Source organism: Novosphingobium sp. ERW19, from assembly GCF_012641315.1.
GTDB lineage: Bacteria > Pseudomonadota > Alphaproteobacteria > Sphingomonadales > Sphingomonadaceae > Novosphingobium.
Genome location: NZ_JABAIC010000011.1, coordinates 1,470 through 59,140, shown reverse-complemented (window position 1 = coordinate 59,140; position 57,671 = coordinate 1,470). Strand labels below are relative to the sequence as shown.

51 protein-coding genes and 3 pseudogenes (1 of these 54 only partly in view) are annotated in these 57,671 nt (G+C 59.4%); 23 read left to right on the top strand and 31 right to left on the bottom strand.

Annotation, left to right across the window (positions count from 1 at the left end; all coding sequences use genetic code 11):
* Positions 1–10, top strand: the end of a protein-coding gene (locus HGI46_RS18245) for a LuxR C-terminal-related transcriptional regulator (protein WP_162896103.1). The gene continues 2,699 nt to the left of window position 1, outside the view; only the last 10 of its 2,709 coding nucleotides appear in the window; its start codon lies off the left edge, out of view; it ends in the stop codon at positions 8–10.
* 342 nt (positions 11–352) lie between these two features.
* Here the strand turns inward: HGI46_RS18245 and HGI46_RS18240 are convergent, their stop codons facing one another.
* Complete coding sequence (locus tag HGI46_RS18240) at positions 353–1,519, bottom strand: acetyl-CoA C-acetyltransferase (RefSeq protein ID WP_118074308.1); 1,167 nt, start codon at positions 1,517–1,519, stop codon at positions 353–355.
* A 232-nt stretch (positions 1,520–1,751) separates the two neighbouring features.
* On the opposite strand from HGI46_RS18240, the gene HGI46_RS18235 reads away from it, so the two are divergent.
* From HGI46_RS18235 to HGI46_RS22230, 4 genes and pseudogenes are all read left to right on the top strand, one after another.
* The gene (locus HGI46_RS18235; RefSeq protein ID WP_346766773.1) at positions 1,752–2,801 is read left to right on the top strand and encodes an NAD(P)-dependent alcohol dehydrogenase; all 1,050 of its coding nucleotides are present in this window, start codon (positions 1,752–1,754) and stop codon (positions 2,799–2,801) included.
* Between the two features lie 12 nt (positions 2,802–2,813).
* Complete coding sequence (locus HGI46_RS18230) at positions 2,814–4,223, top strand: aldehyde dehydrogenase family protein (RefSeq protein ID WP_233497660.1); 1,410 nt, start codon at positions 2,814–2,816, stop codon at positions 4,221–4,223.
* A 588-nt stretch (positions 4,224–4,811) separates the two neighbouring features.
* A pseudogene (locus HGI46_RS22235) lies at positions 4,812–5,135 on the top strand (transposase); the annotation flags it as partial.
* 20 nt (positions 5,136–5,155) lie between these two features.
* Positions 5,156–5,626 carry an IS5 family transposase gene (locus tag HGI46_RS22230; protein ID WP_240344721.1) on the top strand — a complete coding sequence of 157 codons (471 nt, stop codon included), beginning with the start codon at positions 5,156–5,158 and terminating at the stop codon, positions 5,624–5,626.
* Between the two features lie 330 nt (positions 5,627–5,956).
* Here HGI46_RS22230 and HGI46_RS22475 read toward each other — a convergent pair whose 3' ends face one another.
* The 12 genes and pseudogenes from HGI46_RS22475 to HGI46_RS18165 all read right to left on the bottom strand — a co-directional run bounded on the left by HGI46_RS22475 (position 5,957) and on the right by HGI46_RS18165 (position 18,360).
* Positions 5,957–6,082, bottom strand: coding sequence for a transposase domain-containing protein (locus tag HGI46_RS22475; protein WP_158453971.1), 126 nt, complete (start codon positions 6,080–6,082; stop codon positions 5,957–5,959).
* Positions 6,083–6,111: 29 nt separating this feature from the next.
* A pseudogene (locus tag HGI46_RS18215) lies at positions 6,112–6,620 on the bottom strand (transposase).
* A complete protein-coding gene (locus HGI46_RS22400; RefSeq protein ID WP_255460727.1) occupies positions 6,589–6,714 on the bottom strand; it encodes a hypothetical protein in 126 nt (41 codons plus the stop codon). The pseudogene HGI46_RS18215 and the gene HGI46_RS22400 overlap by 32 nt, the downstream one beginning before the upstream one ends.
* A gap of 456 nt (positions 6,715–7,170) precedes the next feature.
* On the bottom strand, positions 7,171–8,442 hold the full coding sequence (locus HGI46_RS18205) for a D-amino acid dehydrogenase (protein ID WP_118074304.1): 1,272 nt from the start codon (positions 8,440–8,442) through the stop codon (positions 7,171–7,173).
* A gap of 728 nt (positions 8,443–9,170) precedes the next feature.
* The gene (locus HGI46_RS18200) at positions 9,171–10,247 is read right to left on the bottom strand and encodes a CaiB/BaiF CoA-transferase family protein (protein ID WP_118074303.1); all 1,077 of its coding nucleotides are present in this window, start codon (positions 10,245–10,247) and stop codon (positions 9,171–9,173) included.
* Between the two features lie 270 nt (positions 10,248–10,517).
* On the bottom strand, positions 10,518–12,035 hold the full coding sequence (locus tag HGI46_RS18195; protein ID WP_168852280.1) for an AMP-binding protein: 1,518 nt from the start codon (positions 12,033–12,035) through the stop codon (positions 10,518–10,520).
* Positions 12,032–12,448, bottom strand: a complete 417-nt coding sequence (locus HGI46_RS18190; RefSeq protein ID WP_118074302.1) for a MaoC/PaaZ C-terminal domain-containing protein — start codon at positions 12,446–12,448, stop codon at positions 12,032–12,034. Before HGI46_RS18190 ends, HGI46_RS18195 begins: the two co-directional genes overlap by 4 nt.
* Positions 12,441–12,884: a MaoC family dehydratase N-terminal domain-containing protein gene (locus tag HGI46_RS18185; RefSeq protein ID WP_168905361.1), complete on the bottom strand. Its 444-nt coding sequence runs from the start codon at positions 12,882–12,884 to the stop codon at positions 12,441–12,443. The genes HGI46_RS18190 and HGI46_RS18185 overlap by 8 nt, the downstream gene beginning before the upstream one ends.
* Before the next feature lies 1 nt (position 12,885).
* Positions 12,886–14,064, bottom strand: a complete 1,179-nt coding sequence (locus tag HGI46_RS18180) for a lipid-transfer protein (RefSeq protein WP_233497667.1) — start codon at positions 14,062–14,064, stop codon at positions 12,886–12,888.
* A 237-nt stretch (positions 14,065–14,301) separates the two neighbouring features.
* Positions 14,302–14,652, bottom strand: coding sequence for a RidA family protein (locus HGI46_RS18175; RefSeq protein WP_118074299.1), 351 nt, complete (start codon positions 14,650–14,652; stop codon positions 14,302–14,304).
* A 127-nt stretch (positions 14,653–14,779) separates the two neighbouring features.
* Complete coding sequence (locus tag HGI46_RS18170; protein WP_162896101.1) at positions 14,780–15,733, bottom strand: enoyl-CoA hydratase/isomerase family protein; 954 nt, start codon at positions 15,731–15,733, stop codon at positions 14,780–14,782.
* A 440-nt stretch (positions 15,734–16,173) separates the two neighbouring features.
* Complete coding sequence (locus tag HGI46_RS18165) at positions 16,174–18,360, bottom strand: TonB-dependent receptor (protein ID WP_168852279.1); 2,187 nt, start codon at positions 18,358–18,360, stop codon at positions 16,174–16,176.
* A 388-nt stretch (positions 18,361–18,748) separates the two neighbouring features.
* On the opposite strand from HGI46_RS18165, the gene HGI46_RS18160 reads away from it, so the two are divergent.
* The 4 genes from HGI46_RS18160 to HGI46_RS18145 are packed head-to-tail and all read left to right on the top strand — an operon-like array spanning position 18,749 to position 23,038.
* Positions 18,749–19,846 carry a P1 family peptidase gene (locus tag HGI46_RS18160; RefSeq protein ID WP_125955350.1) on the top strand — a complete coding sequence of 366 codons (1,098 nt, stop codon included), beginning with the start codon at positions 18,749–18,751 and terminating at the stop codon, positions 19,844–19,846.
* Positions 19,843–20,994, top strand: a complete 1,152-nt coding sequence (locus HGI46_RS18155; RefSeq protein ID WP_118074296.1) for an FAD-binding oxidoreductase — start codon at positions 19,843–19,845, stop codon at positions 20,992–20,994. Before HGI46_RS18160 ends, HGI46_RS18155 begins: the two co-directional genes overlap by 4 nt.
* Positions 20,991–22,322, top strand: coding sequence for an aspartate aminotransferase family protein (locus HGI46_RS18150; protein ID WP_125955351.1), 1,332 nt, complete (start codon positions 20,991–20,993; stop codon positions 22,320–22,322). The genes HGI46_RS18155 and HGI46_RS18150 overlap by 4 nt, the downstream gene beginning before the upstream one ends.
* Positions 22,322–23,038 carry a gamma-glutamyl-gamma-aminobutyrate hydrolase family protein gene (locus HGI46_RS18145; RefSeq protein WP_118074295.1) on the top strand — a complete coding sequence of 239 codons (717 nt, stop codon included), beginning with the start codon at positions 22,322–22,324 and terminating at the stop codon, positions 23,036–23,038. The genes HGI46_RS18150 and HGI46_RS18145 overlap by 1 nt, the downstream gene beginning before the upstream one ends.
* A gap of 15 nt (positions 23,039–23,053) precedes the next feature.
* On the opposite strand, the gene HGI46_RS18140 is transcribed toward HGI46_RS18145, so the two are convergent.
* The 6 genes from HGI46_RS18140 to HGI46_RS18115 form a co-directional block, all read right to left on the bottom strand.
* The gene (locus HGI46_RS18140) at positions 23,054–23,824 is read right to left on the bottom strand and encodes an enoyl-CoA hydratase/isomerase family protein (protein WP_118074294.1); all 771 of its coding nucleotides are present in this window, start codon (positions 23,822–23,824) and stop codon (positions 23,054–23,056) included.
* Positions 23,821–24,726 (bottom strand): SDR family oxidoreductase, encoded by a 906-nt coding sequence (locus tag HGI46_RS18135; RefSeq protein ID WP_125955353.1) that lies wholly within the window; start codon positions 24,724–24,726, stop codon positions 23,821–23,823. Before HGI46_RS18135 ends, HGI46_RS18140 begins: the two co-directional genes overlap by 4 nt.
* 360 nt (positions 24,727–25,086) lie before the next feature.
* Positions 25,087–26,307: an acyl-CoA dehydrogenase family protein gene (locus HGI46_RS18130; protein WP_168905360.1), complete on the bottom strand. Its 1,221-nt coding sequence runs from the start codon at positions 26,305–26,307 to the stop codon at positions 25,087–25,089.
* Positions 26,308–26,318: 11 nt separating this feature from the next.
* Positions 26,319–27,374 (bottom strand): acyl-CoA dehydrogenase family protein, encoded by a 1,056-nt coding sequence (locus HGI46_RS22470; protein ID WP_118074291.1) that lies wholly within the window; start codon positions 27,372–27,374, stop codon positions 26,319–26,321.
* A gap of 244 nt (positions 27,375–27,618) precedes the next feature.
* Positions 27,619–29,076, bottom strand: a complete 1,458-nt coding sequence (locus HGI46_RS18120; protein ID WP_125955470.1) for a D-aminoacylase — start codon at positions 29,074–29,076, stop codon at positions 27,619–27,621.
* A 2-nt stretch (positions 29,077–29,078) separates the two neighbouring features.
* A complete protein-coding gene (locus HGI46_RS18115) occupies positions 29,079–30,518 on the bottom strand; it encodes a dipeptidase (RefSeq protein WP_240946877.1) in 1,440 nt (479 codons plus the stop codon).
* Between HGI46_RS18115 and HGI46_RS18110 the strand changes: the two genes are divergently transcribed.
* Complete coding sequence (locus HGI46_RS18110) at positions 30,453–32,033, top strand: serine hydrolase domain-containing protein (protein WP_162896100.1); 1,581 nt, start codon at positions 30,453–30,455, stop codon at positions 32,031–32,033. The two genes, HGI46_RS18115 and HGI46_RS18110, sit on opposite strands and share 66 nt — an antisense overlap.
* Here the strand turns inward: HGI46_RS18110 and HGI46_RS18105 are convergent.
* Both HGI46_RS18105 and HGI46_RS18100 read right to left on the bottom strand, forming a co-directional pair.
* Positions 32,017–33,288: a peptide MFS transporter gene (locus tag HGI46_RS18105; protein WP_147457753.1), complete on the bottom strand. Its 1,272-nt coding sequence runs from the start codon at positions 33,286–33,288 to the stop codon at positions 32,017–32,019. The two genes, HGI46_RS18110 and HGI46_RS18105, sit on opposite strands and share 17 nt — an antisense overlap.
* Positions 33,289–33,293: 5 nt before the next feature.
* Positions 33,294–34,304, bottom strand: coding sequence for a CPBP family intramembrane glutamic endopeptidase (locus HGI46_RS18100; protein WP_168905359.1), 1,011 nt, complete (start codon positions 34,302–34,304; stop codon positions 33,294–33,296).
* 62 nt (positions 34,305–34,366) lie between these two features.
* Between HGI46_RS18100 and mlrC the strand changes: the two genes are divergently transcribed.
* On the top strand, positions 34,367–35,980 hold the full coding sequence (gene mlrC, locus HGI46_RS18095; protein WP_168905358.1) for a microcystinase MlrC: 1,614 nt from the start codon (positions 34,367–34,369) through the stop codon (positions 35,978–35,980).
* Here the strand turns inward: mlrC and HGI46_RS18090 are convergent.
* The 3 genes from HGI46_RS18090 to HGI46_RS18080 are packed head-to-tail and all read right to left on the bottom strand — an operon-like array spanning position 35,977 to position 39,202.
* Positions 35,977–36,336 carry a nuclear transport factor 2 family protein gene (locus HGI46_RS18090; RefSeq protein ID WP_158453977.1) on the bottom strand — a complete coding sequence of 120 codons (360 nt, stop codon included), beginning with the start codon at positions 36,334–36,336 and terminating at the stop codon, positions 35,977–35,979. The two genes, mlrC and HGI46_RS18090, sit on opposite strands and share 4 nt — an antisense overlap.
* An 11-nt stretch (positions 36,337–36,347) precedes the next feature.
* Positions 36,348–37,589 carry an MFS transporter gene (locus HGI46_RS18085; RefSeq protein WP_168905357.1) on the bottom strand — a complete coding sequence of 414 codons (1,242 nt, stop codon included), beginning with the start codon at positions 37,587–37,589 and terminating at the stop codon, positions 36,348–36,350.
* 56 nt (positions 37,590–37,645) lie between these two features.
* Positions 37,646–39,202, bottom strand: coding sequence for an AMP-binding protein (locus HGI46_RS18080; protein ID WP_168905356.1), 1,557 nt, complete (start codon positions 39,200–39,202; stop codon positions 37,646–37,648).
* A gap of 127 nt (positions 39,203–39,329) precedes the next feature.
* On the opposite strand from HGI46_RS18080, the gene HGI46_RS18075 reads away from it, so the two are divergent.
* The 3 genes from HGI46_RS18075 (at position 39,330) to HGI46_RS18065 (ending at position 43,303) form a co-directional block, all read left to right on the top strand.
* Positions 39,330–41,510, top strand: coding sequence for a TonB-dependent receptor (locus tag HGI46_RS18075; RefSeq protein WP_118074281.1), 2,181 nt, complete (start codon positions 39,330–39,332; stop codon positions 41,508–41,510).
* A 114-nt stretch (positions 41,511–41,624) separates the two neighbouring features.
* A complete protein-coding gene (locus tag HGI46_RS18070; RefSeq protein ID WP_118074280.1) occupies positions 41,625–42,227 on the top strand; it encodes a TetR/AcrR family transcriptional regulator in 603 nt (200 codons plus the stop codon).
* Between the two features lie 776 nt (positions 42,228–43,003).
* Positions 43,004–43,303, top strand: a complete 300-nt coding sequence (locus HGI46_RS18065) for an AraC family transcriptional regulator (protein ID WP_158453979.1) — start codon at positions 43,004–43,006, stop codon at positions 43,301–43,303.
* Here HGI46_RS18065 and HGI46_RS18060 read toward each other — a convergent pair.
* From HGI46_RS18060 to paaG, 3 genes are read right to left on the bottom strand one after another with little or no spacing between them, the layout of a single operon-like run.
* Positions 43,278–43,577 (bottom strand): EthD family reductase, encoded by a 300-nt coding sequence (locus HGI46_RS18060; RefSeq protein ID WP_199558140.1) that lies wholly within the window; start codon positions 43,575–43,577, stop codon positions 43,278–43,280. The two genes, HGI46_RS18065 and HGI46_RS18060, sit on opposite strands and share 26 nt — an antisense overlap.
* 12 nt (positions 43,578–43,589) lie before the next feature.
* Positions 43,590–45,614, bottom strand: coding sequence for a phenylacetic acid degradation bifunctional protein PaaZ (gene paaZ, locus HGI46_RS18055; RefSeq protein WP_118074278.1), 2,025 nt, complete (start codon positions 45,612–45,614; stop codon positions 43,590–43,592).
* Positions 45,615–45,644: 30 nt separating this feature from the next.
* Entirely contained in the window at positions 45,645–46,436 is a 792-nt protein-coding gene (gene paaG, locus HGI46_RS18050; protein ID WP_168905355.1) for a 2-(1,2-epoxy-1,2-dihydrophenyl)acetyl-CoA isomerase PaaG, read from the bottom strand.
* A gap of 216 nt (positions 46,437–46,652) precedes the next feature.
* Here paaG and HGI46_RS18045 point away from each other — a divergent pair, with 216 nt between their 5' ends.
* The 6 genes from HGI46_RS18045 to HGI46_RS18020 all read left to right on the top strand — a co-directional run bounded on the left by HGI46_RS18045 (position 46,653) and on the right by HGI46_RS18020 (position 50,619).
* Positions 46,653–46,814, top strand: coding sequence for a hypothetical protein (locus tag HGI46_RS18045; RefSeq protein WP_158453980.1), 162 nt, complete (start codon positions 46,653–46,655; stop codon positions 46,812–46,814).
* A 194-nt stretch (positions 46,815–47,008) separates the two neighbouring features.
* A complete protein-coding gene (paaA, locus tag HGI46_RS18040; protein WP_118074276.1) occupies positions 47,009–47,995 on the top strand; it encodes a 1,2-phenylacetyl-CoA epoxidase subunit PaaA in 987 nt (328 codons plus the stop codon).
* Positions 47,996–48,011: 16 nt separating this feature from the next.
* Positions 48,012–48,293: a 1,2-phenylacetyl-CoA epoxidase subunit PaaB gene (paaB, locus tag HGI46_RS18035; protein WP_118074275.1), complete on the top strand. Its 282-nt coding sequence runs from the start codon at positions 48,012–48,014 to the stop codon at positions 48,291–48,293.
* 9 nt (positions 48,294–48,302) lie between these two features.
* Complete coding sequence (gene paaC, locus HGI46_RS18030; RefSeq protein ID WP_168852274.1) at positions 48,303–49,055, top strand: 1,2-phenylacetyl-CoA epoxidase subunit PaaC; 753 nt, start codon at positions 48,303–48,305, stop codon at positions 49,053–49,055.
* A gap of 5 nt (positions 49,056–49,060) precedes the next feature.
* Positions 49,061–49,534 carry a 1,2-phenylacetyl-CoA epoxidase subunit PaaD gene (gene paaD, locus HGI46_RS18025; RefSeq protein ID WP_233497675.1) on the top strand — a complete coding sequence of 158 codons (474 nt, stop codon included), beginning with the start codon at positions 49,061–49,063 and terminating at the stop codon, positions 49,532–49,534.
* An 8-nt stretch (positions 49,535–49,542) separates the two neighbouring features.
* Positions 49,543–50,619 carry a 2Fe-2S iron-sulfur cluster-binding protein gene (locus tag HGI46_RS18020; protein ID WP_125955362.1) on the top strand — a complete coding sequence of 359 codons (1,077 nt, stop codon included), beginning with the start codon at positions 49,543–49,545 and terminating at the stop codon, positions 50,617–50,619.
* 7 nt (positions 50,620–50,626) lie between these two features.
* Here HGI46_RS18020 and HGI46_RS18015 read toward each other — a convergent pair whose 3' ends face one another.
* The 4 genes from HGI46_RS18015 to HGI46_RS18000 form a co-directional block, all read right to left on the bottom strand.
* Positions 50,627–51,214, bottom strand: a complete 588-nt coding sequence (locus HGI46_RS18015; protein WP_118074274.1) for a TetR/AcrR family transcriptional regulator — start codon at positions 51,212–51,214, stop codon at positions 50,627–50,629.
* Between the two features lie 565 nt (positions 51,215–51,779).
* Positions 51,780–53,069, bottom strand: coding sequence for an N-succinylarginine dihydrolase (locus tag HGI46_RS18010; RefSeq protein WP_125955363.1), 1,290 nt, complete (start codon positions 53,067–53,069; stop codon positions 51,780–51,782).
* On the bottom strand, positions 53,066–54,475 hold the full coding sequence (gene astD, locus HGI46_RS18005) for a succinylglutamate-semialdehyde dehydrogenase (protein WP_125955364.1): 1,410 nt from the start codon (positions 54,473–54,475) through the stop codon (positions 53,066–53,068). Before astD ends, HGI46_RS18010 begins: the two co-directional genes overlap by 4 nt.
* On the bottom strand, positions 54,462–55,499 hold the full coding sequence (locus HGI46_RS18000) for an arginine N-succinyltransferase (protein ID WP_118074273.1): 1,038 nt from the start codon (positions 55,497–55,499) through the stop codon (positions 54,462–54,464). Before HGI46_RS18000 ends, astD begins: the two co-directional genes overlap by 14 nt.
* Here HGI46_RS18000 and HGI46_RS17995 point away from each other — a divergent pair.
* The 3 genes and pseudogenes from HGI46_RS17995 to HGI46_RS17985 all read left to right on the top strand — a co-directional run.
* Entirely contained in the window at positions 55,414–55,767 is a 354-nt protein-coding gene (locus HGI46_RS17995) for an Lrp/AsnC family transcriptional regulator (RefSeq protein ID WP_168852273.1), read from the top strand. The two genes, HGI46_RS18000 and HGI46_RS17995, sit on opposite strands and share 86 nt — an antisense overlap.
* Positions 55,768–55,976: 209 nt before the next feature.
* Positions 55,977–56,732: pseudogene (locus HGI46_RS17990) on the top strand (IS5 family transposase); the annotation flags it as partial.
* Between the two features lie 96 nt (positions 56,733–56,828).
* Positions 56,829–57,671: IS110 family transposase (locus HGI46_RS17985; protein WP_168852366.1), on the top strand; the 843-nt coding region annotated here is incomplete at its 3' end.

The following is a 57,671-nucleotide window of genomic DNA, read 5'->3' as shown; positions in this document are numbered from 1 at the left end:
CTCGGTGTAGATCGGTTAGTGAGCCGAGTGTGAATACGCTAAGCTCGACCCCAATCATCGTGATATCGAAGCCTTAATGACAGGAGCTTCGCGAAAGACCACTGCTAATCATGATGCGCTGAGTGATGAGGCTTATCCAGGCTGTATCTGGATGAACGCTATCCCGGCCGAAGTGCCCCCTGCATCGATCGAAGGATCGCTTCTCCCCTGAAAAGGGAGGAGAGAAGGTGAGAGGCGAAGCTGATGAATTCGACATGGCGGGGTGGCAAATGCTACCACGAGAGGCGCCTTGCTTAATGGCATCACTGGAGGACGCGATCATAAGGGTGACTGATAGTGGCATTGGCATCAATCAGAGCGCCTCAACGATGGTTACATTGGCGACACCTCCCGCCTCGCACATTGTCTGCAACCCCCAGCGCTTGCCTCTCGCATGAAGCGCGTTGATCAGGGTCGCCATCAGCTTTGTTCCCGACGCTCCCAGCGGGTGGCCGAGAGCTATGGCGCCGCCATTGACGTTGAGTTTTTCGGGATCGCCGCCGATCTCCTTCAGCCACGTCAGTGGCACTTGTGCAAAGGCTTCATTGACTTCATAGAGGTCGATGTCGCCGATTGACATGCCAGTACGCAGCAAGGCCTTGCGGGTCGCATTAACCGGCTCTTCCAACATGATGACTGGATCGCCCGCGGTCACTGTCAGGTTATGGATACGCGCAATTGGGGTCAGGTTGAACTCCTTGAGTGCACGCTGACTTACTACCAGCGCGGCGCTCGCCCCGTCGCAAACCTGGCTGGCATTGGCAGCTGAAACAACACCACCTTCGCGCATAGGTTTGACTGACGAGATTGCCTCAAGCGTCGCATCCATCCGTACGCCTTCGTCGACTCTGTGCAATTCACCACCTACATCGATGGGCACGATTTCGTCGTCGAATGCGCCAGACTCGATGGCGGCCGCAGCCTTGTGGTGGCTTTCCAGCGCAAAGCGGTCAAGCGCCTCTCGGTTGAATCCATGCTTGTGCGCGAGCAGTTCGGCCCCTTCGAATTGGCTGAACTGCGTTGTACGGTTGTAGCGTTCCTTGCCGCGCGGGCTCAGCGGGCCGGTGCCTATCCCTTCCTTCTCGTGCAGGGAGAAGTTCGAGAACATCGGCACCCGGGTCATGCTCTCGACACCTGCCGCGATCACCACATCCTGGGTTCCAGACATTACGGCCTGCGCCGCAAACTGCAGCGATTGCTGCGATGATCCGCACTGGCGGTCGACCGCCACCCCAGGTGTCGTCGAAGGCAATCGCGAGGCAAGGATCGCATTGCGCGGAAAAGCAAAGCACTGTTCGCCGGCTTGCATGACGCAGCCAAGAATGACATCGTCGATCGCCTTCGGATCAAGCGAAGCATTGCGGTCGATCAGAGCGTTGAACATTTCGGCAGCGAGGTCAGCGGGATGCCAATTGGCGAGCTTCCCGTTTCGCTTGCCACCAGCCGTGCGGACAGCGTCAACGATATAGGCTTCGGTCATTCTAGTCCCTCACATGCGCTGGCCGTCGCCGGTCTCGGCACCAGGTGGCCCGGCGGAGCAGCATTCGACGGAGTGAATAGGTCCATGCTTGCGCGTTCGGCCAAAACAAAAGTATGGGGCCGAACGCCGGTCGAACTGGAAAAGTAGGCGTGACGACAATTCCAGGAGAGTGGTGATGCAAGGCACGGCAGCAATCTTGCGCGAACCGAACCAGCCTTTTTCAATCGAAACAGTGCAATTCGATCCGCCGCGCGCTGGCGAAGTGCTCATCCGGATCCGCGCGGTAGGCATCTGCCATACGGACATGGTTTTCGCCTCTGGCGCGATGGGATCACCCTTTCCCCTGATCCTCGGGCACGAAGGCGCGGGTGTGGTCGAAGCGGTTGGCGAAGGGGTGACCAAGGTCCGGCCCGGCCAGAAGGTTCTGCTGACTTTCAATTCATGCGGGCGGTGCAGCCAGTGCCACAGCGGCGATCCAGCTTATTGCCAGGAATTCGTCGCGCTTAACTTTGCCTGCGTCCGGGCTGACGGGAGCTCGTGCGCCCACGATGATACAGGGCAGGTTTCGGCCCGGTTCTTCGGGCAGTCGTCGTTCGCCTCGCACGCCATTGCCGACGAACGCAATGTGGTGGCCTTGCCAGACGAGGCCGATCTTGCCAGCCTTGCGCCGCTTGGCTGCGGGATCCAGACCGGTGTAGGTGCGGTGCTGCGCTCACTAAAGGCGCAGGCCGGATCGAACCTGGTCGTCCTCGGGGCCGGCGCCGTGGGCCTCAGCGCCGTGCTGGGCGGCAAGATCGCGGGCTGTTCGAAGATCATCATGATCGAACCGCAGGAGGCCAGGAGGCAACTGGCGCTCGAACTCGGCGCGGACCATGCCATCGATCCGGCTACGGGCGACACTGCCGAACAGGTCAGGGCCATCCTCCCGCAAGGCGCGAACAACGTGGTCGACACCAGCGGCAATGTCGGGGCGATTTCCGCCGCGCTAGGCATGCTGGCGCCGCACGGCGCGTTGGGCCTGGTCGGAGTGCCCGGCAGCCTCGATGCGGCGCTGCCACTGCCGATCGTGCCGGCCATTACCTATGGCTACACGATCAAGGGGATCATCGAAGGCGACAGCGATCCCGATACCTTCCTGCCCGAACTGATCGCGCTGCACGCTGCCGGAAAGCTACCGATCGAGCGGTTCTCGACCATCTACCCGTTCGACCAGATCAACCAGGCGATTGCCGACAGCCATTCCGGCAAATGCGTCAAGGTAATCCTTGAACTCCCGGCTTGAAGGAACCTGACTGTGACCCAAGACATCCTGACCATGACGATCGGCGGCAAGGCTGCATCGTCCGCTAACAGCCTCGATGTGTGCAACCCGGCGACCGGACAGGTCTTCGCCGCTGTGCCAGATGCCGGAGCGGCAGAGCTTGAATCGGCCATCACCGCGGCCCGCAGCGCCTTCCCCGCCTGGCGTGACACGGCCTGGGCCGACCGCGCGGCAATCGTCAACCGGATCGGCGAGACTATCGCTGCCAACGCCGCGGAACTGGCTGCGATGCTCACCCGCGAGCAGGGCAAGCCGGCGGAGCAGGCCCAGTTCGAGGTCATGGCGGCCGCGCAGTGGTGTCAGGCAACCGCCAGCCTGACCCTGCCCGACCGCGAGATCGAGGCCGGGCCGGGCCGCCGCCAGGTCACCCGCTATGTCCCGATCGGGGTGGTGGCCGGGATTTCGCCGTGGAATTTTCCGGTCGTGCTGTCGATCTGGAAGATCGCGCCTGCCTTGCTGGCCGGCAATACCCTGGTCCTGAAGCCTTCGCCGTTCACGCCGATGACCGTGCTGCGGATTGGCGAACTGGTGCGAGACTTCGTGCCTGCCGGGGTGCTCAACATTATCACCGGCGGCGATGCACTGGGGCCGCTGATGACGTCGCATCCGGGCTTCGACAAGGTCAGCTTCACCGGCTCGACCGCCACCGGACGCAGGGTGATGGCAAACGCGGCATCGACGCTGAAGCGGTTGACACTGGAACTGGGCGGCAACGATGCGGCGATCGTCATGCCGGACGTCAACGTCCCGGAAACGGCGGAAAAGCTGTTCTGGTCGGCTTTCACCAACAGCGGGCAGGTCTGCGTCGCGACCAAGCGGGCCTATGTCCACAATGACATCTACGATGCGTTCCGCGATGAACTGGCAAAGCTGGCGCTGGCTGTGCCGATGGGTGATGGCAGCCAGCAGGGCACCGCGCTCGGGCCGATCCAGAACAAGCCGCAGTACGACCGCGTCAAGGGCTTGCTCGCCGATTGCGAAGCGAACGGTTACCAGTTGCTCCAGGGGGAAGCCCCAGAGGGAGATGGCCTCTTTGTTCCCGTCACGCTGGTCGACAATCCGCCCGAAGACAGCCGTATCGTCCAGGAGGAACAGTTCGGGCCGATCTTGCCGCTCGTGCGCTTTACGGATGTCGAAGATGCGATTGCCAAAGCCAACAACACCGACATGGGGCTGGCCGGAACCGTCTGGTCCGCCGACATGGACGCCGCCATGCGGATCGCTGAGCGAATGGATACTGGGAATGTCTGGATCAACGAGGGGCTCGCCCTGTCACCCTTCGCAGCCTTCGGCGGGCGCAAGCAATCGGGCATGGGGGTGGAGAATGGGATCGAGGGATTGATGGCCTATACCGATCCAAAGACCTTCCTTGTTACAAAATAGATCAGCAACATCTGGTAGGAATTACGTCACTTTGAACCAGCGATGATGGCGGTATGCAAATCTGCTATGCAGCTGCAACGGTCGTCGCGCAGCACTTCTCCAACTTCGCTCTTAGCCTGTTGCCGTTAGACCGGCTATCAAGAACTTAGCTCGCGTGCGTGCCCATGCGTGCGAAGCCGTCGGCAAACCCCGCCACAAGATTGCCAATGAAATGCGGCATGCATCGCGAGACCTCGCTTCGCGCTGCGCGCCGAGCGACCTAAAGACGGCGACAGGATTGTCAGACCCCCCCTTCTGGGGAGTCCAAGACCCCGCCGTCAGGCCATGGACGGGGAAGCGGGCCTTTGGCGCCCGCGGCAGGAAGAATGTCTCGCCAGCAACGCGCAAGATCGCGCAGCAGTGACTAGAGAAACTTTGATGCCATCGACCGATTGGCCGCATTTACAAGTCCTGGAAGAGCGCGAGTAAGCTCGACGAGTGATTCATTGCCTTCACAGATTTCGTCGTCGACCGTGGCCAAGGCAAAGTGCCAAGCCCGAGCATCGATCATTAGGTTTCGTGGACAAAGGTTGACAGCAGACCCGCTGTTTGATTCAAAGCTGTCTTTTGGAGGCGGCATTGGGCGAGCGGGTTGGATTGAAGGACGACGAGTGGTCGATAATCTCGGAATTGCTGCCGCCTGAGACAGGGCGCGGTTGCCGTCCAGCGCAGGACAATCGGCGGTACTTCGAAGGTATGATGTGGATCGCCCGGACAGGCTCGCAGTGGCGTCACCTGCCTGACGAATATGGCAAATGGAACAGCGTGTTCCGGCGCTACCGGCGCTGGGTTTCGACCGGCGTGTTTGACGCGATGCTGGAGACACTCGCAGAGATGGTGGGGCGAGACGTCACCGCCGACATGATCGATAGCACTGTGGTCCGGGCACATCATTGTGCAGTCGGCATAAAAAAGGGACTCAGGAAGCCGAGGCTCTTGGCCGATCGCGAGGGGGCTTCAGCACCAAACTCCACGCGCGATGCGATGCCCAAGGTCGCCCACTCGGGTTCGTGCTGACGCCTGGCCAAAGCCACGATATTCAAGGCTTCGGGCCTTTGCTCCGTATGATCGCCGACAGGATCGAGGCCCTCCTCGCAGACAAGGGCTATGACGCCGATGCCATCCGGGAGGATCTGGCTGCAGCTGACATCGAAGCCGTCATTCCCGCCAAGAGCAACCGACGCAACCCGGTGCCACACGACCGCGAGAAGTACCGTTGGCGCAATCTCGTGGAGCGTCTGCTCAACAAGCTCAAGAACTGGCGCCGAATTGCCACCCGCTACGACAAAACCCAAGAATCATACCTCGGCTTCGTCAATCTTGTCGCGGCCCTACAGTGGATACCCTTTGTCCACGAAACCTAGTTTGACCTTGATGATGAAGAGTCTCAAGCAACAGGGGTAGGCCGAGGTTGTCATGACCGACGGCCTACGTTCTGCCCCTGCGCGAGGACTGGGAAATGAGGAGTTGCGCGAAGCCGGTCAGCATTAACTACGGCGCGGAAAACTTACACCCGCCGTTCCGACGACGACAGCGGGCTATGCTGCCCTTTCGACAGACGATGTCGCTGCAGAAAGTCGCTTAGGTACAGGCTTTCGGCCACAATCACTTTTCCGAAGAACGTCACCTCGTCGACCGACAAACCTTCGAGCTCCGCCGCTCGCTCGTAAGCGCTCTCCTCACGCCGCGCCCGTCTATGTCATGAGTTCACCAACGGCGTTTGCTGTATGGCCGCTGGCCAGCCTGGCGAGCGTTTCAGTCAACCAAGTGTGTGAGTTTACGCCCAAGATCTTGCAGTTCTCAATGAGCTTGGCGATCACAGTCCAGTTGTTGCCGCCTTTGTGGGAGCCTACGAAGAGTGCATTCTTACGATTGAGGGCCAGCGGCCGGATCGGCCGCTCGACGGAATAGAGTCAAGTTCGACACGGACTTCATTCAGGAACAGCGACAGTCCGGTCCGGCGGGGCGGCGCGTAGCGGATGGTGTCGGCGAACTTGCTCTTGGCGCTGATCTGACGGAGCCTCGCCTCGGAGGAGATGCGCCGTTCATCGACGATGATGCCGGCCTTCTCTCTGCGAATAGCGCGTCGCTACTGGCGGAGGTGCCGCGAACTTCGTCATCAAGCTCGTATAGTATAGCGATGCGGCGCTGCACCTCGGTCGCGACCGGCAAACTGTCAGCCACTTCGTAAAACTTGCGTATCACGTGCGACCAGCAGAATGCGAGGCTGAGTTGCTGGCTTAGTCTGGCGAGCGCGGCGTAGCCGCTGTGCCCGTCCGACCTGCAAGATGCCGGAATAGCTTCCCAGATATGCTTCTGCGCGCGCTCAGCACGCGCATCGGCAGCAGGCCCGATCATCGCGTAGCCTGAGCGCTTCGATTGCCGCATCAATCACTCCGGCATCGGCGCCGCGGCTAATCTTCACCGCCAAGCCGGCGATCTCCAGTTCCACTGCTCTCACCTTCGGGCGTGGGTCTCTCTTCGCCCACTGGGCGCAGGCGCGGACTTGGCGGCCGAACCAGTATCGACCACGGCAGAAACGAGTGCCGGAAAAATGCGCCCCGGCTCTCCATCTGCTTGCGGAGTTGCCGACGCCCGGTGAACAGCTGCGATGGGCTCATGCCATGGCGCCGCACGACCGAGCAGATGGTCTCCTGCCCGGAGAGGCTCTCTGCCACGATCGACGCATTTACCTCCGGCAGCCGATCGCACCGCCGCCCCAAGCCGGTGAACACGTCGAGGCGCGCTACCCGGCTAGCGCCAGCATCATCACATGCCATCGTCATAGCACCAGCGACCTCAACCTAATCAGGGCGCTGAGGCTCGGCGCTCGGCTTGACGCCCAATAGGGTGGGACCAAAGGTGAGCTTGTTCCATTGGGATAGTCTAAGGCTGGGACCGCAGCTAGCTAGGACCGGGATAAACCGCGCTGATAGCGGCTGACAGCCAAGTCGTCGGTTTGGATTGCGGTGCGCTTGCCGTTAATCAGGTCGGCTATGATCTGCCCTGATCCACAGGCCATCGTCCAGCCAAGCGTGCCGTGGCCGGTATTGAGGAACAAATTTGGAATTTTGGTCGGACCGATGATCGGCGTGCCGTCCGGAGTCATTGGCCGGAGGCCGCTCCAGAAGCTGGCACGTCTGAGGTCGCCTGCACTGGGAAACAGCGTGCCGACGCAAAGGTCTAGCGTGTTGCGCCGCGCTTGGGGCAGATTCGAAGAATAGCCTGACAACTCAGCCATGCCGCCGACGCGGATACGGTCGCCCAACCGCGTTATAGCGACCTTGTAACTCTCGTCCATCACAGTCGAAACTGGCGCGCGGCTTTCGTCGACAATTGGGATGGTAGTGGAATAGCCTTTCACCGGATATACCGGCAGACGTAGCCCGAGCGGCAAGAGTAGCAACGGCGAATAGCTGCCAAGTGCGACAAGATAGATGTCGGCACGGATATTGTCCTTATCGGTTTCGACATGGGTAATTCGACCCATGTCGGTGGCGAGGCGACGGATCGTGCAACCAGTGAGAAAGGTGACGCCCTTTGCCTTCGCGAGATCGGCAAGTGCATTGGTAAATTTGAAGCAGTCTCCCGTCTCGTCATTGGGTAAGCGCAGACCGCCCGCGATGCTCTCGCTGCTGTAGGCAAGGCCTGGTTCGGCGGTGATGCAGCCCTGTCGGTCTAGCACTTCGAAGGCAACGCCATCCGAATTGAGCACGGCGATGTCCTTCGCGATCCCGTCGAACTGGTCGTGTTCGCGAAAGAGTTGCAGCGTTCCCCGGCTGCGCTCGTCATATGCAATGCCGGTTTCGTGGCGTAGTTCGATCAGCTTCTCGCGGCTGTATTCTGCGAGTCGAACCATTCGTTTTTTGTTGGTCGCGTAGGCACTATGGGTGCAGTTTCCTAGCATTTCAGCAATCCACCGCAGCATCGCCATATTGGGTTGCGGACGCAAGATCAGCGGCGCATGCTTCATGAATAACCAACGCAGCGCCTTGATCGGTATGCCGGGCGCGGCCCAAGGGGCGGCATAGCCTGGCGAGACCTCACCGGCATTGCCAAAACTCGTTTCAAGAGCGGGGCCGCTCTGACGGTCGATGACGATGACTTCATGGCCGGCTTGAACCAGGTACCACGCAGATGTCACACCGATAACGCCGCTGCCGAGAATGGCGATTTTCATGCCGTCCTACTTTGTTGGGCCAGTGGTGGGCCTCTAAGGACGCTCGGATACCGGAGTCCGACACAGGCTTGGAGCAAGTAGGAAATTTTGCCGGCATTCGCAGCGACATTATCTACGCTCTGGGTTGGGCCGATCGATTCGACCGTGGGCTCGCATTTTAAAAGGGATCCGGGTATTTCACTCAAATCGAGCGAGAGCCTGACGCTTGCTATCGACAAGCGGCAGATCATTGGACCGCCGTGACCGCTATTACCATCCGCGACATGGATAAAGACGTGGTGAGGCCCGTCATTGGAATAGCCCATGAGCTTGGTGACGACGTGAAAAGGGTCGCCAGTGCTTTGCGTAGAGCCGTAGCTGACACCGATGCCGGTGCGAATCTCACTAGTGCGGCCTGAAAGAGTCTGCATAGAGCGCCCTGCGTTAGAAAAGCCTGTGGGCTTGGCGCTACAGAGAGTAACACAAGCGCGGGATTTGGAAGAGATTGGTGGCGATAACATCTTGTGTGTTGCTGGCTGGAAATTCCTCCGGAATCCCCCAATATGTGGATAATTATTGGTGAGATTAAGGGAAATAAATCTACAGTATGGACATTATAAACTGCCCGGATTGCGCAATCGCGAAATGAATAATATCAGGAATAATAGCATTTATTCAAGCCTTATTAGGGATAAGAATATCGAATTTTATTTCGAACTGTATGAAATCTACTGTGGTTTTTAAAAGTATTATCTTTGTAGCCAGTCCCGTATGATGGCCTCACGGTCGGCATCAGTGAGGGGCGGGTCGTCGCCGTTGCGCGCGGGTGTTACAGAGAAGCGAGGTGCCGGAGCCGCTTGCGCGTCAGAGGTAAAAGTGCCGCGTGCCTGATTGTGGGGATGCAATGGAGCTTCGCTCAAAGACAGAACGGGTGCAAAGCAAGCGTCGCTCCCTTCGAGTAAATCACACCATTGGTCTCGGGTTCGCGTCGCAAAGATATTTTCAAGAGCCTGAGACATCTCCGGCCACGATGCGGTGTCATCTCGACGGTCAAAGAGCGGGTCGATAAGCCCAACCCGCTCCCGAAGCTGCGCCCAGAATTGAGGTTCGATTGCGGCAATGGATACCCAACCCCCATCGGCACAACGGTAGCAGCGATAGTAAGGCGCTGCTCCGTCGAGAAAGTTTGCAGATCGCGCATCGTTCCACTCGCCGCGGGCTTTGAGCCCGTAGAACAAACCCATCAGTGAACTCGCTCCGTCGCTCATTGCGGCATCGACTACCTGGCCTTGTCCAGTCGCCCTCGCGTGGCTTAGCGCCGCGAGCAGGCCCATGACGAGATAGAGTGATCCACCACCGAAATCGCCCACGAGGTTCAAAGGTGGAAGCGGCGGACCCTCGGCCAATCCTATCGCATGAAGCGCTCCCGAGATCGCAATATAATTGAGGTCATGGCCTGCGGCCTGCGCCAATGGTCCATATTGTCCCCAGCCTGTCATACGTCCGTAGACCAGCTTGGAATTGGTCGCGAGCATGGGCTCCGGACCAAGCCCAAGGCGTTCCATCACGCCAGGTCGAAATCCTTCAATCAGAATCTCTGCCTCTCCGATCAGCTCAATGGCCATTTCGCGGTCCGCTGCCTGTTTCATGTCTAGCGCGATTGAGCGTTTGCCGCGTGCCAAGACATATTCAATTGGCGCGTTTGGCCGATCGATTCTGATGACATCAGCCCCCATGTCGGCCAGCAGCATTGCTGCGAATGGTGCAGGACCGATTCCGGAAAATTCGATTACGCGAAGGCCTTTGAGCGGTCCATCACATGTCATGAATGCACACTTCCTTCATGATGACGCATGTTTCGGCTGGGTCACAGAACTACAATCAGACAAGTGAGCTCGGGTCGGCAGGTCGAAGCCGTATCGGTTGTCTGCTGACCTGGCGGCAGAGAGCCTCCAGATCGCCCGGCGGCCCAAAAGTCCCGAAGAGGCGTTACCGATTGAATGCTGGGGAGCACCTCTGTGGGCAAGTCGTGCAAGCCTATTGAACTTGCGCTTGGCTGTCGCCGACAACTGCGATGAAAGCCCAGTCCGCAAGTATCAGATCGACCTTCCGGTTCCCGCCCAGTGTGGTTCCTTCAGCAACCGACGCAGGATCTTGCCAGAGTCTTCCCGTGGCAGGGTGGAGTGGAACTCCACGTGCCGAGGAGCCTTGAAAGCTGCGAGCTTGCTGCGGACAAAGGCTCTAACTTCCCAGGCATCGGGTCCGCCAATGTCGGCGTGCTGAATCGCCGCGCAAACAGCTTCTCCAAACTCCGCGTCGGGTACGCCGAAGACGGCCGCGTCGGCGATTCCCGGATGTGAAAGCAGCACGGCTTCGATCTCCGCTGGGTAGATGTTGACCCCCCCCGAAATGATCATGTCGTTTGCCCGATCGCAGAGGAATAGATAACCATCTTCATCGAGAAACCCGATATCACCTAGCGTGATGAAGCCTTCCTGCTCGACTGCATGGCGGTCAGCATCGCGACCGTGGTAGGTAAAGTCCGGGAAACTGGTTGAACGAATATAGACATGACCTGGAGTCCCGGCCGGAATCTCATTGCCCTCGTCGTCGAGAATGCGGATCGCGCAGCCATCCATTGCACGACCGACAGTTCCGGGTTTGCGCAAGGCTTCTTCGGAATTGTGATAAACGGCGCCACCAGTCTCGCTACCGCCGTAGTATTCGTGAATGATCGGCCCCCACCATGCGATCATGGCTTGTTTGATCTCAGGCGGGCAGGGCGCTGCACCGTGCGCCACAAACCGAAGCGATGACAGATCGTATTTCCAACGCACCTCCTCGGGAAGCTTCAGAAGGCGCACGAACATAGTCGGAACCAAGTGGACATGAGTAAGCCGGTGATGCTCGATGAGCGCTAGAAGCTCTTCCGCGTCGAAACGCGGTTGCATTACTACCAACTCACCCACCCGGCCCGCTACCAATGCGTAAGTATTCGGTGCGGCGTGATAAATTGGTCCAGTTATGACTGTACGGATTGTCTGGCCAGGGACAAGACCGAGCGCCGTCGCCATGAGCGCGGCCATGCGCCTGGCCATCTCAGCATCTGCTGGCTCTCGTTTCACACCCTTTGGTTTGCCTGTGGTTCCCGACGTGTAAATCATTCCGAAGCGGGTGATCTGTGGTTCGCCTCGCCATTCCGCATGCTTGTCACGCCAGTTCGCCCATTCATCGACTGTCGAGACCGGACTGCCGTAGGCTTTGGCGACCTCTTGCGGGACAGGACAGACCAGGATCGGCAATGAAAGCGACGAACGGTCGCCGAGAATAGGAAGGAGATCCTCGTGAGCTACAATCACTTTTGCACCACTGTCGCCAACCACGAACAAGGCTTCCTCGCTGCGGAAGTGCCAGTTTACTGGTACGACATTTGCCCCAATAAGGTTTGCTCCAAACGAAATTTCGAAGAAAACCGGATCGTTGCGGAGCAGGATTGCAACAGTGTCACCAGCTCCAATACCCATCTCGGCCAATCCAGTCGCCACCTTGGCAGCGCGCTGGTCGATGGTACTACCGGTGACCATGGTTGATCCACTGATGACGGTTGCAGTCATAGAAGCACGACCTCCGCTTCGCCGGCCAGAGTTTGCACGTCGCCGCCGATCGTGGCCAGGATCTTCAGGCGAGCCCGTCGCTCATTATCCACTTCGAACAGCTCGACGACCTCACCGCTGCAGGAAACGACCGCTCCCACAGGGGTAATGGATACAAACCGGGCCTTCCAGGAACGCAACTGGGCTTGGGGTAGCCAACTGGTAAGCAATTGCGCAAGATAGGCCATCGACAGCATGCCGTGTGCAAAGACGTCTTGCATACCGGCGGACCTGGCGAAATCTATATCAACATGAATTGGGTTGTGATCGCCTGAGGCTCCCGCGAATAATGCAAGGGTAGTGCGGGAAATCGGCGGCAGTACGCGCTCTGGCACCCGGGTGCCGACTGCGATCGCTTCGGTTCCATTAGCCATGTCGCACCACCAGGGTTGTCTTGAGCAACGCACATTCGCTTCCCTTCGCATCGGTGATGGTCATGTCGCGCACAATGAATTCCAGCAGTCCGCCCTTTCTTTCATAGGCATTGCTGATCTTCGTATCGATCGTCAGCTCTTCGCCAGCATAGACCATTCGCCGATACTCAAAGCTTTGTTCTGCATGTAGCACTTTAGCCAGGGGAACCTTCAGGTCATCGAGCCAGAAGGTTTCAGATGGCGCAAGCAAATCGAGCGTGAACAAATAGGTTGGGGGCAAGGGGAGTCCGGGGTGTCCCGCAGCCTTGGCAGCGGACACGTCGCTGTAGACCGGATTGGTCTCGCCCGTGGCCTTCGCGAAGAACCGCAGGGCACCTTCCTCGGCGACAATCGTTCGTTTCGGCCATGTTCTTCCGATTACCGACAGGTCAACCATCTCAAGCAGCCTTGTAAAGGGTAACGACGCAGGCGCCTCCTAAACCGAGGTTATGTTGCAGCCCGACCTTCGCTCCCGCAACCTGACGTTTGTCGGCATCGCCCCGCAATTGCCAGACGAGCTCGCTACACTGCGCGAGGCCCGTGGCACCAAGCGGGTGTCCCTTGGAAAGCAGCCCGCCAGAAGGATTGGTTACAGTCCGACCGCCATACGTGTTGTCTCCGTCGCGGATGAACTTTTCCGCTTCTCCCGGTGCCGCCAGCCCGAGAGCCTCGTAAGTGAGCACCTCGTTGGTCGTGAAGCAATCGTGCAACTCGACCACCGGTACATCCTGGGGGCCGATACCTGCTTTGTCGTATACCTGCAGGGCAGCGTCGCGCGCCATGTTGAACCCGACCGCATCGATCAGGCTGCCATCGCTGAAGGATTGCGCTGGGTCTGTAGTCATAGCTTGCGCGGCGATCTCAACATAGCGACCCGGATTGGCTCGCTTGAACTTCTCGGAAACGATGATCGCAGCCGCCGCTCCGCACGTGGGTGGGCAGCACTGCAGACGGGTGAGGGGGCCAAAGATCGTAGGTGAGGCCATGATCTCATCGGCGGTAAGCGGATCGCGGAAGATCGCGAGAGGATTGTTGATGGCGTGGCGGCGAGCTTTCTCCGCTACGAGAGCAAAGCTTCGGCTCTCAAAGCCTGTGCGCCGTTGATACTCGGCACCGGCTCCGCCAAACAACCGAGCAGCAGGCGGCCTGGTGTTGTCGTCGCCTGGTGCCTGCTCTGCAATCCTGACGTAGTTTTCGAGGATCGAAGGCCGGTCCGTAAACATTACATCCAGCGCACCGGGCATCATTTGTTCAAACCCAACGGCCAAGGCCACATCGACCGCGCCGCTTTCCACGGCCTGGCGCGCAAGGAACAGCGCGGTTGAGCCGGTTGCGCACGCATTGTTGACATTGATAATGGGAATGCCAGTCAAACCGACCGAATAAAGCGCTTTCTGGCCCGAGGTAGAATCGCCATAGACAAAGCCGGCATAGGCCTGTTCGACCTTCGAATAGGCAATTCCCGCGTCGGCAAGAGCCGCGCGTACCGCTTCAGCACCCATCAGATTGTATGTTTCGCTTCGCCCAGGCTTGGTGAAGGGGACCATGGCGACACCGGCAACGTAAACCTTCGACACGAGAACTCTCCTCTGTTCTTTCGGCACATTTATTGACCGACCGGTCGTCAAATGCAAGCACCTTTTGTGGCCGCACGGCAGGCCCAGCGATGCTGAGCTCATTCTTAAGATGGTGCGGGGAACAGGCCCTGACGAAAGGGGGCTCAATCCAATTAGACTAACTGTACAGGCGATCGCGGGCTGTACTCAGCTAAAGCCATCAGGCTACATCGCGGCCAAATTTGAAACGAAGGCGGATTACTTGACAGCCGCGACAACGATGATCTCGACCTTACAACCCGGCCGTGCAAGCCGAGACTGACCTGTAGCGCGCGCAGGGGGAGCGTCGCGATCGATCCAGTTGTCCCAGACGGCGTTCATTTCCTCGAAGTCCGCCATGTCGGCGAGCCAGATGGTCGCGGAAAGCACGTGCGACCTGTCGCTGCCACTCTGCTCGAGCAGGGCATCGATCTTCGTCAGAATGTCTTGGGTCTGGTTGGCCGCAGATTCGCCAGGCACCCCAATCTGACCGGCAAGGTATATCGTACCGTTGTGGATTACGGCCTGGCTCATCCGGGGGCCGCTGTTCAGACGTATAATGCTTGCCATGATGGTTCCTTCTGCTTTTGATTCAATTCCAGTTCCGCGAGGTCAATTGGGCGCGGCAATCGACTGGTGGCTCTGTTGCCTTGGACAGGCCGCCAAGCGGATGGCGAATTGCCGCCTATCGGTAGTATCACTCGAGCAACAGGTCAGCGCGCCACGCTGGCAGCGCCAGCGCTTCGACGATCGCCGCGTCTGCGACTGCGGTATCGGTTAGCTCGCCTTTATCGATCATGTTTTGGGCTGCGCGGCGAAGTTCGCCGCGATCAGGCCCGATTTTGCGAAACCTCGCCAACGCAATGTCGCGTTCAGGGTGGCGGGCAAGCGCGCGGCTGGCAAAGAAGTATCGACGCAATACACGCGACTGCCGCGAGGCTCTCAGAGTCTCAAACAAGGTGGCTTCAAGGGCCAGTCCAGCCTCAAGTCCGTGTTCCACACCTGCGCGTGCAGCCTCAAGGGTTGCCTGCGGAGCCTGCCATTCGGGATCCAGTGCAGTTTCATAACGACTGATTGCGGCAAGTGCCGCTTTGGCTGGTTCGCCTGCGATGTTGCGAACCGGGCGTTTTGAGAATCTAGGAGCCATCGTCACTGCCATCTGCAGATCGCCTACCGCGTCGACGAAGCCGATTTCCTCCGCTTCCTTCAGGTCAATTGGCTCGGCTCCGATCAGGAGTTTGAGGGCGGCTGGCATGCCGACCAGTCGCGGCAAGAATTGCGTACCTCCAAAGGTTGCCAACAGCCCAAGCTTGACTTCCGGCATGCCAAAAAGTGTGCCCGGCGCCGCAATCCGAAAGTCGGCGCAATAGGCAACAACCATGCCGCCACCCAGCACCATACCGTGCATCACGGCGATCACTGGTTGCGGTGCGAGCCGGCAGGCTTCCTCGAGCTCGAGCAGTCCGGGCGCTCGTACCGGATGTTCTAGTTCGGCAATGTCTGCTCCAGCGATGAAGTTACGTCCCTTGCCAACTATCGCAATTGCCTGCGCCTCACTGCGTCCAGCTTCGGCAACTGCGGCAATGAGCTGACTGCGCGCTGCGTGCGACAAGGCATTGACCGGTGGATTGTCGATCTCGATGTAGGCCACGGGGCCACGCTGAACAAGCGATACAGGGGCAGTCATTGAGCCTCGCAGAATCAAAATGCTATCATCGTTGGATTATCCGAATTCCACCGCCATTATGGTCATGCTTTGAATTTAGGATAGCGTTCGTGATTTCGCTGCTGGGCGATTGAAGCAGCTTGCCTGGTATCAAAAGCTGCCCGGTCGCGCCGCGTCATGGCTATGCATAGTTATCGAGCCTTGGAATGAGCCTGCAGTTCCAGAAAATGCATCATGACCATGTCTCGACACGCAGCCCTGGGCCCGACTGATCCTAATTCAAGGCTGTGAGCAGAAGTGAACGAGGTGATCGGCGCAGCAGAGTTGAAGAGGCGGGCGGCCTCGGTAGGTCTGAAAACCGCACCGCCTCTATCCGATCCCTTCAGGACTTCCGTCCAGAATCGCTAACCTAGGATTCGGGATTACTAGAACTTCAGGCTTGCTCGAACATTCCACATCCGCGGCAGGGACAACTGAACGTTTTGATTTGCCCCTACACCCGGAAAGCCGAAACCGCCCGGACCGATAGAGACCGGAACCTGGTTGTTGAACAGGTTGCTGACATTGAACGCCAGCCGGAAGTTTTTGTCGATCTCGGCTTCGATCGACATGTCGACGGTGTCGCGAGACGGGATCCGCAACGCGGCGCTGTTATCGCGATCCTGGAAGAAGCCATCGACATAGCTGTATTGCGCGCGCCCGCCCAAGGTGAGCCTGTCATTCACAGGCACTCGCAATGTGGCGGTTAGGCTGGTCGTCAGTTTGGGAGAATTCGGAATACGGTTGCCGTCGAAGATCAACGGTGCGCCGCCGGCCGTAGTATCGCGGTAGTCCTTGAATCGCGCGTCAGCGTAGCCGAGGGTTCCGACAACCGTGAACGGCTTGAAGGGACGAACCTTAACTTCCCCTTCGAACCCACGGATTCTCGCGCTCGCAGCATTCGAGACAACCGCGATCAGCGCCCCGCCGCCGCCCAGCACTGGCACAAGTTTCGCGGTCTGGATGTCGCCATAATTTTGCTGGAAGCCTGAGAATGCAAAGCCCAGATCACCGTTAAGCACGTCACCCTTCAAACCAACTTCGTAGTTGGTCAGCTGCTCGCGATTGAACCGCAATTGTTTGAACGAGGTGATCAAGAAGCTTGTGACATTGTCGAGGTTCCAGCCCCCGCTCTTGTATCCGCGCGACACCGTACCGTAGATCGATACGCTTGGCGCAAGCTTGTAGCGCAAGGTAACCAAGGGCGAGAAATCGGTGTCGGAACCAGCATCGGTTTCACGTGGCAGGGTGGGTGCAACGAACGGGAAGCCTTGCTGACGGAAGTCTAGGGTCTGCTTCTCATAGGTCAGTCGTGCCCCGAGCGTCAGCGTCAGGCGCGGTAGCGCCTCCCAATCAGCATTGACGAAGCCGGCGAAGGATTCCGATCCCACCATCCCGCTCGTAGAACCGGTCAGCCCTCTCAAGAATCCCGGGACGTTGGCAATATTGCCAAAAGTGCTCGAGGCGTAACCGTCAACGTCCTGCTTGAAATAGTAAAGACCGCTGACAAAGGAAAATCGAGACCCCATCTTGCCAGCAAGGCGCAACTCTTGGGAGAATTGCCATTGATCCTGCTTCTTCTGGCTGTCCACGACTGCCAATGGGCCGAAGTCGGGGTCATTATTGCGCAACGAGGAGGCAGTCCGGTAGGCGGTAATCGAAGTCAGGGTCAGATCAGTTGAGGTTGACCAGTCTATCTGACCCGAAACACCGAATAGCTCGCGCTTCGCAATCGGGGGGAGGTTAGTGTTGGTCTTGTAGGTGCCAGTGACAGCGCCATATCCGCTGATCGGCTGCGGTACAGGAGCAAGCTGGTCCTCGTTCGTATAATCTGCTGACAGCAAGACCGATACATCGTTGTTTGGCCGCCACAGGGCCTTGATCCGCCCGCCGACGGAATCGATGTCGCCGATATCCTGTCCGTCGAAGACGTTGGTGATATAGCCGCGCCGAGTGGTCCGGAAGCCACCGATGCTGATTGCAAGATTGTCTTCGGCAACGGGGCCGGTCAGGAAGGCAGAAAACCGGCGTTCGTCATAACTGCCAAGCTGCACTGTTGCGTCGCTGCCGAATTCGAATTCGGGCTTGCGAGTGGTGATGCTGATCGCACCAGCAATGGAATTGCGTCCGAACAAAGTCCCTTGTGGGCCTCTGAGGAACTCGACCCGCTCGGTGTCGAACAGTTCCTGGTTGAAGCTGTAAAGCTTACCTTGAACCACGCCGTCGACGTAAACACCAACACCGGAATCAAATCCTGCGTTCACCCGTGACTGGCTGGCGACCCCGCGCACGACGATCAGCGATAGAGAGTCATTCCCGTTACTGATGTTGACCAGATTCGGGACCGAATTGGCCAGGTCGAGCAGTCGCAGGGACGCCTTCGCATCGATATCGCCGGCTCCCAGAGCGCTGATTGACAGCGGCACATCGACAATTCGCTCATCCCGCTTGCGGGCTGTCACGACGATCGCGTTGTCTTTAACCTCCGGCTCGGCTGAAGGCGAATCGGCCTCCTGCGCGAAGGCAGGCATGCTGATCAGCATAGCACTAAGAAAAAACGGGAACTTACGCATCGGCCCCTCTCCCCTTGATTACCTCATTGTCGGCGCGGTGTATCATTAATCGACCGGTCGGGCAATTTATATAATCCGACCGGTCGATAAACACCTTCAGGGGTATGGATCGGATGAATGTGACGCATGAGCACAACTGGAGTCTCGTGAGGTCGCTTTGCCCTGGTGAACTGGGCCGAACCTTTGCCGTGGATGGGATCGGTCCGCTTAGATGGTTGGGCATTTCGACCACAAGACCCAAGGGTCCTGCGGCATACTTGGCCGGGCAAACGCGATCAGGTGAGCTGGCGGAGTCGACTGCCAGGGATCCGCAATTCCGGTTGCATTATCCGTCCGGACGGTTAAAGCATGAACCCACGCTCTGATCACTCGATTTTCTAGGGGCCAAATGACAAGCCAAAAGACGAAATGCAGATTTCGCGACCTTGGGTTAACGATCGGCACGCTGCCGACGGGGCCCTTGAATGCGATTACCGATGTGGCCGGGGTCCGCGTTGGGCACGTAACGCGGATTGCCGACGCACCGCACGTCTTGCGGACCGGAGTCACTGCCATCCAGCCGCTGAACGTGCCCTATTGGCAGGAATCCGTCTTTGCCGGCTTCCATTCCTTCAACGGATTCGGTGAAGTTACCGGTAGTCATTGGATTGCTGAAACTGGTGTGCTCACCTCGCCAATCTGTATGAGCTCGGCTTTTTCGATCGGGGTGCTGCGTGATACGCTGCTGGCCCATCCCAAGCAGAATGGGATTGATGACCGCTGGCATCAGCCAATGGCCGGAGAAACCTTCGATGGCGTACTCAATGACGGCTGGGAAGGGCCGATTACCCGGGCAGACGTCACCGCTGCGCTCGATGGGGCCAGTGGCGGCCGGGTTGCCGAAGGATCGATTGGTGGCGGAACCGGCATGATGACGTTCGAATTCAAGAGCGGAATCGGGACTTCTTCGAGAGTAGCGGCCACCCCATGCGGTAGCTTTACCGTCGGCGCTCTGGTCCAGTCCAATTTTGGCAACCGGTCCGAGCTTACCGTCGATGGTGTTCCGGTCGGTCGGCATATCGGTTATGAAGTCGTGGATAGCCCCCAACGACGCGACCAGGGCTCGATCGTGATTGTGCTCGCAACAGATGCGCCGCTGTTGCCGCCGCAATGCGCAAGACTGGCGCGGCGCGGCGGCATCGGCCTGGGCCGCGTCGGTGGTTTCGGTTCAAATAGATCGGGCGATTTCATAGTCGCCTTTTCGACCGGTAATCGCGTACCCTTTAATGATGTCGCTATTGCAGAGGGTCTTCGCATGCTGCCCAATGAGGCCATGAATCCGCTCTTTCGCGCAGCCTCTGAAGCGGTCGAAGAGGCGATCGTCAATTCCATGACCATGTCGGATTCAATGACTGGAGTGGATGGGACAACTGTGCACGCTCTGCCGACTGACAAGCTCGTCGAAGTTATGCAACGCTATGGCCGCGGGCCCGAGAGCACGTCATGAATTGCGCCGATGTACTAGTAATCGGAGGCGGGATCGCCGGCATGTCAGCTGCCGCGGGGCTGTCAAGAAACGCCCGCGTGGTGGTGCTTGAAGCTGAACTAGCGCTGGGTTATCATTCTTCCGGGCGTAGCGCGACATATTACCATTTCGGCATTGGCAACCGTGCAGTGCGCGCCATGACCGCCTATAGCCGGGAGTTTTTCGAGCAACCGCCAGGCGACTTCTCGGACCAACCATTTTGCAGGCCGACTCCAGCGTTGTTCGTAGCTCGCCCGACAATGGTGGAGGCGCTGGCTGGGCTCGAAACCGAGATGCGGCTGTTCACCAACACGATCGAGCGGATCGACGAAAAAGGTATGCTGGCAATGGTGCCAGTACTGAAGACTGGCGGAGAGGGCATAGTCGAAGGAGTGGTCGATTACGGCGGTCGCCGGCTCGATGCCGACCGATTGCTGCAAGCTTATGCCCGAAGGGTCAAGCATGGCAAGGGTGAAACCGTTACCGGAGCCCGCGTCGTGTGCATCGAGTACAAGGCAGGCTTGTGGCAGGTGACAACCGAACGCGGACAGCAATATGCTGCGCCCGTGCTGATCAATGCGGCCGGAGCTTGGGCTGATCATGTGGGACGACTGGCAGGCGTGCGGCAACTTGGCCTTGAGCCCAAGCGGCGAACGGTCATCATGTTTGACCCTCCCCATGGAATCGGGGCCAGCGAATGGCCGTTCGTCAAGGCCGCGGTGGACGATTTCTACATGATCCCGGAATCCGGACGGATTCTGGCGTCGCCAGTGGACGAAGTCGATAGTCCTCCCACCGACGCCCAGCCTGAGGAATATGATCTCGCTTTGGCCGCGTGGAAAGTCGAGGAATATACGACGATGACGGTGCCGAGGATTCAACATCGTTGGGCAGGGCTGCGATCCTTCGTATCCGACCGCGTGCCAACGGCCGGTTTCGCGCCCGACGCCGATGGGTTCTTCTGGCTGGCTGGGCAAGGTGGATACGGATTGCAGACAGCGCCTGCAATGGCAGCAATTGTCTCTGCGCTCGTAACGGGCGGGCCGTGGCCGGAAGGCTTAGCCTCCCTAGGTTTGACACCGGATCAGGTCTTGCCGGATCGTCTGGTGGGTGGGGAGGTCTCGCTATGACCAATGTAATGCGCCGGCTGCTCGGCCGTGATTATCCTGTCGCCGTTGGGGGCGATGGCCCCTATGTCATCGATGGTTCGGGCCGGCGATATCTCGATGCCGCGTCGGGGGCTGGGGTCTCGTGCCTCGGGCACAGCGCCACCCGGGTTGCGGATGCTGTATCCGCCCAGGCGCATATCATGCCCTATCTCTACAACGCCTACTTCACGACGGATGCAGTCGAACGTTTCGCAGAAGCGCTGGTTGCCGCGACGCCGGCCGGGCTCGACTGGGTCTATCCCGGTTCAGGCGGGTCGGAATCGATGGATGGCGCACTCAAGCTCGCGCTTCAGTTTCATAATGAAAACGGTGAACCCGGTCGGACCCGCTTTATCTCCCGGCGCCAAAGCTATCATGGATGTACTATCGGAGCACTCGGCGTTAGCGGGAACCTGATCCGCAGATCGCTCTTCGAGGGTTTTCTACCCCCGCATCATTTTGTCTCGCCTTGCTATGCCTACCGCGAGCAGAGCAGTAGCGAAACTGAAGCTGAATATGTCCGCCGGCTCGCAGACGAGCTGGAACACGCCATCATTCAACTTGGTCCGGAGAACGTCGCCGGATTCGTTGCGGAAACTGTCGTTGGCGCCACTGCGGGATGTATTCCGCCAGTTCCTGGTTATTTCCAGGCGATCCAGGCGGTCTGTCAAAAGTATGGTGTCCTTCTTATCCTCGACGAAATCCTGGCAGGCGCCGGACGCTGCGGAACCTACCTTGCATGCGAACAGGATGGGGTGGTTCCTGACATCGCCGTGGTGGCGAAAGGCCTTGGCGCCGGTTATCAGCCGCTTAGCGCAATCCTCGTCAGCGATCGGATCGTGGCAACCTTGGCTGGGGGGCGAGGATTCTTTTTCCATGGCCATACCTATAACTGTCACGCGACCGCCGCTGCGGCGGGCTGCGCTGTACTGCAGGAAATCGAAGAACAGGACCTCCTTGCCAATGTGCGCCGCCAAGGGAAACTCTTGCGGCAATCCTTGACTGATAAGTTCAACCAGCATCCCCATATTGGCGATGTGCGCGGGCGTGGGCTGCTGCTCGGAATTGAACTTGTCGCCGATCGGGAGAGCAAGGAACCATTCGCTCCTGAGCGAATGGTTTGGAACGCTATCCAGAGCGCGGCGATGGACAGCGGTCTGCTGTGCTATCCGGGGTTCGGGACAGTGGATGGCACGCGAGGTGACCACATCTTGCTTGCTCCCCCGTTCATCATCACCGAAGCGCAGGTGGGCGAAATCGTTGACAAGCTCGCGTTGGCGATCGACCAAGCAATTGCGGGTACGGCCTGATGCGCAGACCACTGATCGGTGTTACGGCTGATGTCGAATTACGAAGTGATGCCCGGCAACTTCATTATTTCGCCAACAAGGCCATGATGAGAGCCTTGTCCAGTGCGGGCGCGTTGCCTGTGATGCTCCCGCACGAGGCCGAGTTCATCGATGACTATCTCGGCGTGCTGGACGGTGTGCTCATTTCCGGCGGCGGGTATCAATTTCCTCACCCCCTTCTTATCGATCCCGCAACTGTTGATCAGGAACCAGTGGAGAAAGTCGCGCGGACACGGTTTGAATTGGCTTTAGTGCAGCGCGCGACGGAGCGGGATCTCCCTCTTCTCGGTATCTGTGGTGGCTTCCAAGTCATGAATGTCGCAGCGGGCGGCACAATCGTTCCTTCACTCAAGTCACTGCGTCCCGAATGGCACATGCATCGTGACGCTGCACCCTATGAGGAAGCTGCACACGAGGTCGTCACCATGCCGGGGAGCCTTCTTAGTGAAATTGTTGGTTGCGACAGCTTCCCGGTCAACAGTCTGCATTCGCAGGGTGTCATCGAGCCTGGAGTCGACGCGAGCACAGCAGCAGTTGCGCCGGATGGTATTGTTGAAGCGATTGAGCGACGGGACCGCCGCTTCTGGATCGCGACGCAGTGGCACCCGGAGTTCCATATTTCGGAAGCTGACGGTTGCCTGTTTGACGCATTCGTCGCCGCAGCGGCTGCTCGGTAGATTTCGGCACCAACCTTATGAGCCTTGGAGCAGGGCGACTGCAGAAGTCAGAGCAGCTTGGGTTACTGGGTCCCGCATTCGTTCAGCCTGAGCCCGGGCCTCTGCCAGTAATCCCGCCTCAGCCTCCTCGGATGCCAGCAGAGCTCTGATAGCGCCATGTGTTCCGCGCGGAACGCCAGCCAGCTTGATCGACAGCTTCTGCACGGCATCGTGAAGTCCATCCGCGGGCACGACAGTTTCAGCAAGGCCCAAGCTAAGGCATTCCTCAGCAGACAGTGAGCCCCCAGTCATTAGCAGGGCGCGCGCGCGCGCCATGCCCACTGCCGCGATCAGGCTGCGGTTGATACCTGTGTCAGGAACTAGACCTAGCCGAGCAAACGGGAAGAGCAGCCGTGCGTTTGAAGACATGACCAGGATATCCGCGAGCAATGCGATGCCCGCGCCCGAACCTGCGGCTGCACCGTCAACAGCAGCGACGATGGCGACCGGAGATCCCGAAATCGCTGCCGCTAGCCGTCCAGTCTGGTCCGCGACGATCGCGGCCATGTCATCGGCAGAGCTGTCAGCAAGAGCATCAAGCGCAGCTCCAGCCGAAAAGATTCCATCCTTCCCCGTCAGGACAATGACCCCTACATCGTTGGTTGCGGCCAGATCGTTGATCAGGTCGGCGATGCGACCTAGGTCAACCGGCCCCAGCGAATTGCCCCGCTCCGGCGATGCAAGGCGTGCGATCGCGATCGGTCCGTCGCGTTCGACCTCGAGCGCGATCGCATACCCTTTGCTCATGCGCCTTCCATAATCTTCTGGAAGGGTGCCATCCCTGCTGCAAAGTCACTTGGTGCCTCTGCGCCAGCAAAATTGACAATCGTCGACCATGCGTCGCGAACCTGTTCCGGCGAGAAATCTTCACCGCCTCCGATCCGTTCGCCTCGGGTACGTTGCCAGCGCAGCTTGCTGACCCACCCGCCGCCTACTTCGAACAAGCTGCCAGTCTCGCTGCAGGTTTCGTGCGCCAGCCAACCGACAAGCGGGCTGACAAGTTCTGCGCGCATCGGTGCGAGCTGTTCAGGAGTCATGACTGTTCGGGTCAGGCGCGAATCCGCCGCCGGTGCAATAGAGTTGACATGAATGTTGCGTGCGCGTCCTTCAACCGCGAGGGCCTGGGTGAAACCGTGGAGCGCAAGCTTGAAAGTACCATAGTTTACCTGGCCGAAGTTGCCATATATCCCAGCGGCCGAAGAAGTATTGATGATCCTGCCGTAGCTCTGGTCGCGCAGTCGCGGCCAGGCGGCATGGACGATCCGGAATGCTCCCAGCAAATGGACGTCATAGAGATCGCTCCAGTCCTGCTCGGTCATCCTGTGAAACCCAACATCACGCAGGAACCCGGCATTGTTGATGATGATGTCAATCTGCCCGAAATGATCGAGCGCCGCTTCAACGAGCCTTGCACCATCGATGACCGAGTCCGTATTGACGACCGCTTCGCCTCCGGCCGCGCGAATCTCCTCGACAACCTTTGCCGCTGGGCCAGCGTCAGTCCCCGCGCCGGCCGCCGACGATCCAAGGTCGTTGACAAGCACACGTGCGCCCCTGCTAGCGAGCATTAGAGCATGTGCCCGGCCTAGGCCTCCGCCAGCACCAGTGACAATGGCAACCCGTCCATCGTAGCGAAGTGTATCAGTCATCAGTCTTCCCTTCGGATCAAAAATTTCTAAGCACCGTAGCGATATTCAAAGTCCGATCATTTGCCCCGTTTGGTTCCCTGCAACGAACGGTGCGACCGCCTGCCGGCCCGCGTAAATGATTAGCAATCTTGCAACGCCGGGCTTCTGCCGCGTAAGGTCGGGAGCCATATGCGGCGGGCAACGCCATCGAAGCGAGGCCAGCCCGCATCAGGCTTGAAGCACCGGGCTGCTGCAGGAGATGGCTGCGACCGGCAACAAAGAGAGCCTTGGGATGGAAACCATGCAAGGGTCCTGATTGGCTGGCTCCCGATGTGCCACAGCAATCGGTCAGGTGAGCAAGGGTCTCTCCTCTGAGCGTAATCACGCCGCGTCCTCATTGAACGGGCGGGTGGTATCGTCACGCTTAGCAGCCGGCAGACCCAGCACGCGCTCTGCAATCACGTTACGAAGGATCTCGTCTGTACCGCCAGCAATGCGCATCGCGGCGCCGAAACTCCACGATCTCTCAACGGCTTCCCAGCCATCGCCCAGCGCACTCCCGACCAGCGCTCCTTCCTGTCCGCGCAGGTCAAGCAGCAAATTGGCAATCAACTGCGCCTGGCTGGCTATCACGAGCTTGGTGATCGACTGCTCAGGTCCGGGTAGCTGGCCTCGGCCTAGGTTCGTCAAAGTCCGGTAGGTCAGCAGCTTGAGCCCGCGATCATTCAAGTACGCCTGGGCAATGATATCGCGAACGTGGGGATCATCGCTTGCACGCCCGGTTGATGTCTCGAGGCGTCTACTGATATCGATCAACGTCGATGAATCAATCAGACCGATGTTTGCACCGACATTGAGCCGCTCGAACATGAGCGTCGTCATCGCTCCTGCCCAACCGCCGCCCGGCACGGTCAAGCGAAACTCGTCAGGGATTATAACTCCGGATAGGAAAACTTCGTTGAATTCGACACCACCATCGAGCTGCCGGATCGGTCGCACCTCGACTCCGGGCGCACGCATGTCGATAATGAAGAGCGTCAGCCCGGCGTGCTTGGTTGCACTGGAATCAGTCCTCGCCAGCAAGAGCCCATAGTCTGAGAACTGCGCTCCGGTGGTCCAGACCTTTTGGCCGTCTACAAGCCAGTTTTCTCCGGTTTTCACCGCCTTCGTGCGCAAGGCTGCTAGGTCAGAGCCTGCAGCGGGTTCTGAGAATAGCTGACACCAGATCTCAGCACCGCTGATCGCGCGGGCGACGAACCGCTCTTTGACCTTATCGCTGCCAAGTGCGAGCAAGGTGGGCACGCACATTCCCAGTCCAATTTCGTAGACGCCAAATGGAACGTCGTATCGTTCTTCTTCCTGGCGGAAGATTATCTGCTGGGTGGTTGTCCCGCCGCCTCCACCATACTCGCGCGGAAGCGCGATAGCTGCGTAACCTGCGGCGGCCTTCTTGCTTTGCCATTCGCGGGCTGCCGCCACGAGTGTCGCGTCATCAGGCCAGGCAACTCGTCCTCGACCGCGCGTTACCGGTGCATGCGCGGCAAGCCACTCCCGCGCTTGAGCGCGGAACTGGGCATCGATGGGAGAATCGGCGAAGTCCATCTGCTGGCCTTTCAATGCTTCGTGGTCTCGCCGGCGATCAGCCTGGCGGCCAAACGCGAACGCCACTCGACGGCTGGTCCGTAGCAGGCCGCCAGCGCTCGGGCTCGACGGTAGAATAGGTGCGAGTCTGACTCGAAAGTGAAGCCGTAGCCGCCATGAACCTGCAGCGTTTCCTGTGCGGCAAATAGATAGGCTTCGGTGGCAGAGGCACGAGCCGCGGCAGCGGCAAGCGGTAAATCGACTGCTCCGGTGCCGAGCGACCACGCAGCATACATCGCATGCGCACGTGCGATTTCAATCTTGGTCCAGATGTCGGCCAACTTGTGCTTGATGGCCTGATACGAACCAATGGTTTGCCCAAATGCGCGGCGTTCGCGCGAATAATCAATTGCGCCATTGAGAGCCCTAGAAGCTCCGCCAATCTGTTCGAAGGCAACGCAGACAACTGCATGATTGAGCGCGAGATCCGCATCGTCGCCAGTCATTCGGGTGGCTGGAGTATTGCGGAATGTAATACGGCAGAGCTGACGACCCGGGTCCCGGCTTTCTAGCGCCTCCTGTTCGACAGCATTTTCAGCCATGTCGACAAGCCACAGCTGATTGTTGGCTCGGACAATGGCTACTGATGCACCAGTTCCGCCCGAAACAGGTGAAATAACGCCCGTAATGTGATCGTCCTCGACAGCAAGGGCACTATCTGTCGCAACACAGGCTGTCGCTGAACCGCTGGCCAATGCTGGCAGCCAGCGATCCTGTTGCTCAGGCGACCCGCACGATTGGATCAACGGGGTGGCATGATACAATGATGCGGTAGGTATTGCGGCCACCGACCATCCAATTGCTTCTGCAGCCAGGCAAACCGGGAGAGGCCCGAGGCCATTACCACCGAAATCAGTAGATATGCCGCTGGCCAGGATCCCCATCTCACCGAGCAGTTCCCAGGCCGTCACATTGATCTGACCAGTATCGACAGTCTTCCGTGCTGCCTCCAGCGGTGCAGCTTCTTCGAGAGCGCGCCGCAACTGGTCAGCAAGGAGCCGGTAATCTTCGGAAAAATCGAACTCCACCTAGTTGTCCTCACTGCACTAAAGCGCTGAAGCGATATCCTTCGCCCTGAGTCGGACTATCCCATTAATCGAACGGTCGGTCAATGGATGATCTGTCATCCGCCTTGCTCGCAGGCGAGGCGTTCAGGGGTGGGCATGGATTGGCAGAGACCAACCATGACGTTCCAACGGGAGAGATGCCCGGCTTGCCAAAACTGATCGGCTGAGTTCACCGCGCACGATCGAAGAGCACTAAGGGCGGGACTTACTTGAGGCTCTTCTGTTGCCCTTTTAGAACGCAACCTGGGCGCAGACCTGTAGCCGCCCCGTCGTGATAGACGGGCAATCCGCTGACATAGACGCTCTCAACCCCTCTGCTTGGTTGGACCGGGTTTTCGAAGTCGGCTGCGTCGGCAACTGTAGCTGGATCAAGCACAACCAGATCAGCCACCGCGCCAGCTGCAATCACGCCGCGACCAGCCAAACGGAACCGCCGCGCTGGCAAACTTGTCATCCGGCGGATCGCTTCCTCGAAGGGGAACAGACCTTGATCACGCACGTAACGTCCCAGAACGCGAGTGAACGTGCCCCACAGACGGGGGTGAGGACGAATGCTGGTAGTCGTCCCGTCCGAGCCAATCATCGCGTCAGGAGAAGCAAGGATGTGGCGTAGATCATTTTCGTCCATGCAGTAGTAGACCGCGCCGCCGGGTGCTAGCGCAGTAAGTGCCGCCTCGCCGCTCAAACCTAACTCGGCAGCGACCTCATCAAGTTCTCGGCCCGCAGTGTCAGGCTTGACTGCGCTCCAGGTGATCACAACGCGCTTCGACAGGCGATAGAGGTCCAGGTTGAATGAGCTGGCAGCAGCAACGTAAGGGTATACATCGAACCCGACCTCCTGCCGAGTGGAAGCCTCGACAATCCTGCGCAGCGTTTCAGGCGCGCGGCCGAAATTGGCCTCGCCCATGAGCTTGTGATGCGAAATGATCAACGGCATGCCCGCCCGTTCGGCGATCAGCAGTGCCTCATCGATTGCAGCATCGATGGCATCAGCCTCATCGCGCAAGTGGGTCGCGAAGATCCCGCCGTACTCGGCGACGACCTCGGCAATTGCCATTACCTCGTCCATGGGCGCAGCTCTTGCGGGAGGATAGAAGAGCCCCGAGGACATACCAATCGCTCCGGCGGCCATAGCCTCAGCGGCCAACGAGCGCATCGCCATGCGCTCACTTGCGGTTGCTGGACGATCAAGCCTGTCCATCGCCGCGGCGCGAAGGGTAGTATGACCGACAAGCGCAGCGACGTTGACCGCGGGCGGTGCAGCTTCCAGCGTGTCGATGTAGTCGCGAAAACGGGCAAAGCGGAAGTCGGCCTTGGCGGCGACTTCTGCGAAAGGGGCAGGGAGGTCTCCGGAGGCGACGAAGGGGGCGAGGCTCACGCCGCAATTTCCAACGACAACCGTGGTTACCCCCTGACTGACCCGGGGCAGCGCCGAAGGGTCGGCGAACACGAAGTGATCGTCATGGGTATGTACGTCGATGAAGCCAGGACAAAGCGCTTGGCCTGTTATGTCGATCGTCTCGCGTGAACGCCATCGAGAAAGATCTCCGGTTGCGACAATAGTCCCGTCTTCGACAGCCACATCCTGGATCACGCCAGGCGTTCCGGTGCCGTCGATTACAAGCCCGCCGCGGAACAGCAAGTTGCACTGTGGTGAACGCATCATCACATTCCAGCGACAGCAGAAGGCTCGGCCCGGGCCTGGGCCTCGCGCAGAACGCGCAGTACGTTTCCTCCCCAGAACTTTCGGAGGTCTTCTGCCGTGAAGCCGGCCGCCAGCAAGCGCTGGCTGATCTTTGGATAGTCGCTTGCTTCATCGAAGCCATCGATGCCGCCGCCGCCATCGAAATCACCCGATAATCCGACATGATCGATACCGACTAGCGCGACAGCGTGCCGAATCTGAGCGACCAGGTGGTCCAGATCGGCGCGCGGTGCCGGATTTTCACGTTCGATCTTGAGCACAGTGGCGCGCTGCGCGCGAAGCTCGGCGATGGTTGCGGCCGGTTGCCCGAGCAAAGTGCGGGCCGGTGCGCGTCCCGGACTGTTGGGCACGCCGAGATGGCTCGACACGGCATTGATTTGAATGACACCGCGCTTCGCAGCAAGCGCACGAAGCCTCGTGTCGTCGATGTTTCGAGGATTGTCAGCAAGGCTCTTGAGACTGCTGTGGGACAAGATGATCGGTGCGTCAGACAGGGCAAGAATATCGTCCAATGCTTCCGGCGATGCATGCGAAGCGTCAATCAGGATGCCGAGTCGATTGGCCTCTGCTACCCACTGGCGCCCAAGCGGAGAAAGGCCATGCCATTCTGGCCCATTGTCGGGATTTGAGCTGTCCGCCAGATCATTGTTGCCGACGTGGACCGGGCCCATCATCGTTACACCGAGCGCACGGAAGGTGCGCATCAACGACAAATCCTGGCCGATTGGATAACTGTTCTCCATACTCATGAAGACGGCCCGCTTGCCCGATTTGACGATCTTCTCGGCGTCGTCTGCCCGTGTTGCAAGTTGAAAGGCCTCATGGTGTCGCGCGACCATGTCCCGAATTTCAATGGTGCGCATCAATGCTTCATCGCGCGCCACGGTGTAACCTGTCGGGGTTCTCGGGCCTTGCTCGGTGAAGACGACGAAGAAGCCACCATCAAGCCCGCCATCTCGCATGCGCGGGAGGTCAACCTGTGTTCCGTCTACCGAAAGCGAGTGGCGATCCATAATCGACCAGCCGACAACGTGCAGCAATGCAGGTGTGTCGATATGAGTATCGAGCACGATTGCGTCGCGGTGTGCCGACGGCATCGGGGCTCCATTGCGAGCAAATACGACAGAGGATGCCACCAGCGCAGCTGCGCCTAGGATGATTGCACGCTTTCGCATCAGGAAATCCCTCTCTTTGATTGACCGACCGGGCGGAATATGAAACATCGCTTTGCCATCAAATGCGCTGGAAATCCAGCGGTTCGATTGGCTGAATGAGCGAGGCAAGATCTTATGACTGCAACAAAGCTTTTCCTGGCGCTGACAGCCGCAATCCCAATGGCGACTTCCCATGTCGATCCGAAGGAGCTCGATGCGGTATTTGCTGATATCCGGCCGGATCAACCGGGCTGCGCCTATGCTGTGGATCTGCGCGGCAAGGTTCTCTATCAGGGCGGCTTTGGACTTGCTGATCTAGCCACCCGCGAGCCGATCACACCCGCAACACGCTTCGAACTGGCGTCAACATCGAAGCAGTTCACGGCCGCTCTTATCCTGATCTTGGCACAGGAACGCCAACTTAAATTGGCGGCATCTATCCGCACCTATCTGCCTGACCTCCCCAAGGTCTACGATCCGGTCACGGTCGCGGACTTGTTGCACCACACCAGTGGCATTCGCGAGTATTTCGATGCATTCAGGGCACGCGGAGACGATGAGAGCAAACCCCATTCCCGCGAGGAAGTGCTGGCCTTCGTCAAGGCGCAACGCGGACTCGACGGCCCACCTGGCCGTCGTTTTTCCTACGTTAACACCAATTACTTCCTGCTCGCAGAAATCGTGGAACGCCTAACCGGAAAGTCATTTCCGGATGCTGCGCGGGAACGGCTCTTCAAGCCGGCGGGCATGACGGAAACTCGCGCAACGCTTGATACGACCAGTCTCATTGCAGGTGACGCGCGCGGCTATCAAATCGACAAGAACGGTAGCTTTGTCTCCGCAGCCTGGGCCTGGCAAGGCTATGGCGACCGCGGCGTGCGGACTACTGTTGGCGATCTTGCTCTTTGGCATGGTGCATCGCTCGCGGCGACAACCGGCGGTCAGGCGCTCGAAGTGGCGCGCCTCGCGAACGGGAAACTGCATTCTGGCAGACCTGTCGATTATGCCGGTGGGTTGTTCGTGGATGATCGGCAAAGCGAGCGTGTTGTGTCGCATTCGGGCTTGGTTGTGGGCAATCGCGCCATGGACGTACTTTATCCGGAGAGCGGGATTGGTATCAGCGTGATGTGTAATCGCGACGATATCTCGCCAGCTGAGCGTGCGCGCAAAATTGCTTTGCTCGTGAAGCCCGGGGCGCCCGATCCAGCTTTTGACCGCGCAATTGATCCTGCCGAAATGAAACGCCTGGGAAAAGTTGGCGACCTGCGCTCCGCGCCTGATGGCTATTATCGCGATCCCTTGTATGGACAGTATCTCATCGTCGCTCACCGTGACGGTGAGCCGATTGTCAGCTACAATATGCGAGCTGAGAAAGTGACGCGCCGCCAGGACGGCATCTACCGCGCGCGCCGAGGTGTTCTGCTGAGCTATGCAGTCATACAGAGTGGAATCAAGCGCGTCGTTCAGTGGACTGAGAGTGGACCAATACCGTACCAATATGTTGGAACTGGCGCACCTGAAACCAAATTGTTTTGGCCCGGACAATATCGCAGCGATGAGCTTGGTATTACCGTAACCCTGTCACGGGATCAGAAGGGATGGTTGCTCGATACTCCGGCAGGTGCGGTGCCGTTAGCTGCTGCGATGGCAGATGACCTTGTGGGCCCGAACGCCGCATTTTCATTACATGCTGTTGGTCCTCAAATCTTTACATTTCACACCGTCAATCTGAACGGGATAGTGTTCAGGCGGCTTCGATAATTCGACGGGAGCGCCTGCCTATCGCGACGAAGATCGTTGCTGCTAGCAGAGGAAATACTGCGCAAAGCAGGAAGAAGTTACCATATCCGAGCGCAGGTTCGGCGCGGCCCATCAATCCAGCAAGAAAATTGCCAGCCGCACGCGCACTGTACCAGAACGCGATGGTGATTGCACCTCGTCCTGCGGGCGCCAGGCGCGCAAACAGACTGAGTCCAACCGGAAGCACCCACAACTCGCCAAAGGTTACCATCAAGAAGAATGCTGCAAGAACAGGCCAGGAAATCTCACCAGGTTGCCCTAGCTTGATGATCAGTGCGAGCCCAACAAAGGCCGCGGCCATGATGCAGCTACCAATGGCCATTCTGAAGTAGTCGTTCTGCGCGCCACCTCTCGCGGCGGCCTTACGCCAGCCCCAGACGAGCAGAGGGGTGAACAGAATGACTCCCAGGGGATTGAGCGACTGAAACCAGGTATAGGGGATGGTGATATCTGCCCCCAACGAACGATCGACCTGGCTGGCGGCGAAAAGCGCGACAGTGTTGCCGAGCTGCTCGTAAGCGACCCGCAAGACGATGACTGCTGCGAGGACACCTGCCAGAAGCGGGATGACGGACAGGCTCGTAGCCGCGACCGGCGCTTCGTCGACCGGATGGGACGCTGCTGCAGGTCGGTCTGGCGGCAGCAGATGGCGTCCGGCGAGAAAGATAACAATGGCAGCCGCAAGCCCGCTAGCGGAAGCGAGGAAGCTGTAGCGCCAGCCGAAATTCTCTCCAAGCGTGCCGCAGATCAGCGGTGCCAGCAGCGCACCAGCGCTCACTGCGAGATAGTAGAAGCTGAAACTGCGCTGGCGATCGGGGGCGTTCGGCGAAAAAAGTGCACCCAGAGTAGCGGGCAGAGTGGGAAGAAACAGGCCATTGCCAATGACAATTGCGGCGAGGCAACCCGTGACGTTCGCGCCAATCACAAGGCCGATGTAACCGGCCATCTTCAGCAATGCGCCACCGACAATTGCCGCAGATCGGCCAATAAACCTATCGGCGATCCACCCTCCCAGGATTGGCGTTACATAGGCTACGCCGAGGAACGTCCCATAGATAAGTGAGGCGTCCTCGGTCGAATAGCCCAGGTCTTGCGTAAGGTAGTAGACCAGTACGGTTCTGAGCCCGACATAGGAGAAGGCCTCCCACATTTCCGTCGCAGCCAGCAGCAATACCGCTGGGTGATCCCGAAACGTTTTCGGAAGCCACCGGGACATGACGCTCACGCGTTCGAGCCGGACTTGTCACCCACTCCGCCCGGAAGCTTTGGCGGCACGTTGCCCCAGGCCAAACGCGCATTGTCAGGAGATGCGGCACCAAGGCTCCTCCCACAAATCAGGACGAGTCCAATGCCCACGGCAAATTCGATGAGATCCCATGGGCGCCACCCGATGCCTGCGACCGCTGGGGCCCATTCGGCAGTGACGTTTACTCCCAGCTCGTTATGGATGGCGTGAGTGAGCACGCCCCCCCACATTGATCCACCGAGCTTGTTGCATACGAAGACAGCGATGATGGTGCTCGCAATGAACCCAGGAGCGATGACGAGTTGTTTGACAATAACGCTCCAGGCCGCGCCAGGGGCGCCGGAGAACAGTGTTGGCAGGTCGCGTGGCAAATGCCAGGCCCACCACATGATGCCGAGGATCACCGCTGCGGTAAGGGGGTCAAACTTCTTGAGGAGCTGCGGCAGCGCAAAGCCGCGCCAGCCCAGTTCTTCGAGCAGCGGGCCAGGGCTGAGTAGCAGCGATGCTGCCAGCATCACATAAATGGCGACCGGATCTGACCCATAGCGCAGGAAGGTACGATCAAGCGTACCAGGCGGAGCGTAGAGGTATGTCTGAACCCACATGATTCCTGTGAGCGCGAAGAATGCAAGGAAACACACGGCTATGACAGTAACGCCCTGACGCCAGGAAACAGGCGACCGCCACGGGGCGCAGCGGCTGAGCAGTTCACGAAATCCTGCTTGCCCATAGCCGATCCCGGTTGCGATCAGGGCCGCGAACATTGGGGCGGCCGGAAACAGTAAGAGCGTATAGGCTCCCGGATACTCGAACGTAGACCTGACAGCGGTAATAATGTTGAGGTGAGCGTGCGTCTCCTGCAGCATCTTGAACATCGGGTCGAGCGGCGTCGGGCTCATCGCGCGTAGCGCATGGGCCGCGAGAGCGATCAGTATCGCCAACACATAGAAGCACAGCAAAGGCCGCTGTCGGACAAACTCCCGCATGGTTCAATTCTCCCGTTCTGTCAGCAGAACATTTCAGATAGGCCCAGGATGGTCAACAAGAATTGACTGTCCGTTCGGTTGATTTATGGGGTGAAGATGCAGCAGCTGGTGCAAACAACAGCAAACCGAAGACTCGTGTTATGCTTGATCGTCGAACATTGATGGGAGGCATTTTGTCGATGGCTGGATCGAAGGCGACAGGTGCAGCGCTGCCGGGGCGACGGTTGCGCGTGTTTGTGGCGACCTTGGGTACTGAGACGAATTCATTCTCACCTCTGCCAACCGGACTGGATGCGTTCCGGGCGACGATGCTCTGGCGCCCCGGAGAGCACCCGGATTTCGCAACCGAGGCGACCGGACCGCTGTGGGCCGCTCGAGAGCGTGCCCGCGAGGGACGCTACGAGGTCATCGAGGGAACCTGTGCCTTCGCCATGCCGGGTGGTCCAGTCAGCGCGCAAGCCTACCAACTACTGCGCGACGAGATCCTCGATCAACTGCGACGGGCAATGCCGGTGGATATCGTGGCTTTCGGTTTACACGGCGCAATGCTTGCCTTTGGCGAGGACGAGTGCGAGGCGGACCTTCTGGAGCGTGCCCGGGCGATTGTCGGGCCGGATGTTGCGCTAGGGGCCGAACTTGATCTTCACGCTCACTTGTCGCAGCGATTGGTCAGAGCTGCTGACGTACTCGTGGCATTCAAGTACTATCCGCATATCGACTACGTCGAGCGTGCGCGTGACCTTCTCGATCTACTCGAGAGAATCCGTGCGGGTGAGATCATGCCGACGTCGAGCCTGTTCAATTGCCAGATGGTTGCCGGACTGGCGACGCAGTCGTCACCGATGAAGGAATTGGTCGCAGACCTGTTTGAGCTCGAGAGGCGAGGGGAAGTCCTCTCCGGCTCACTGATCCAAGGCTTTCGTGCGGGCGATGTAGCGCGGATGGGGTCGAAAGTGCTGATCTATACCAACAACGATCAGCCAGCTGCTGCCTCTATCGCACAAGACTTCGGTCGGCGCTACCAAGCCATGGCTTCGATCATGAAAGGCAACGGCCCCGAGCGAAGCTTTGCGGCCGACATCGAGCTAGCCAAGGCGGCCACCGCATACCCGGTAATCCTGGTCGATAGTTCGGACAACCCCGGCGGTGGGGCTTCGGGTGACAATATGGCATTGGCCCGAGCGATGCTGGACAATGACCTCGTCCCGTCGTGCATTGGGCCGATATGGGATCCCCTGGCAGTACAATTGGGCTTTGAAGCCGGCCTTGGTGCCGATTTTTCCCTGCGCGTTGGCGGCAAGGTCGGCGAGGCATCCGGGCTACCTCTCGACGTTCGCGGCAAAATCACAGGGCTTGCCGAGAATGTCACCCAAAACCTTCAGGGCTCTCGGCCGCCTCTGGGGCGCGTCGTCTGCATCAGTACAGGTGGTCTCGACATCATCGTCAGCGAAATTCGCGACCAGTGCTACGGCCCCGATATGTTCCGGGCGCTCGGTGTTGAACCTGCGAACAAGCTCTATGTTGCCGTAAAGTCGTCCGAGCAATGGAGAATCGGTTTCGGGGACATGGGGCGCAGTGTGATCTACGTCGCTTCAAGCCAGCAGTCGTCCAACCGTCACTATCACAAGCGCTCCCGACCGATGTGGCCATTCGAGCCTGTCGACTTTTCAGCCTAGCGGATAAACCAGACCCTATCGATGTAATCGCCAGCGACACGATAGGCGACTATGGTCTCGAAGCGACCATCCGGGCCGCGCGTCGGGTCACCTTCGCCAAGTTCATGATCAACGACGTAGTTGTCGCGGATCATCCGCCCGATGAGCTCCATCCGAAGGCTGGGGACCCTGGCAAACAACTGCTTATAGACCTGTACGATCTCCGCGCGGCCCACGGCCACCGGCGGGCCCGTCAATTGTTCGAAACGCGCATCGATTGTGAAACAGGCCGCAAAGCCGTCCGCATCATGGGCGTTGAATCGTTCCAATTGGCGAATTACCGGATCCAGAAGTCGGATCGTATTTTGTTCTGACATGAGCAGATCCATTAAGAGCCGGGCTTGGCGGTTGAGACCGGAAGACGGACCAACAGCATCGCAAACAGTGCCGCTGCAGCCGCGCCCGCAATTGCCATTGCCACGAGTAACGCTTCGGCCTGAGCCATTCCCGTTTCCTTGAAAACGGGAACCAAGATTGGACCAATGCTGAGCCCGAGCATGATATTGAATACGCCGCCCAACGATGAGCCAATTCCGCGCACCTCGTCGATGAGACGCTCTTGGAATAGGGGCAGCGAAACTGTTTGTGCAAAGGCGCTCGAGAAACCCCAGACCGAGATCGCGCCAATGACTCCGTAAGCGCTTGGAACTAGCAGCAATCCGGTACCGGCCAGTCCCACGATCGTTGCGGCGATAATCGCGGCAGGTCGGCGGTCTCCCTTGCCTGTGGCTCTCAGTTGACCGGCGACAGCCCCCCCGGCTAGCGCGCTTAGCGATCCGGCAAGGATGGCAAGGAGACCAAAGGTGAACCCGGTCGAAGAGGTCGAGACACCATAGCTGCGGATCATCAGCGAAGGCGCCCAGCTGACCAGCGCGAAATCGCCGAGCGAGAGAGCTGCACATCCGAGATAGATGGGGCCGAGTTGTCTTCGGTGCCGCCAAAGCCACGCCAGCGGCTCTGCCAGCGAGTTGGGCGGTCGGCTGACAGCGCGCACTGGTTCGCGGATGGAGGAGGCCATCGCTGCGGCAAGGAAGATTCCGGGCGTGCCAGCAATCACCATGACGACGCGCCACCCAGAAAGGTCGCCCAGCACAGGCAGCCCGATGAAGGCCTGGTGACTGACCAGCTCAACCAGTGCTCCGCCTAAGAGGAAGGCAAAACCATTGCCGGCGATCATGCCCAACATCAGCAGCGCCAACGGCATGCTCCGCCGCTCGGGCGGAAACATATTGGCGAGCATCGATACCGCTGCAGGCATGAGCATTGCCTCGCCTGTGCCAACGGCAACGCGCAAGATGGCCATCGTGCCGAAATCTCGAGCGAAGCCAGTTGCAATCGTTGCGGCGCTCCAGATGAGTATTCCGATGATGATCATGCGTTTGCGATTATGGCGGTCTGCCAGCCAACCTGCGGCAACACCCATGGCAGTGTAGAAGATCGCAAATGCTGCTCCCACGATAATGCTGAACTGAGCGTCGCTCATGCCGAGTTCGCGCTCGATCGGATCAACGAGCAGCGATAATATGAAGCGGTCAGTGTAGGAAACCATGGCTGCGACGGTGAACAGCACAGCGGCCCACCAGCCAGCTCGGGCGGAGACAGTCGCTCCGGCTTCGGTCGAGGTCGTCACGAATGCGACTCCACGGCTTCTGGCCGCCATAGCCGCAGCACTTTCTTGTCGATCTTGCCGATCGGGGTCATCGGCAAGGCGTCGATGAATTCAATGCGCTTGGGAACGGCGGCTACACCGCGGCGCTCTCTGACAACGCGCGTGATCTGGGCTCGATCAGGTGGATTGGCCGGGTCAGTGGAGACAACGAATGCCGTCACGGCCTCACCCCAATACGGATCGTCGATGCCTACCACGCCGCAGGCGAGAACCCCGGGAACATCTGCGATCACCTGCTCAATTTCATTTGGGTAGACATTGAAGCCGCCCGTGATGACCATGTCCTTTGTGCGATCGACGATGCTCAGGTAGCCGTCGTCATCAAAGCGTCCCACGTCGCCGGTGCGAAGCCAGCCATCACGTATAGCTTCTGCGGTGTCTGATTCACGACGCCAATAGCCCTGCATCACAAAGGCCCCACGAACACAGATTTCCCCGCATTCCCCGGTGGCGACAGGCGCGCCATTGGCATCAATGAGTTGGATATCCACGCTGGCCAGTGGCACTCCACACGATCCCAGTCGATCTGGCCGATCCAGCACATGCTGGCCTCGTGCCAGGTAAGCGATGCAGGTTGGCGCCTCAGTCTGACCGTAGAGCTGCATGAACAACGGCCCAAAAAGCTCTATGGCTTCGACAAGACGCGGAATGGCAATTGGTGCGCCGCCGTATATGATCGTTTCGAGCGGTCCAAGATCGAGCGCAGTTTCCTTTGCTAGGTCGATTAGCCGGTAGATCATCGTGGGGACGAGGAACGTAGCGGTAACGTTGTGCTTGCGCGCATAGTCCGCCAAGCCCGCTGGATCGAATGATGGTAGCAGGTGAAAGGTTCCGCCTTTCAGCCACGCGGGGTAACATAGTATTCCCGCTGCATGCGACACCGGTGTGACAGCGACGACGTTCGTGGGGCTCGGCCATTCCCATTCACTCGCAGCCATCAAAACCGTTGCCAACGCCGAATTGTGAGTATGGACGACGCCTTTGGGCCGGCCAGTGGTCCCTCCAGTGTAACCAATCACCGCGATATCACCACATTGAGCAACTGGCTCCAACGGCGACGGGGCGAATGAATCAGCCCGCGCCACAAGATCGATACCTCGTTCGGCTGCACCGAGAGTCGCGACCTGGATACTGCGGCCCAGGTTGGTCACCAGCAATTCCACTCGTTCGGCTTGCTCTTGCGCCACCAGTACGACATCAATTTCGGCATCGCTTAGAATATAAGCCAGATCCTCGTCGGACATGAACAGCGAAACCGGCGTTACACGGATGGCAGCAACCATTGCTGCAGCATTGGCAATAGCGGTCTCGGGGAGGTTTGGCGCCATGATTGCCAGAGCCCCGCCACGGGCAAGCCCGAGTGAGCCAAAGGCCGCGACGAACTGAGAAATGCGATCCCCCAGCTCCGCGTAAGTGAGTGCACCTTCTGGCCACTCGAGTGCAATACGAGGATGCCAGCGTTGACAGGCTCTCGCGATCAGGGATCCCAGAGACCCGCCTAAATCAATCCCCATTCCTGATTCTCCACCGCAAGGGACACGACCCCTCTCTTATATCCGTCTAAAGTCAGGTTACAATCATATATTGACCGGCTGGCCGGTTAATGCCAATTTCACCGGACTAACTTCGGGGAGGAACGAAATGATTCGTCGATCGATTGTTTGTGCGACATTGGTCACTTTGATGGCCTCAAGTGCGCCTGCTGCGTTCGCGCAGAATGCACCAACAGCAGTGGATGAAGCGCAAGCCGACAAGGCGCCTGGTGAGATCGTGGTCACGGCCCGGAAGATCACTGAGCGCCTCCAGGACGTTCCGATCTCGATCTCAGCAGTCTCGGCCGACAAGATTGCGGAACGCGACAATGTTCGGGTCTCCGAATTGGCTGCTGCTGTTCCGAATGTGACATTTAGTGGTGGTCCGCTGGCCACTGTTACGGTGCGGGGCGTCTCTAGCCAGTCACGATACAATCCGGGCTTCGACAGCGGGATTGGGATCTACATCGACGGAGTGGTGCAGGGGAAAAGCTATACTTTTGACTCCCCACTCTTTGACGTCGAGCGGGTCGAATTCCTTCGCGGACCGCAAGGTACGCTCTTCGGCAAGAACGCTATCGGCGGCGCGATCAGTATCGTCACGCGCAACCCGAGCTTTACGCCGACCGGTCAATTCGAACTTGGAATCGGCAGCTTCAACCGTTTTGAAGCACAGGGTTTTGTTTCGGCGCCGCTTTCCAATACGCTTGCGGTAAGTGTCGGTGGATTTCGGGTCAAGCGGGATGGCTACGTTCATAACCTGCTCGACAATCGCCGCTTTGGAAACGACGATAGCTACGGCGGTCGTGCAAAGGTTCTCTGGAAACCCTCGGACGTGGTCAAGCTGGTGTTCTCGGCCGACTACCTGAACGAGAACAATTACGGCTACGTCGAAGAGATTTTGGCCGGTTACGGTGGGCCGACGGGACGCTACGAAAGCAATGTAAACACTCCGACGCTCGCTCTGCGCAAATCCAAGGGGATTTCGCTAACAGCTGACATCGAGACAGGCTTTGGCGCGACCCTGACGTCGATAACAGCTTATCGATGGGCCGAAAACCAGAGAACAAACGACTCCGACGTCGGGCCACTCTCGATCGTCGTAAGCGAGTCTGCGTCCAAACAGACGCAGTTTTCGCAAGAGTTGCGCTTGTCCGGCAAGCTGGGAGATAGAATCAACTATTTGATCGGCGCGTACCTATTCCGCCAGGATACCGATAACTTCGCACAAAGCACATTTGGTCCCGACAGTAGATTTGCGCCGCTCAGGGGGAAGGTCGGCGATACCTTTGGCGAGGCAGACACCGAAGCAGTGGCTGCTTTCGCAAGTATCGATTGGGAGCTTGTCGATAAGCTGACCGCGACTGTCGGCATTCGCTACACCGACGAAGCCAAGCGTCTCAATTACCAGCAGAATGGCTTCCCGATAATTGGCGCCCCGAACCTCCCACAGGAGTTCGACAGGATCAGCGCGACGGATGTCTCGCCCACGTTTACCCTGCGCTACCAGCCCTCACGTGCCATCATGGTATACGGCACGGCGTCGAAAGGCTTCAAGTCGGGCGGCTGGAACGTCGACAATATTACCTCGCCGCGCATTACGACTTTTAAAGCCTTGCGGTTTGGTGACGAGAGCCTCTGGAATTATGAACTGGGTATAAAGGCGCAGTTCCTCGATAACCGCATCACGTTTAACGCTGACGTCTTCCGTCAGGATTATTCTGACATTCAGACACCGCAGCTTACCCAGGTCCTCGGCGGTGGCGGGGCAGTCGTAGCTATCGTAACCAACGCCGCATCGGCCCGGTTGCAGGGGGTGGAAGCCGAACTGACCGTGCGGCCGACTAGCATTCTGACGGTGAACGGGGTCCTTGGCTACACCGACGCTAGATATAGCAGGTACACCGACGGGGCCCTCAACTTTTCCGGAAACCGGCTGCCCGGAGCGCCAAAGTGGACTGGCAACCTCTCGGCGACCTTGCGGGTTCCGGTTAGTGATGACTGGTCGCTGGGGACGAGAGGAGAATATCTCTATCGCTCGAGAACATTCGGCGATCGCGAGAACTCGGCGGCTCGTACAACGCCGTCATATGCTTCGATCAACCTCTCGGCTGGCATCTACGGAAAGCATTTCGACCTGGTTGGCTTTGTCAACAACCTCGCGGACAAACAGGACGTCATCCTGATCTCCGATGGGGGCTTTCCGGCTCCGCTGGGTGTCGGGCTGAACACGCTAGTTGCCAGGCAACTGGGGCGTACATGGGGTCTGCGGCTTGCTGGTCGTTTCTGATTGCCACGGGCGCGGATATCATCCCCGGTACCGGGGATAAGGCTGGGATCCCCGCTTGATATCCGATCTACCCGGCTTAAGGTCGATGCGATGCAGCGGCGGAGATGACAGGCTATGGTCGGAGTGCGCGCTAAGGATCATGAAGATAAGAAGCGCTTGATCCTTGATACTGCTTCGGGCCTCTTCGCAAGGCAGGGCTTTGCGAAAACCTCGATCTCTGAGCTTTCTTCAGCCTGTGGCGCCTCCAAGGCTTGGATCTATCATTATTTCCCGACCAAAGAAGACATTCTCTTCACACTGCTGCGGGACTTTCTGGTGGAGGTTCGAGCTCGCCTTGGAGCGATCGATATCGAGGGGCTCGCTCCTGAGGTCTCGCTGTACAAATTTATTCTCGAATGCTTGCGTATCTATGATGACTATCGCATAAACTACCCGATTTTGTTCAATGAAATGACAGTTTTGACCGGCGATCAGCAAAAAGAGTTGCGCGCGATTGAAGACGTGCCGGTTAAACTTCTGACGGCAATCGTCGTCAAGATCAGACCGGACATTGCCGAGGCTGCAGATTTTCGGACACCTATAACATTGCTCATCTACGGTACAATCAACTGGACCTACACTTGGTACAATCCAGACGGGAAGCTTAAGTTAGAGCAACTTGCCGATCTTGTACGTGATTTCGTGCTTGGCGGCATCCAAACCGTTGATGTCGATTGATGGACACTCGATGGGGCGGTTATCGGAACTCGGTGAACTGGCCTGATAACCTGAACTAAACTTGGGCATCGCTGAGCTAGGGATTGAGAGCCACCCCATTCGCGCAGCAGTAAAACTAGTCAGAAGATCTGTCGGTGTTACTGTGAGGGTAACTTCGCGAATGCGCGCCGAGCCAGCAGGTCTCGATTTCACGCTGCAGCGGAGGTCGCAACATTCCATTCCGCCATGGAAGCGCATTGGAAGGTCCGGATGGCCTGTCTGGAGCTCAGGTAACACAGCATGTTGAATTTGTAGTTGTTTGCTGAGTGGATGGAAATGAAACGCTGGGCTTGTCCCTGGGACTTGAAGCGCTGAATTTCCCGCTTGCCTCGTCGCACAGGAAGATTCGAGTTCTCGACCAGGTTGTTGTCGCGTAGTTGGGAGCGCGCGCACTTCAAGCATTTTGTGCTCAGGTGGTTCTTTCTGGTTCGTAAGGGCCGATGTGAGTGCGGATCGCGGACTGGCCGCCGGCCCTGGTGACAACTGGCAGCTGCATCGGAATCGACGGCCGCAAGGCCTTCGCCTTCGAGGAGATATCGCGAACTCCCGGCGGAACTCGCACTCTTCTTGCGCTGGACATGTAGGTTCGGGAGATGCCCGATTAGCTGTAATTCCTGGTCGGCTGTGTGCCGCTTTTGGCCAACGTCCTGCCTTAATCGTTCTGGGCGGTCGCCCAAGTTGCGCATGACGAGTCTGATGCAACGTCGCGGTGGATTGCGCGTCGGGGAGACTTGCTCGTGCTGGAAGTGGCTGACGCGTCAGAACACCTTGATCAATCCGCCGTGCGGCAAACGCATGCCGATCTGGTCGGCGTGCCGCCGCTGCTATGCCTGACCGCGCTGCGAATAGATATGGCGGCGGAAATACGCGAGCGCGAGGATTACACGGTCAAGATCATTGCTGTGCCGGTCGGCTATGGTTCCGAAGCAGCCTTCAACCGGGCCTTCGTGCGCTACTGCGGAGAAAGCCCGGGGCGCTGGCGGGCGCGCCGCGCCCCGGACGCGGCCGGACCTAGCGTTCAACTACCAGCAGCGTGACGATGCCCTTGGCAAAGCCCGCAAGGTCGGCGCCTGCAGCCTGGTTTTCGGCCGAGCTCATGGCCCCGCCAAAGGCCGCCTTGTCGGCAAAGTCCATTTCAGCGATCTGGTAGAGTTCGGTATCGCCCATCAGTTTGCGGCGCACCTTGTTGACGCGCAGGGCCTCAAGCCCGGGGATTTTCTCCACCAACGGCGTGTGCACTTCGGTGTAGTGACGGTCGAAGGCTTCGGGATCGGCGGGCTGGGCGTAAAGCGCCATCAGGGTCATTGTCATGCTGGGTTCTCCTCAAACGGCGTTCATGGTCAGAAGGTCGTAGGTTGCGACCAGTTCGTCATCGCCGTTGGTGACTGCCACCGCCCAGCGCATTTCGCCCATGGTTGGCGTGCGCAGCGACTTGGCCTTGGCGGTAAGGGCCACCTTGATGCTGGTGCCCGGTTTCACCGGCTTGATGAAGCGCAGGTGCTCCAGTCCGAAATTGGCGAGCACCGGACCTGGCGCGGGATCGACGAACAGCCCGGCCGCGAACGACAGGATCAGGTAGCCATGGGCTACGCGCCCGCCGAAGATCGGGCTGGCGGCGGCGGCCACCTCGTCCATGTGGGCGTAGAAGTTGTCGCCGGTATAGGCGGCGAAATGCTCGATATCCTCCAGCGTGATCGTGCGCGAGGCGGTGTGCAGGGTGTAGCCCAGTTCCAGTTCGCCCAGTCGCTTGCGGAAGGGGTGATCAGCGCCGACCGGCTGCGGTGCGCCGGGCAGCCATTGCCGGATCAGTGCGGAAAGCACGCGCGGATGGCCCTGCACGGCGCTGCGCTGCATATAGTGCTTCACGTTACGCACCCCGCCCAGTTCCTCGCCGCCGCCAGCCCGGCCGGGGCCGCCGTGGATCAGCATCGGCAGGGGCGAGCCGTGACCGGTCGATTCCCGCGCGCTGTCGCGGTCCACGAACACCATACGGCCGTGGAAGGCACCAGCACCAAGCACGAAGCGGCGCACCATTTCGGCATCGTGGGTGAATACCGATAGCGCCAGCGAGCCAAGCCCGCGATTAGCGAGCGCGATCGCGTCTTGCTCGGTATCATAGGGCATCAGCGTACAGACCGGGCCGAAGGCCTCGACATCGTGGACGGCCTGCGCCTCCCACGGCCGGTCATGCCGGAACAGCAAGGGAGACTGGAACGCGCCATTTTGTGCGTCGCCGAGCGCCTCGACGTCGTCGATTGCGCCGAACACCAGATCGCATTCCTGCGCCAGGGCGCGGGCCTTTGCGCGCACGTCCTCGCGCTGGGCCAGGCTGACGAGTGCCCCCATGTGCACGCCTTCGCGCGCCGGATCACCCACGATCACGCCGGAAAGGCGTTCGGTCAGTGCAGCCTGCGCGGCATCCAGCAGCGCGCGCGGCACGAAGGCGCGCCGAATCGCGGTGCATTTCTGCCCGGCCTTGACGGTCATTTCCTTGACCACTTCCTTGACGAAGAGGTCGAATTCCGGGCTACCCACGGCAGCGTCCGGAGCAAGGATCGAGGCGTTGAGCGAATCCCGCTCCGCCACAAACCGCACCGCATTGCGCGCCATAACGGGGTGACTCTGCAGCTTGATCGCCGTCTCCGCAGAACCGGTGAACGAGACCACGTCTTGACATGTCAAGTGATCGAAAATGTCACCGATAGCGCCGACAACCAGCTGCAATGCGCCCGCAGGCAGCACACCTGCCTCGATCATGATCCGCACCGCGTGCTCTGCCAGCGGCGCGGTGGCCGTGGCGGGCTTCACGATCACCGCCATGCCTGCCATCAGAGCCGGTCCCAGCTTTTCGAGCATTCCCCAAACGGGGAAGTTGAAAGCATTGATGTGTAGCGCCGCACCCTGCAGCGAGGTGTAGATGTGCTGCCCGGCAAAGCTTCCGGTCTTGCCGATCGCTTCCAAATCGCCATCGACGATGATGACATCATCCGGCAGCTCGCGCCGCCCCTTGGAGGCCGTGGTGAAGAGGGTGCCCGCGCCGCCTTCGATGTCGATCCAACTATCGGCGCGGGTGGCACCAGTCTGCGCGGACAGAGCGTAAAGTTCTTCCTTGCGCTCGATGATTGCCTGCCCCAACGCCTTAATGATCCCGGCGCGCTGGTGAAAGTTCATGGCGCGCAGCGCCGGGCTACCGATACTGCGGGCGTGATCGAGCATGGCTGCAAAATCGATCCCCTCGCTGCCCGCAAGGGCTACTGCTTGCCCGTCGAGCGCTGAGCGCACGGGCTGACCGGCGCCGGTGCCATCGACCCACCGGTCAGCGAAGTAGTTCTGCAGTCGTGTGGTCATGGTAGCTCCGAAAGCTGGAATTTGTGACGGTCAGCGGCCGGCGAAAACCGGGCGGCGCTTTTCGGTGAAGGCGGCGACGCCTTCCTGATAGTCGACGCTTTGGCCAAGCTCGCGCATCAGGTCGCGCTCGAGATCGAGCGCCTCGCCGAGCGAACGCCCAAACGAACTGCGCAGCGCCTGCTTTGTGGCAGCGAGGCCGCGGGTCGCCCCTTTGGCAAAGCGCGCGGCCAGCGTGCCCGCCTCGTCCATCAGCGCTTCATCATCGACGCATTTCCAGATCATGCCCCAAGCCTCTGCGCGCTCGGCGGGGAGGGGATCGCCGGTGAGGGCCAAGCCTAGGGCCCGCGCCTGTCCGGCAAGGCGGGGCAGCACCCAAGTGCCGCCTGAATCCGGGATCAGACCGATATTGGCGAACGACTGGATGAACTTCGCACTGCGCGCAGCAATCACGATGTCGCAGGCGAAGGCGATATTCGCGCCGGCACCGGCTGCCACGCCGTTGACCGCGCAGATCACCGGCAATTCCATCGTCGCAAGACGGCGCACCAGTGGGGAGTAATGGCGTTCTACCGCGATACCGAGATCGACCGCCTCGCCGCCCGGCGCCACTGCCGGATCTGACAAGTCCTGGCCTGCGCAAAACCCGCGCCCGGCTCCGTTGAGCAGCAGGCAGCGCACTGATTTGTCGCCATCGATCCAGTCGAGCGCTGCGCTCAGTTCCTCATGCATCTGGACCGTAAAGCTGTTGAGCCGGTCCGGACGGTTCAGCGTGATGCGTGCCACGCCTCCTTCGATCGCCAGCGCGATGGTCTCGAATTCCATCCGTCTCTCCCACTCTCGAATCGCTTGAGTTAAATTAACTGCCCAGACGGTTAATTATTGGCAAGCGGCTTTTTTGCCGATAGCTGTGGCGATGAATCGAGATTGGAACTGGGAGTAAGAGATGGAGGCGGACGCCCAAGCGAGTGATGGGGGCAATGCCGCGCTCGCACTGAATGTAGCGCAGGCCCTGTTCTCGCGTGAAGGCACCGGACCGGCGTGGGGTTTGCGGGTCGTGGCGCCGCCCGGTCCGGCTATTCCCAGATCGGCGACAACGCCCTTGCCTATGCCTGCAACAGCCGTAACGCGGCCAGCATCGCGCAATCGGCGTGGATCATTTTCCTCGTTCCGGCAAGCGCCGTCGAGGTTCTGCTGGCCTAGGCGCAGGAAGACGCGACTAGCGGGCGCAGCGGGATCTACCGCGTGACGGTGCGCGCGAAAGACCACCAGCACGTTATCGCGCAGTCTAAGGCCCTTCGCGCACGGGCGGCAGGGAGGTAATTGCGGGGCTGGAATATGTTCATTGACCAGTCGGTCAATGAAAGTTAGCCAACGTGATCAGAGGGAATCAGCAGATGTACACGACTGAACTTGGCAAGGTTTCGCCGCTTCAGGACGGCGCGCAGGAAGATCCTGAGCGCCTCGCTGCGTTCGAGGCGCGCGTTGCCGCCGATGAATTCGTTGAGCCGAAAGACTGGATGCCCCAGGCCTATCGCCGCACCCTGGTGCGCCAGATCTCGCAGCACGCACATAGCGAGATTGTGGGAATGCTCCCCGAAGGCAACTGGCTGACCCGTGCGCCGAGCCTGCAGCGCAAGGCGATCCTGCTGGCAAAGATTCAGGACGAAGGCGGCCACGGCTTGTACCTCTACTGCGCGGCCGAAACGCTTGGCACCAGCCGCGAGGAAATGATCGACGCACTGCATTCGGGGCGCGCCAAGTATTCAACCATCTTCAACTATCCGACACTTAACTGGGCGGATATTGGCGCGATCGGCTGGCTGGTCGATGGCGCGGCGATCATGAATCAGGTGCCGCTGCAGCGCACCTCCTATGGCCCTTATGCCCGCGCGATGGTGCGGATATGCAAGGAGGAAAGCTTCCACCAGCGTCAGGGCTATGACCTGTTGCTGGCACTGGCGAAAGGCACGGCGGCGCAAAAGGCGATGTCGCAGGATGCGCTCAATCGCTGGTGGTGGCCAGCCTTGATGATGTTTGGTCCGCCGGATGAAAACTCGCCCAACAGCGCCCAGTCGATCCGCTGGCGAATCAAGCGTGAGACCAACGACCAACTGCGCCAGAAGTTTGTCGATGCGACGGTCCCGCAGGCCGAATTGCTCGGCCTCACTATCCCTGATCCTGATCTCAACTGGAACGAGCAGCGCGGCCACTACGACTTTGGCGCGATCGAATGGGACGAGTTCTACGCCGTCGTGCGCGGCGAAGGGCCGACCGCCAAGGAACGCATCACTGCGCGCCGCGACGCTTGGGCCAATGGCGCCTGGGTGCGTGAGGCTGCTGCCGCATTCGAGGCAAAGCGGGCCGCGCGTGTCGCCGCCTGATTATCGGGAGGATAGAATGTACGATTGGCCGCTCTGGGAAGTTTTCATTCGTGCCCGCGGTGGGCTTGACCATCGCCACGCGGGATCAGTACACGCGCCTGATGCGCACATGGCGCTGCGCCATGCACGCGACACCTATACCCGCAGGCTCGAAGGGGTGAGCATCTGGGTCGTGCGTTCCAGCGATATCGTCGCCTCCGATCCGGCGCAGGACGGTGCGATGTTCGAACCCGCCGCCAGCAAGATCTACCGCCACCCGACATTCTACGTGCTTCCTGAAGCCGTGGACCATATGTGAGGCGCGGCGATGGACCATTCCCTGTTCCGCGCATTGACGCAGCTTGGCGATGACAGCCTGATCCTGGGCCAGCGCCTGTGCGAGTGGTGCGGCCACGCCCCCACGATCGAGGTGGACCTTGGCCTGTCGAACCTTGCGCTTGACCTGATCGGGCAGGCGACGTTGTTGCTGGACTATGCCGGTGAAGTAGAAGGCGGCGGCCGCGATGCCGATGCCCTGGCCTTCCACCGCAACGCCGAGCAGTTTGCCAACTGCCTGCTGGCCGAACAGCCCAATGGCGATTTCGCCCGCACGGTGGTGCGCCACCTGTTTTTCGCCACCTATGCCAGCGCGCTGTACGAGGCGCTGGCGGCATCGCCCGATGCGCGTCTGGCTGAAATCGCAGCAAAGGCGGTAAAGGAACTGCGCTATCACGCTGATTTCGCCGCCGACTGGGCGGAGCGATTGGGCGATGGCACCGAGGAAAGCCGCGCGCGCATGGCAGAAGCGCTCGATTGGCACTGGCGCTTCGTCAATGACCTGTTCCACGATGATCGGGATTGGGCGGCCTGTGCTGCGCGCGGCCTGGTGCCGCTGCGTCAATCCTTGCGCTATGGCTTCGAACGCGATGTCTCGGCTATTCTTGAACGGGCTGGACTGGCGCTGCCGCGCAAGGTCTGGCCTATCGTTGGCGGACGCAGCGGGCAGCATAGCGAGCACCTTTCGGTGCTCTTGGCGACGATGCAGGTCCTGCCCCGCGCTCATCCCGAAGCGGTCTGGTAGATCGCGTGCCCCTGCCAAGCGACCTTGCCGGGCGGATTGCCGCGATACTCGCCGATGTGCCTGATCCCGAGATACCGGCTGTGTCGATTATCGACCTGGGCATCGTACGCGAGGTCGGTGGTGATGATGGCGCGGCATGGGTCGCGCTGACTCCGACCTATAGCGGCTGCCCGGCAACCAGTGCGATCGGACGTGCGGCTCGGGATGCGCTCGATGCGGCGGGGCTGGAAGGGGTCTCGATCCGCATCGTGCTTTCACCCGCCTGGTCAACTGCGATGATCACGCCCCAGGGTCACGATAAGCTGCGCCGCTATGGCATCGCCCCGCCAAGTGCGACGGGTGAGAGCGGCCCCTGCGCCTGCCCGCGTTGCGGCTCGCTGAGTACCCACGAAATCTCACGCTTCGGCTCAACCCCGTGCAAGGCGCTGTGGCAGTGCGATGCCTGCCTTGAGCCTTTCGATCGTTTCAAGTGTCACTAGGATAGCCGATGTCGACCACGTTCCACTGCCTTTCGATCAGCGAAGTTCGCCAGGAAACCGCCGATGCGATCACTGTACGGTTTGCCGTGCCGGACGCGCTGGCGGGCAGCTTCCGGTTTATACCCGGCCAGCACCTGACGCTGCGCGCGGAGGTGGCAGGCGAGGATCTTCGCCGTAGCTATTCGCTCTGCTCCACCCCTGGCGACAAGGAGCTGCAAATTGCGATCAAGCGCGTTGCGGGCGGCCGGTTTTCGAACTGGGCGGCCGATGCCCTTAAGGCCGGTGCAATGCTGGAAGTCATGCCCCCGGCTGGTGCCTTCGGCTGGACTTTCAATAGCCAGCGGCGAGTGCAATATGCCATGTTCGCCAGCGGATCGGGGATCACCCCGATCCTTTCGCTGCTGAAAGCCGGTCTTGCCGCCGAACCCGCGAGCCATTTCGCGCTGTTCTACGGCAACCGCGATACGGCGGGGATTCTTTTCCTCGAAGAGCTGGCACAGCTCAAGAACCGCTACCTTGACCGGTTCGAGATCCATCACTTCCTCTCGCGCGAGGACGACGAGCTGGAGCTGCTGAACGGGCGCATCGACCGGGCGAAAATGGCCGAAATCCTCGCCCACGTGTTGCCGGCCTCGGCCATTGACGCCGCCTTCATCTGCGGTCCCGGAGCGATGATGGACGCGGTCGAGGGGGCACTGGTTGAGTCTGGCTTGGATGCTGGCCAGATCAGGAGCGAACGCTTCAGTGCGGACGAATTGAGCGCAGCGCGGCGCGAGCAAGTGGAACGACTTGAACGGCAAGCCGCGGGCAAGTCGATCAAGGTCACGATCAACGGCAAGCGCCGCGCGCTGACTTATGATCCGACGCTCGAATCCATTCTGGAAAACACCCGGGCGGCTGGCCTTGCTGCGCCGTTCTCGTGCAAGGCTGGAGTCTGCGCCACATGCCGCGCGCGGGTGGTGGAGGGCCAGGTTGAGATGATCCGCAACTTCGGCCTTACTGCCGACGAGTTGGAGCGTGGCTATGTCCTCACTTGCCAGGCCATCCCGTTGTCCGACGATGTCGAGATCGACTTCGACGCCTGAATGAAAGTCAGTTGGCCGGCGGAATGACCATGTCAAAGGCCATATCCGCAATCTGGGCATAGGTCAGCGCCCCGTCGGCGCGGAACCAGTTGCTTGTCCAGTTGATTGTGCCGAACAGCAGCATGGTCTGCGCTCGCGCCTCGACCGGATCGTCGAACCTGCCGGGCAGGGCGGCGGTAAGCAACGATTGCACCGCGTCGACGATTTTTCGCTGCGTCTCCACGATGTCACGGCGGCGCTCGGCGGGCAGGTTGTCGAGTTCGTTTAGCAACACCTTCTGTCGGTCGGCCGCGCCGACGTAATGCATCAAGAAGCGGTGTAACAATGCGCGCAGGCTTTCACGCGGCGGCAAGCCAGTGGCGGTTACCGCCGCGACGTCTTCCAGTAGCAGGTCGACGTGCGAGGACATTACCGCGAATAGCACGTCTTCCTTCGACGGGTAATAATGATAGAGCAGAGACTTCGATGCGCCGCAGGCGCGGGCGATGTCCATCACCGACGTGCCCAGGAATCCCTTTTGCGCGAACAGGGCGGAAGCGTGATCGAGGATCGCTTCCTTGCGGTCTTCGAAATCAGCGGCCTGGGTTCTGGCCATTGGCGGGCTCTTCCTGCTTATCAAGTGTGCTCCTATCCCGACTAAGCGTTCAGGCGGCAAGGTCAAGTCGCAGCACGGTAATGTCAATGCATACGCACCGCGTTGACGGCTAGGGTTTGAAAGGTAGGGCGAGGCGATAGTTCGCTTTGGTACTGTGAGGGTAGCTTCACGAAAGCACGCCGAGCCCTCAGGTCGCGATTTGATGCTGCAGCGGAGGTCGCAACATTCCATTCCGCCATGGCAGCGGGTCAGAAGGTTCGCATGGCTTGTCTGGAGACCCGGTGACGCTGCAGGTTGAATGTTTAGTTGATTGCTGAGTGGGCGGTGACGTGATGTCGTGGACGACCTCCGCACCAGCGTAGCTGTGGCTTGATGTTACCCGTTGAGTTCGAACGACAGCAAATTTTTAAAGCGAAAAGCGTCTAGAAAACTAGGGGCTGTTCAGGCAGACGGTTCTTAAGAACTGAAAACGTTACCAAACATCCCGCGCCCAAGATCCTGTCGCGTGTGGTGGCAATCATGCTGTTGCGCAGAGGTGTTGAAGCCCTACTGGCTGGAGGGAGCGTCAGCGAGGCAACTGCAAGTGCTCTCGAAGAATGGCATCCGCAGTCCAAATTGCTTGCCAAGTTTCTACCCTGCCGAGGTCAGCTGCCTCGATGCGTTCGGGCCACCGGTCCTCAATCAGGCGATGCAAGCTTTCCCATCTACCATCATCAAGCAGGAATCGAGAGTCGATCGCCGCCAATCCCACTGCCTCCGTTTGCACGCGCAGCCGCAAACAAGCAGGCCCTCCGCCGTTTCGCATCGACTCGCGTACATCGATCACTTCCAGTTTTTCGACCGGTCCTCCGCCAGACACAAAGCGACGGAGCCATCGTCGCACCGAATCGCATTCCTGGGTTTCGGTCGGGACAATGAGCGCCATTCCCCCTGCGGGCAAAGTGACCAATTGCGAGTTAAACAGATAGGAACCGACAGCGTCCCCCAGCGACACCTGATCAGCTGGCACCTCTATGATTACGCAGCCAGGAATGTTCTCCTGGATGAACGCGTAGACGCTCTCCTTGTCCTCGAAGGCCTGTTCATGTGCGAGAAGCACATGTTCATTTGCTACAGCCACTACGTCATTGTGGAAGGCCCCAGCCTCGATTGCCAATGCACTCTGGCGGGCCAGCAAAGTCCGCCGGCTATCGAGCCCGTGAAGGCGCGCGATTGCCTGAGATGCACGGCGGTCCTGCCTTGCCGGAAAGCCATGAGCCTTGCGTTCACCAAAGACGAGGATCTCAATCCCTGGGGCCCCGTGCTGCGGCGCCATCCGCATGTGATTGGCTGCCCCTTCGTCGCCGAAGCAGGCTGGGATGGGCTCGTGAACTGCGAAATGGCGCTGATCGACAAAGATGTGGCGCAGCGTGTCCAAGGTTTCTCGCCACTCCATCGAACGGTGCGGCATCGTCGCGAGATTCGCCACGGTCAGGTGGCAACGGCCATCGGAGGTGTCCGGTGCGGGCGAGACAGTCGCGGCATTGGCCGTCCACATGGCGGAAGCGGACATGGCATTGGCCAGCAAGGCTGGATCCTCTGCCCACGCCGCTGCGCAAACTTTTTCGTCAGTTCCCTTGAAGCCTAGCCGACGGAGGAACCAGGTGTCGGGACGCCTCTGAGGAGGCAGAAACCCCTGATGCAAGCCAAGATCCATGAGCCTGCGCATCTTGTTTAGGCCTTGCAAGGCGGCCTGACGAGGAAAGGAAACCAACCCTGAGTTTTGGTGGCTGGCAAGATTGCCGAAGCTGAGGCCGCCGTAGTTGTGGGATGGACCAATCAGCCCATCGAAGTTGATCTCGAAAAACCCCCTCATGGGCGATTGAGTCCCTTCATTTCGATCGGAACAAGGTCCGACGTCTCGAGGCTGGCGACCGGCCAGGCGACATAGTCCGCTGCATAGAAGGCACTGGGACGGTGATTCCCCGAGGCGCCGATTCCGCCGAACGGTGCGCTGGAGGCAGCTCCGTTGGTCGGGCGGTTCCAGTTTACCACGCCTGCCCTGCTATTCTGCCAGAATCGCCGATAGAGCGCTTCATCGCCGCCGACGAGGCTCGCAGCGAGGCCGAACCTAGTATCATTGGCTACCGCCATCGCAGCGTCGAAATCCGTCACACGCAGGATCTGCAACAGGGGGCCGAAATACTCCTCGTCCACGACTTTTGTTCCGGTCACATCAACAATCGCAGGTGTGAGGAAAGGCTTATCCTCGACCAGCCGTTGAAGAGGCACGATGGTTTTTGACGATCGCGCGGAAAGGCCGCGCGCAGCCGCCAGCAGGCGGTCAGCAGCAGCGTTGTCAATCACCGGCCCCATGAAAGGCTCCGGATCATCGAACGGCGCCCCAATCCTCATTTGCCGAGTGAGTTCGACCAGGCGGTCTACCAAAGCATCTGCCTGCGCCTGTCTTACGATCAGCCGCCGAGCGCAGGTGCATCGTTGTCCCGCTGACAAGAACGCCGACTGAATGACAATGCTGGCCGCTGCAGACAGATCGTCCGCGTCCCAGACTATCAGAGGGTTATTACCGCCCATTTCCAAGGCCAGAATTTTGTGCGGTGTTTCGGCAAACTGCCTGGCGAGCGCCGCACCGGTGGTCGCCGAACCAGTGAACAGGAGTCCGTCAATGTCTGGGTGAGAGGCGAGGTCCCGACCCGTTTCCGAATTTCCCTGGACGACCTGCAGCACTTTATCGGGCAGGCCTGCCTCGCACCAGAAGTCGGCCAGCAATTCACCCGTCGCCGGGGTAAACTCGGAGGGCTTGAAGACGATGGTGTTTCCAGCCAACAGGGCGGGGACGATGTGGCCGTTAGGCAAGTGGGCAGGAAAGTTATACGGCCCGAGTACGGCGAGGACCCCATGTGGTTTGTGGCGCACCGCCTGCTGGACACCTTGAACCTGCCCCTCACGATCTCCCGTTCGCGTGATGTATGCTTCGACCGAAATCTCGACCTTGGCTGCGACGCTTGCGACCTCCGATTCTGCTTCCCAGTATGGTTTTCCGGTCTCCCGCGAGATGACTGTCGCTAGTTTGGCCCCATTTCGCAGCACGACCTCACGGAAAGCCTCAGCTACGCGTACACGCTCAGCGAAAGTGGTCTGAGCCCAGCCGCGCAACGCATCTCGCGCCATTCTTACGGTCGCATCTGTCCGTCCGATCGGACCTTGCCAGACAAGCTCGCCGGTACAAGGATCGAACGATAGAAGTTCAGAATTCGACATGGGCTACCTCTTCCCCAACCTCGGCAAACCGCTCCCCCTGGCGTGTAAGACCAGCAGGATCGCTGCTCGTGTGATCAACCCAGCAACGAAAGTCCCTTCCGCTACCCTTTGACATTAGGGCTGGCCGTCCTTTCGGCTGATTGCCGAGAGACGCGACGACCCCGCATTCCCGATCCGCTATCGCCTTCAAGTCCGACGCGCGGCATTCCACAACCGGACCTGCATCGAAGATGTCGACGTGTTCTGTCAGCCTGAAGCCTTCGTTCATCAGCAGCTTAAGGGCGGGTGCGCTCGATTCATGGACCTTGCCGATGAGCGGGCGCACGGGTTGCGGAAGCATCGAGACGTAGATGGGGTACTTCGGCATGAGGTCAGCAATGAATTGGTTGCCGTTAATGCCGCCATATCGGTCAGCCTCGGCGAGGGGCATGTGGAAGAAGTTGCGCCCCACGCTATCCCAGAAGGGAGTTGAGCCGTTCGGTGCGACCCAGCCGCGCAGCTCAGCCATGATGCGACAGCTGAACCGGTTAGGGAACTGGCCTATCAGCATGTAGCGGCTGCGGGCAAGCAGACGGCCGGTGCCATTTGCCCTGCAGGCGGAGTGCAGGAACAGGCCGCCCACTTCGGTGGCTCCCCCGAAGTCATTGCTCAAATGCAGCATGTCCTCGCAATAGCGCTGCCCGAGCTCCCTGCTGTGGTGGACGATCTGCGTGAGGCGATAGGTGTAGAAGGGCCAAGTCTGGCCCACCTTGCTGAATAGGCAGGCGGTGCCTGCAATGCTGCCTGTGCCATCATCCAATACCAGCAGATACAGTTCATTTTCTGGTTGTGCGATGTCGCGATCGAATGCGTCGATGGAACGCTCTATGCGTTCGCCAAGAGCTTTTCGGTTCGATAGCCGCCTTGCGGGCCTGGTTGGGCTTTCGCCCTCTGCCTGCTTGGCACGGCATAAGCGACTGGAAAAGCTTGGCGTAATTACAGGATACCGGACCGAGATCGCACTAGCCCTGATCAGGCCAAGCATCCGGGTAATGATCGAGATGCGTCTGGCACGTCACTCGACCGATGATTTTAGGCACCTCGAGATGCTGTTGAGAGAAGATAATCGTGTGCTCGAAGCAGCTGAAATCAGCGGAAAAATGGATTACTATGCCTCGCTTTGCTTGCGAGACATGAATGAGTTGCGTGATTTCATAGACAATCTCACCGGAAAGGCACCGGTTATCGAGGCTGTCAACTCATTCGTAGTCCTACACATGGCGAAAAGTCCAATCGTCCCCCCGCTTGAATAGGACGGTGTAGCTCGGCAGTGGAGATAGTATACGGACTCTGGGGCCACCGATAATTACGCTCAACAATGTGCGAAAGTACTGACGACGGGCTGGGAACGTCGATTCCAGCTTTTTCCCTGAATGGGGTAAAGCTGGCGACAAAGATCACGCTCTAGGCTCAGGACCCATCGATCGGCAGGCAACGATATGATTCAGGCTCCGCGAGGAGACTGAGCACGAGTGACCTATATTGGCTGACGGACGAGAAAATGGCGCGTCTGTTGCCGTGTTTTCTCAAGAGCCACGGCAAGTCACGGTCCGACGACCAACGGGTGCTGGGCGGGATCATCATAGTCAACCGGACCGGACTGCGCTGGCGGGATGCACCCAGAGAATACGGGCCGCACAAGACATTGTATAACCGCTGGAAGCGGTGGGGCGAAATGGGCGTGTTCACTCGGATGATGGAAGGCCTGTCCGCCCAGAGGGCCGAGCCGCAGACCGTCATGATCGACGCGACCTATCTCAAGGCCCACCGCACGGCGTCCAGCCTTGGGGTAGAAAGGGGATCTCAGGCGTCTGATCGGACGGACCAAGGGCGGCCTGAACACCAAGCTTCACGCGATAACCGATGCCAACGGCCGCCCTTTCAGCTTCTTCATCACGGCCGGCCAGCACAGCGATTACGCCGGTGCAGCGGCCTCGCTCGACGATTTGCCCAAGGCCAAGTGGATGCTCGCCGGCCGTGGCTATGACGCGGACTGGTTCGGAGATGCGCTGGGGCTGCCATCAAACCTTGCATTCCGGGGCGAAAATCCCGATTTCTGCCCCTCGAATACGACAAGAGGCTGAACAAACGGCGTAACCGCATCGAGATCATGTTCGGCCGCCTGAAGGACTGGCGCCGCGTGGCAACGCGCTACGACCGCTGCCCAAACGTCTACTTCTCCGCTCTCGCACTGGCGGCCACCGTACTCTCCTGGCTACGATCAGCAAGTCATCGTGTAATTGCGGCTGCTTCCCTCGGACCTCGGTTGAGGCGCACACTTCTGGTTGTCGAATCCTGAAGGAAGGAAGCAGCCATGAAGCATTATGCCGGACTGGACCTGTCGATGGAAAGCACGCAGGTCTGTATCGTTGGCGAAAATGGTCGGAAGCTCGTGTCGGAGAAGGTCGAGAGCACTCCGGAGGCTTTGGCCGCGATGCTCGAACGATACTGTCCAATCGAGCGGGCGGTGCTTGAGACGGGGCGAATGTCGCCGGCAATCTGCTTGGGCCTGCGCGAACTGGGCGTTGCAGTGGTGTGCATTGATGCTCGCCAGGCGCACCAGAGCCTCAAGGCAATGAAGGCGAACAAGACCGATCCGCACGATGCCGCCGGGCTCGCACAGTTGGCACGCACCGGCTTCTACAAGGAGGTGCACGTCAAATCTCCGGCAGCGCATGGGGTGCGCAGCGTGATCACCGCGCGAAGCCATCTGGTGGAAGCGCGTGTCCGGCTCGACAACATGATCCGCGGTCTTTGCGCCACGTTCGGCTATCGCCCCGGGGCTGGGCAAGGGAAGGCATTCCTCGAGAGGATCATGCAGGCGGCACACATCCCGGGCCTTGGCGATGCAATCACATCCTTGCTGGCGGTGCGCGCGGAGTTGGTCGAGCAGATCAAGGAAATGGACCGGCGACTGCGCATCATCACCAGCCAGTCACAGGCCTGCGAAATCCTGATGACCATACCGGGCGTCGGCGTTCAGACCTCAGCCGCCTTCGCCGCTGCAGTGGATGAAGCAGGACGCTTCCGACAATCACGCGATGCCGGCGCCTATTTTGGTCTCGTGCCTCGACGCCATCAGTCGGGCGAGCTCGATTGGACAGGCCGGATCTCCAAGCAAGGGGATGGGACCGTGCGCAAGCTGCTCTACGAAGCT

Bases quoted from the DNA above. Each gene is read 5' to 3' on its own strand.
- HGI46_RS18240 (WP_118074308.1), bottom strand. From the start codon at position 1,519: ATGACCGAAGCCTATATCGTTGACGCTGTCCGCACGGCTGGTGGCAAG.
- HGI46_RS18205 (WP_118074304.1), bottom strand. From the start codon at position 8,442: ATGAAAATCGCCATTCTCGGCAGCGGCGTTATCGGTGTGACATCTGCG.
- HGI46_RS18200 (WP_118074303.1), bottom strand. From the start codon at position 10,247: ATGACATGTGATGGACCGCTCAAAGGCCTTCGCGTAATCGAATTTTCC.
- HGI46_RS18195 (WP_168852280.1), bottom strand. From the start codon at position 12,035: ATGACTGCAACCGTCATCAGTGGATCAACCATGGTCACCGGTAGTACC.
- HGI46_RS18190 (WP_118074302.1), bottom strand. From the start codon at position 12,448: ATGGCTAATGGAACCGAAGCGATCGCAGTCGGCACCCGGGTGCCAGAG.
- HGI46_RS18185 (WP_168905361.1), bottom strand. From the start codon at position 12,884: ATGGTTGACCTGTCGGTAATCGGAAGAACATGGCCGAAACGAACGATT.
- HGI46_RS18175 (WP_118074299.1), bottom strand. From the start codon at position 14,652: ATGGCAAGCATTATACGTCTGAACAGCGGCCCCCGGATGAGCCAGGCC.
- HGI46_RS18165 (WP_168852279.1), bottom strand. From the start codon at position 18,360: ATGCGTAAGTTCCCGTTTTTTCTTAGTGCTATGCTGATCAGCATGCCT.
- HGI46_RS18160 (WP_125955350.1), top strand. From the start codon at position 18,749: ATGACAAGCCAAAAGACGAAATGCAGATTTCGCGACCTTGGGTTAACG.
- HGI46_RS18155 (WP_118074296.1), top strand. From the start codon at position 19,843: ATGAATTGCGCCGATGTACTAGTAATCGGAGGCGGGATCGCCGGCATG.
- HGI46_RS18150 (WP_125955351.1), top strand. From the start codon at position 20,991: ATGACCAATGTAATGCGCCGGCTGCTCGGCCGTGATTATCCTGTCGCC.
- HGI46_RS18145 (WP_118074295.1), top strand. From the start codon at position 22,322: ATGCGCAGACCACTGATCGGTGTTACGGCTGATGTCGAATTACGAAGT.
- HGI46_RS18140 (WP_118074294.1), bottom strand. From the start codon at position 23,824: ATGAGCAAAGGGTATGCGATCGCGCTCGAGGTCGAACGCGACGGACCG.
- HGI46_RS18135 (WP_125955353.1), bottom strand. From the start codon at position 24,726: ATGACTGATACACTTCGCTACGATGGACGGGTTGCCATTGTCACTGGT.
- HGI46_RS18130 (WP_168905360.1), bottom strand. From the start codon at position 26,307: ATGGACTTCGCCGATTCTCCCATCGATGCCCAGTTCCGCGCTCAAGCG.
- HGI46_RS18120 (WP_125955470.1), bottom strand. From the start codon at position 29,076: ATGCGTTCACCACAGTGCAACTTGCTGTTCCGCGGCGGGCTTGTAATC.
- HGI46_RS18110 (WP_162896100.1), top strand. From the start codon at position 30,453: ATGGCGACTTCCCATGTCGATCCGAAGGAGCTCGATGCGGTATTTGCT.
- HGI46_RS18105 (WP_147457753.1), bottom strand. From the start codon at position 33,288: ATGTCCCGGTGGCTTCCGAAAACGTTTCGGGATCACCCAGCGGTATTG.
- HGI46_RS18100 (WP_168905359.1), bottom strand. From the start codon at position 34,304: ATGCGGGAGTTTGTCCGACAGCGGCCTTTGCTGTGCTTCTATGTGTTG.
- HGI46_RS18090 (WP_158453977.1), bottom strand. From the start codon at position 36,336: ATGTCAGAACAAAATACGATCCGACTTCTGGATCCGGTAATTCGCCAA.
- HGI46_RS18080 (WP_168905356.1), bottom strand. From the start codon at position 39,202: ATGGGGATTGATTTAGGCGGGTCTCTGGGATCCCTGATCGCGAGAGCC.
- HGI46_RS18075 (WP_118074281.1), top strand. From the start codon at position 39,330: ATGATTCGTCGATCGATTGTTTGTGCGACATTGGTCACTTTGATGGCC.
- HGI46_RS18070 (WP_118074280.1), top strand. From the start codon at position 41,625: ATGGTCGGAGTGCGCGCTAAGGATCATGAAGATAAGAAGCGCTTGATC.
- HGI46_RS18060 (WP_199558140.1), bottom strand. From the start codon at position 43,577: ATGACAATGACCCTGATGGCGCTTTACGCCCAGCCCGCCGATCCCGAA.
- paaZ (WP_118074278.1), bottom strand. From the start codon at position 45,614: ATGACCACACGACTGCAGAACTACTTCGCTGACCGGTGGGTCGATGGC.
- paaG (WP_168905355.1), bottom strand. From the start codon at position 46,436: ATGGAATTCGAGACCATCGCGCTGGCGATCGAAGGAGGCGTGGCACGC.
- paaA (WP_118074276.1), top strand. From the start codon at position 47,009: ATGTACACGACTGAACTTGGCAAGGTTTCGCCGCTTCAGGACGGCGCG.
- paaB (WP_118074275.1), top strand. From the start codon at position 48,012: ATGTACGATTGGCCGCTCTGGGAAGTTTTCATTCGTGCCCGCGGTGGG.
- paaC (WP_168852274.1), top strand. From the start codon at position 48,303: ATGGACCATTCCCTGTTCCGCGCATTGACGCAGCTTGGCGATGACAGC.
- HGI46_RS18020 (WP_125955362.1), top strand. From the start codon at position 49,543: ATGTCGACCACGTTCCACTGCCTTTCGATCAGCGAAGTTCGCCAGGAA.
- HGI46_RS18015 (WP_118074274.1), bottom strand. From the start codon at position 51,214: ATGGCCAGAACCCAGGCCGCTGATTTCGAAGACCGCAAGGAAGCGATC.
- HGI46_RS18010 (WP_125955363.1), bottom strand. From the start codon at position 53,069: ATGAGGGGGTTTTTCGAGATCAACTTCGATGGGCTGATTGGTCCATCC.
- astD (WP_125955364.1), bottom strand. From the start codon at position 54,475: ATGTCGAATTCTGAACTTCTATCGTTCGATCCTTGTACCGGCGAGCTT.
- HGI46_RS18000 (WP_118074273.1), bottom strand. From the start codon at position 55,499: ATGCTTGGCCTGATCAGGGCTAGTGCGATCTCGGTCCGGTATCCTGTA.